The organism is Anoxybacteroides rupiense, from assembly GCF_014196195.1.
Taxonomy (GTDB): Bacteria; Bacillota; Bacilli; order Bacillales; family Anoxybacillaceae; genus Anoxybacteroides; species Anoxybacteroides rupiense.
Genome location: NZ_JACIDF010000002.1, coordinates 1 through 57,671 on the forward strand (window position 1 = coordinate 1; position 57,671 = coordinate 57,671).

A 57,671-nucleotide genomic window follows, 5' to 3' on the forward strand; every position below is an offset into this window, starting at 1 on the left:
CTCCTCTCCCATGAACCGAAGATCGCACGCCAATGCCATTTCCAGGCCTCCCCCAACCGTATGCCCTTCTAAACAAGCGATATACACTTGAGGAGCGCGCGCGATTTTATCTAATGTCTCGTTACAGAACAAGCAAAATTGCGTTTTAAACCGCGGATCCGCTGCCCGTAAAAAATGGATATCCGCCCCCGCTGAGAAAAATTTCGGCATATCGCTCATCAGCACAACCACTTTTATGTTTGGATCAAACCGAATGTCGTCGATCGCCGCATTCAGCTCCTGATAAAAGGCGAGATCATAAGAATTGGATTTGTTAATGTGCAAATGAATTTCCGCCACCCCTTCGTTTTTCACCACTGTTAAATTTTTCGTTTTTGTGACTGTTTCTTGTGCCATACCCATCCCTCCAAATAGATTAGTCATCCATCGCTCCATACTGAACACATGAATGCTGCAACATCCATTAAAAATTTGCCGCTTTCGCATCCTTCCACAAGCAATCTTTCCATTAACAAGCGGTTCAAAAGGCAAAGCGCACCCTCAGATTTTCATCGCTTTTCCTCTACTTCATCCAATGTCCTCCGCCATCGCACCCATTCGAAAACACTTTTGCATTGATGACAGTAATATTGCGAAACAAGCTGCGCAGTTCCAAACATAGACATTTTTGCCACATCCACCGAATGACAAAATGAGCAATACACCGCCTCTTGCCTATCCATTTTCAGGCACCTCTTTTTATTATGTTTTTGTAAATATCGTATATAAAACATAATAATTAATCGTCTGAATATTGTCAACAATAAAACAAAAAATATCCTGTATTTATTTAATACATCTATATTCTATCTGTATTTTTTATAGGTTGTTTTTTCAACAAAAAAGTAACGATCGTTTAAGTTATATAAAAAAGAACGTAGAACCATACACTGGCTCTGCGTTCTTTTTCAGCTAATCCCTTAACATCCCACACGATATTTCAATTTCTTATAGTTAAGATACAAACGAAGGATATTTTCTAGCTCAATAGCTAATCCGGACGGGTTTCAATTCCTCGTAGTTAAGATACAAACAGAGTGAATGTGGTTGAGGCTGGCGGCATTGAGGATTGTTTCAATTCCTCGTAGTTAAGATACAAACGATGAATTGCTCGAACAGCTGGATGTCGAATTAGAAGTTTCAATTCCTCGTAGTTAAGATACAAACCCGAAAGACGAAGGTTTTGATTTTGATTATTGGGCGTTTCAATTCCTCGTAGTTAAGATACAAACCCCAACAAATGTTGATAGATTAAGCTTTTTGGTTTTTGGAACGATTTGTTAGTTTTATTATAACGAGAGGCGCATGTTTGCGCAATGGTTGATCGGACAGTCGTTTCATTCAAAATGTATGTGTCGTCGATCTCCAGGGATTTTTACGCCATTGGAGGTCGACGACTTTATTTTTTATCTGTGCTTTGTTCAGACCCCGTAGCGATCCGAAGGGGATCGCATGACCAATAAGCTATATCAATCCGGCTTATCAATTCATCCCAGTAAAATTTTAAACGGACGCATCTGGAAAGGCAGACTGGGTTTATATAGAAACCCTCTTTTTTTACTCAACAGTTGTTTATGAGAAACAATTTTTTCTCCCTCATCAATAAAACCATTGGCTCCCGGTCGGTCTCGTACGGCTTTATCCTTCCATTATTTATCTTGCTGCTGCAAATGATATTTTTTCATAAATTGTTCAGCTCTTCCGCGACGGTCCGTAAATTTTTGTTTCCCAGTATAAAAGGGGTGCGTATCTGAACTAATTTCCACTTTAATAAGCGGATATGTATTCCCGTCTTCCCATACGATCGTTTCGTTAGAAGATTTGGTCGATCCGCTTAAAAATTTATATTCACTGTTGACATCCATAAAAACCACTTTTTGATAGTTAGGATGAATGCCTGGCTTCATTTGAGAATCACTTCCTTTAGATTATTTTCAGCAAAGCGCTACTTCGTTTCGCGATGCAGCGTATAGCGCTTTAAACGTGGTGAATATTTTCTTAGTTCTAAGCGCTCTGGATTATTTCGTTTATTTTTTGTCGTGATATAGTTACGGTCACCTGTCTCTGTGCACTGTAAAACAACTTTTACTCTCATGCCTAAGATCCCTCCAAACTGAAAATATTTGATACATCATTAAATCGTAATAATTACGATTTAACATATTCAACTTATCAAAAAAATAAGCAACTGTCAATCGTCAAGAAAGAAAGTCAGGTTCGCCCTCTCATAGCTTAGAGAAAAAATCCTAAAAGTTGGCGATCGCTTTGTCGTTCTCTCTTCTCCTTTTGTGGACAAATATAGATTTACTTTCGGGCCATCTATAAAAATTTTTTCTTATTTTCCCTATAATGTAAGCGTTTTTATCTTTTTTTCATAAAAACCGATATTGACAATCAGCTTTATCGGAATTATGATGAGTATAAAAATTCCATAAACAAACCGCTTATCAAGAGCGACCGAGGGAACAGGCCCAATGACGTCCGGCAACCTCCCGCAATCGGGAACGGTGCCACATCCTGCAGAATGGCTTTCATTCTGAAAGATAAGTCTGGTATTTACATACCGATGCCTCTTTCTGAATGAAAGAGGTTTTTTCTTTTATATGGAGGTCCATGCAAAAATTTTCGTCACCATATGAAAAGAGCCATCGCGAGACTTTTTGCAAATTCTATTTTCTTAAAAAAGCTCGACTCTCAGGGGGGAAAGTGATGATTGAAATCAAGGATGTAACTAAAATTTACACATCGAAAAACAGGCAAGTCATCGGCGTCGATCACGTCTCTTTGACCATCCAAGCTGGAGAAATTTTTGGCGTCATCGGCTATAGCGGCGCCGGCAAAAGCACGTTGCTGCGCTGCCTCAACCTTTTGGAGCGGCCGACATCTGGACAAATTATGATAGACGGCGTTGATTTAACATCTTTAAACAGCGAACAGCTACGGCAAGCGCGTCTAAAAATCGGAATGATTTTTCAACATTTTTATCTTGTCAGTTCAAAAACAGTTTTTGAAAATATCGCATTCGCTTTAAAAGCCGCTAACAAACCGAAGGAGGAAATAGAGAAACGAGTCAATGAGTTGCTAGACATAGTCGGTCTGTCTGACAAGCGAGATGCCTACCCTGCCCAGTTGAGCGGCGGACAAAAACAGCGAGTCGGCATCGCGCGGGCGCTTGCGAATGATCCCAATGTCCTTTTGTGCGATGAAGCAACATCGGCACTCGATCCAAGCACAACCAAATCCATTTTGACACTGTTGAAAAAAATTAATCGCGAATTAGGCATCACTATTGTATTGATTACCCATGAAATGGAGGTAGTGAAAGATATATGCGATCGCGTCGCGGTTATGCAAAATGGAAAAATTATAGAATTAGGAACGGTATATGAGCTTTTTACCAATCCAAAGGAGGAATTAACGAAATCTTTCATCAATAGCATCCTGCAATTTGAAATTCCTGAACATCTGTTGCAAAAACGGACAGGAACGATGGTGAAAATTTTATTCAAGGGAGAGAGCGCCGAAGAAGCGATCGTTTCCGATATGTTGCAAACCTTTAAAGTGAAAGGCAATATCTTACACGGGAAAATCGAATATATTCAAAACATCCCGCTCGGCGTCTTTATCATGGAGCTGACAGGAGAGCGTAAAGAAGTTGAACGAGCGCTCGATTATATTTCTGAAAGAACCAATGGATTGGAAGTGATTGCGCATGCTGCTTAATGCTCTTATCGATCTTATTCCTGAACTAAACAAAGCGTTTTTAGAAACGATTTATATGGTCGCCATCTCTCTTTGTATCGCGATCCTTATTGGACTTCCGTTGGGGATTCTGCTTTTCGTCACGGACCGGGGTCTTTTTTTAGAAAATAACATCGTCAAATCCGTTCTAGGCTTTGCAGTCAATCTGATTCGTTCGATTCCATTTGTCATCCTGCTCGTCGGGCTGCTGCCGCTGACAAGACTGATTACTGGAACCACCATCGGCCCTACTGCTGCCTCTGTCTCGCTGTCGGTTGCCGCCATTCCTTTTTTCGCAAGAATTGTAGAAACTTCATTGCGAGAAATTGAGAAGGGAGTGATTGAAGCAGCAATCGCCGTTGGGGCTACGCCGTGGATGATTATTAAAGATGTGCTGCTGTCGGAAGCTCGCCCGGGCATCGTCCATGGGATCACCATTACAACAATTAGCTTAGTCGGATATTCCGCCATGGCCGGCATTGTCGGCGGCGGGGGCATTGGCGACTTAGCGATTCGTTTTGGCTATTATCGCTATGACAATACGGTGATGATTACAACGATCGTTGTTTTAATTTGTCTTGTTCAAATCATTCAATTTAGCGGTGAACGCATCGCCCGTCTTGTCGATAAACGATAAAAAACAACGCAATCGATAAAATAATCAAGGGGGATTTCAACATGAAAAAACGACTGATTTTACTTATTTGCCTTCTTTCCTTTTCACTTTTAGCAGCATGCGGCAATAAAGAAGCAACTTCCGGAAGCACTCAGAAAATGGAGCTGACGATTGGCGCAACTTCCGGTCCATACAGCGACATGGTCAACCAAGCGATTAAACCGCTGTTAGAAAAGAAAGGATATAAAGTCAAAGTAGTGGAATTCAGCGACTACATTCAACCAAATTTAGCCTTAGCCAATGGCGATTTAGACGCTAATTTATTCCAGCATAAAATTTATATGGAAACATTCGCTAAAGAGCATCATCTTGATCTTTCTGAAGTCATTATTGTTCCAACTGCTCCAATGGGGATTTATTCAAAAAAATTTAAATCACTAAATGAAATCAAGGATGGCAGCGAAATTGCGATTCCGAATGATCCTACGAATCTGGCAAGAGCACTACTAATCTTACAAGATCAAAAACTGATCCAGCTTGACTCATTCGTCAATCCGCTCACTGTTTCGGAAAAAGATATCAAAGAAAATGGCAAGCATCTTAAATTTAAGCCGATTGAGGCAGGGCAATTGCCGCGGACTGTTGAAAGCGTCGATTTAGCAGCGGTGCCCGGCAACTTCGCTTTAGCGGCAAAAATGGACTTAAATGACGCTCTTGCCCTAGAAAATATGCCGGATGATTATCGCAATCGCATCGTTGTGAATACAAAAGATTTAAATCAACCGTTTGTCAAAGATATTCAAGCAGCGGTTCAATCAAAAGAATTTGAAAAAGTGATCGACCAAAATTTCAAAGGCTTTGGAAAGCCAAAATGGATGCTGGAACGAAAACAATAACTTCTACCCATACACGCCGTCTCCTCACGGCGTGTGTCTTTTTCACAGCATTGAAATAGACGTTTCGTCATCGAACCATTATAGTAAAAATAGATCGAATGAACAATAAAGAGGCGAGAACCATTGACACACATTCAAGGAGGCAGTACAGAATCTAGTAAAGCAAGCTAGGCGCTGTTTTTGGGCGGTTTTGTTACCTTCGCCAGCTTATATACGGCTCAGCCGCTCTTGCCGCTGTTCGCAAAAGCCTTTCACATTTCTGCCGCTTCAGCTAGCTTAGCCATGTCTGTATCGACCGGTGCATTAGCCATTATCATTCTCCTTGCCGCGAGTACTCGGATCGCGCTGGAAAAAAGAGAGTGATGACCATCTCGTTGCTGTTAACATCGTTATTAACGATGGCAAGCGCGCTACTCTCCCACTTTCCTTCTCTTGTGCTTGCGCGCGCGTTACTCGGTATGGCAGCTGCCGGCGTCCCCTCTTTAGCAATGGCTTATATTACGGAGGAATTTCAAGCAGAAGGAATTGGCAAAGCGATGGGGCTTTATTTAGCGGAACCAGCATTGGAGGCATGGCTGGACGAATAGCGATCAGGCTATTAACCGATTGGTTTTCATGGCGGACTGCACTGTTTTCCATAGGAGCCTTTTCGCTTTTATTAAGCGTTATTTTCGCCTTGATCCTGCCGGCGCCGCGCCATTCTGCCCCAAAGCCGTCTAGCGGCAAAACGGCTTTGGCGGCCTATGTTGTCCATTTGCGCCATAAACCGCTGATGTCGCTGATTATGCTCGGCTTTTTATTTATGGGAGAGTTTGTGACGCTGTACAACTATATTAGCTTTTTATTAAGTGAACCGCCATACTCATTAAGTCTATCCGTGCTTGGATTTTTGTTTATGGTGTACTTATTCGGAAGCTTCAGCTCTGTTTATATGGGAAAAAAAGCCGATTTATCTGGATATGCGCCCACATTAAGTCTATCGGTCACATGGACCATTCTCGGTGCCGCTATTCCCCTTATTCCTTCTGTTGCGATAAAGCTGATTGGGCTTTCACTATTTACGTTTGGCTGCCATTCGATCGCCAGCACATGGATTGGCAAATGCACAAGGCTCTATAAAGCGCAAGCAGCTTCTCTTTATCTGCTATTTTATTATATAGGGTCGAGCTTGGCGGGGACAGCAGGAGGTTATTTTTGGATGCATTTTCATTGGTTGGGTGTGATCGCGTTTATCATTGCTTTGCTGCTGTTAAGCTATCCGCTGATTGGATATGCCCAAAAGCATCTCCGATAAGTGTTCGTCCTGTCTGCTATCTTGTTCTTCCTAAAAGTGTTCCCGCTTTCTCCTTCAATAAAAAACGCCGGCGGATCTTCTGTTTCCGCTAGCGTTTCCCCATGCTTCAATCCCTAAAACAAACCTTCCGAATGTAAGCTTCCTCAATGTCGTCTAGTAGAGTCGGGCGGCCGAGGCTCGAAAAAGAGTTCACCTTGATCACACGAATCGATGACAACGGCAAGATCATACATATTTTTCCAACCTACACTCTTCCAAAGATCATTCATTTCGTCCTTAAAAGGATAAGAACGTGCAAGTTCCCTTCCTCTCATTGACTATGAATCGGCTCCAGACATGCACGAACATCATTTTTCGGTGAATTGACAATCGAAGCTACTTCATACATGCTCATCTTTGCCGCGGCATATGGCTTAAGCAACGATTTCACATAATCGGTATCCTCTAGCTTTGCATCCAGCCATGCTTCATGCTGCTCTGGCGGCAAAATGACCGGCATCCGCTCATGAATGGGGCTGACCAATTCGTTTGCTTCCGTTGTAATAATGGTACATGTATACAACGCCGTCCCTTGCTTGTCCCATTTTTCCCACAGCCCTGCAAAAGCAAAAGGCTCACCATTTCGCAACGTAAAACGATACGGAATTTTGTTCGTCCCTTCCTTTTTCCATTCGTAAAAGCCGTCCGCTAAAATTAAGCAACGGCGCCGTTTCAACGCTTGACGAAAACTCGCTTTTTCATCGACGGTCTCGCCTCTCGCATTGATCATCTTCCAGCCGATTTTCGGATCATTCGCCCAAGCGGGCACGAGCCCCCACCTCATCATTTTTCCGATCCTCATCCCATTCTCCTCAACAACCGTCAGCACCGCTTGGCTTGGCGCGATGTTAAAACGGGGCGATAGCGGTTCAGGAAAAACAAAATGAAACAACGCTTGCAACTGCTCCATATCAGCCGCCAACGAAAAACGTCCGCACATCCCAATTCCCTCCTTCATATATATTTATGTACAAGTATAACACTAAGAGGGAGCGATATGCGCGCTCCCTTTCATCTTTTGCTCCATTATGTCCATCCGTTTTCTCTACCTTGCGCTTTCCTCAGCTGCTTGCACTTGTATACGAACGCAATGCAAACCGCCAAAAGCGACGTGCCAGCCATAAAAACACAACAGCCAGCAATCCAGCAATAAGCGCAGTCGCCATATTCCATTTTCCCAGCAACGATAAAGCCGGCATATTCGTAATCACCGCCGCTGGCAGCACATAAGTCAAAATCACGCGCACCCAGCCGCGGTACATGCCGATCGGAAACCGCGCCGTTTCAAAGAAGGAATCAAAAATAAAAGATAAATCATCAATGCGGATCACCCAAAACGAAGTCGTCATCAGCATCATCCATAACGAATAAATCAATACAAGCGACGAAGCCATCGTGATCAGAAAAACGAGTATATCAACCAATGATGGCATATAATGCTTTTCCGCTAGTCCATAGACGATCAGACCGAGGCCAAGAGCAACATCAATCAACCGCCAAAACACTAAATGACGAAAGCTCACATAAAACATGCCGTCAACAGGCTTGGTTAAAATATAATCAAGCGTGCCGCGGCGAACGTGCTCAAGCAAGCGCGGCATATTGGGACGCAAAGCAAAATCGATCCAGCCTTTCAATGTATTAAAGACGCCGAGCAGCACAAGTACATCCGCATATGTCCATCCTCCAAGCCGATCGGTCTGATAAAAAAAGATATGGATGGTCAAAATCGCAATCCCAATGCCAAAAAAGCTGGAAACCAGATTCCCAAGAAACTCGCTACGATATTCCAGCTCTTCAACAAAGCACGCTCGGAAAAATTCGCGGAAAATTCTCCAGTATCTGCCCATGCTCAACCACCCACCGCTTGATTTTTCTTTAATCCCGCTTTCCAGATCCATTGAAGCATCATAATGAATATCACGGCCCAAACCGATGCGATCATAAATCCTTGGCGCACCTCATGACCATTAGCGGCCTGGCTGATCAGATCAATCGGAAAACCGATCATGTAACGAAAGGGCAGGAAAATGCTCCATTGCTGCAAAAGCGGTGGAAGCATCGATAATGGCGCTATTCTCCCTGATAAAAATAAAGAGATAACTTCCAGCACGCTGTAGATGGCCGCAACTTTTGTTATCCAAAAACCAAGCAGCCCGCAAGTATAACTAAGCAAGAAACGAAGCAGCGCCCCCATCAACACCGCCGCCAAAAATAACAACAGCTGACTCATTGATATCTCAACGCGCAGTGCCGGCACAAACAGCGCCGCCCCCGCCCACATCGGTATTAAAATAACAAGAAATAATAACTTATACACTACATTCTCCGCAATCGCCCAATGGATCGGATGCAACGGCCGGATGATATAGTTGGAAAATGTTCCTTCGCGAATTTCGCGATCGAGCTCCCAAACATCCCATGCACTTGTCATTCTTTCTACAAAAATCACAGCCATAAAGTAAAAAAAGAACGCATCGCTTTGCGATGGATCAATGTTAATCCAAACAGCCATCGTAATCAAGGGCTGAGTGATAGCCCCGGTCATCCACACAATCGTAGCTAGGCGGTAAGCCAGCATTTCCATGTACTTCATCCGTAAAAGAGCAGCATATTTACGAACCATGGGACAACTCCTCCTGAAAGGCACGCGTAATCACTTCTTCCATCGGCGGATCTTGAATGTTAATATCATAAACGTGGAAATGCTGCAAGAAATGCGCCGACACTTCAGCTACCCTCTCACGATTAACCCGCAATACCACCTGGCTGTCCTCGACTTCTGCCACTTCCCCATAATCTTCCCAGCGCGCATTCGGCACTTCAGAAAAGCGCACCTCAAGCCGTTTGTATGGCGCCAGCTTTTCCGTTAACACCGACAATTCTCCGTCATAAATCAGCTGGCCGTAGTTAATCATCATAATGCGGTCACACAGTGCAGTCACATCTCCCATATAATGCGATGTTAATAAAATGGTCGTTTGGTGCTCACGATTATATTCCGCAATAAAACGCCGGACTTTTTCCTGTGTATGGACATCAAGGCCAATCGTTGGCTCATCCAAAAATAAAACGGTCGGCCGATGCAATAAAGCCGCAGCCAGTTCACAGCGCATCCGCTGCCCAAGCGACAGGCTTCTCGTCGGTTTTGTTAGTAGCGGCTGCAGCTCCAACAGCTCCACTAATTCATCAAGCGTCCGACGAAAGGTGCGGTCATCGATTTCATAAATCGCCTTATTGACTAAAAAGGTTTCCATGGGCGGAATATCCCAAATCAGCTGACTTTTTTGTCCCATCACCAAACTCATCATTTTTTTAAACTCCGGCCTCTGCTCGAACGGAACAAATCCTCCAACATTCATCTTTCCCGATGTCGGGTGAAGCAGCCCAGCAAGCATTTTCATCGTCGTTGTCTTCCCTGCTCCATTCGGGCCTAAAAATCCAACAATTTCTCCTTTTGGAATGGTAAATGAAATATCTTTCACCGCTTCGACTACCTGATACTGCCGCTTCCATAAATGGCGGACCGCATCGAGCCACCCCGCCTGTCGAACATGAACGCGAAATGATTTATGCAAATGCTGAACTTCAATCATCATGTCCACCCTCCAATGCCACTTTTGAAGCCACCTATCGCCCAACAAAAAACAGGCTTCCTCATCATCGAAGCCCGACGTTGTCCTTTCCATAAAACAAATGGCATTCTAGTTGATATTTTACAAAAATTATACGTTTATGCAAGCATTTCATCCACATCCCCAGCAAACCATGGATGCGAGAAGGAGGAATTCGATATCGCTTCCATAAATGTCGTTCCCTTCCCCGCCACCTTCTTAAAATAAAAAAGCACTCCAAGGTGAAGAGACCCCTGTCAAGTAAACAGGAATAAAAAAGCACATTTAAGCAGCCTGAGTCCGATATTCATAAGGACTCAGGTTGTGTAATTTCTTTTGGAAACGATGGTGGTTATAAAAACGAATAGATTGGTGTACGGCCTCCTTCACCTCTTCGGCCGTGCGGAAAGAGTATAGATTAAAACACTCTGCCTTGAAATGGAGGAAGAAGTGTTCCATGCAGGCATTGTCCAAACCGTTTCCTTTTCTGGACATACTGGCTTTTATATTGTATTTTTTAGCACGTTGTTGTATCAACGGATGTATATTGGAATCCTTGATCACTATGTAGGAGGAGTCCATTGACATTTCGTTTTTTATAGCCTTTTTTAGCGTGTCGATGACCAATTTGATGTCATTTCTTCGGCTGATGTGATCAGCCACAATTTCATTGTTGGATAGATCTTTAATGGCGGACAAATAGAGCTTTTGCCCATTAAAAATTAAATAGGTCATATCCGTCACCCACTTCTTGTTTGGCTTTGATACGTGGAAATCTCGGTTTAGATGGTTGTCTGAAATCACATAAGGCTCTTTCTTTCCGTAACAAGGCTGTTTCTTCCGAATCACTGTCCGGATTCCCATCTCCCTCATCAGCCTTCGTACTCGTTTATGGTTGGATATCCCGTTTGTGTTTCCGTTTCAGCCAAACTTGGACTCTCCGATACCCATAGATTCCTTTCACTTCTTCATGGCACTCTTGGATTTTTTCCTTTAGCTGCTCGTCTTCCAAGTGCTTCTGAGAAGGGCGTTCCTGTCGTTTGACCTATTTGTAGTATCCGTTTCGAGACACGCCTACGCTCTCACAAATCATTGAATCGAGCCATAACACACAGCCGTTTCTTGAATGATCGCGAACTTCTTGTGAGCTGTTCCTACTTCCATTCCCCCTTTCACCTACTCAGTACGACAAAGGAGTCATCTTCCTACAACGTTCATTTCCCAAATTACACCAAAAGTCTTTACATTAAAAAAACAGTGTGATACTTTGTACGCAAATCACTCTCATCCTCCCTTTGGTATCGATGTCCCCACCAAAGGGCTTTTTTATGTCCAAAGAAAAACGCCACCCAATCGGGTGACACAATACAGAAAGCTTACTCAACCTTATTCATTTATTGGTGGCATTTACACGACAAAAAACAAAAAATTAATTAAAAACTATTTATACGTATTATAATACGTGTTATAATAAAATCAAGGAGGGAGGGGAATGAAGAGTTACTCTTCGAAACAGTTAATCAAAATGATACAGCAAGACGGATGGTACATAGTAAGAAGCAATGGCAGTCACCATCAGTTTAAACATCCTAGTAAACCTGGCTTAGTCACCATCCCTCATCCTAAGAAAGACTTACCAACCAAAACCGTAAAAAGCATACTCAAACAGGCGGGGCTACTCTAAGCCTCTCCTAAAGGAGGTTGATATATATGAATAAAAAAGATCGTTACATTTATCCAGCGGTTTTCCATTATGACGATGACGGAATATCTGTTGAGTTTCCGGATCTTCCTGGCTGCTTTACATGCGGAGACACAGAAGAAGAAGCATTTCAAATGGCTAAAGAGGCAATGGCATTACACTTATACGGCTTGGAGCAAGAAAATGAAGAGATTCCTCAGCCTTCAAAAGTATCGGAAATTCAAACAGAAAACAATCAAGTAATCGTGTTCATCGAGGTATGGATGCCACCTTTTCGCCATGAGATGGAGAACAAAGCCGTCAAAAAGACATTAACCATTCCTAAATGGCTCGATGACCTTGCGAAACAATACGATGTGAACTATTCGCAAATTCTTCAAGAAGCGTTAAAAAAGCATCTTGGTGCAAGTGATCGATAAATTAAATAAAATATAATAATAATGCTGAAAAAGCCTCTTCACCTGCAAAGGCAGAAGAGGCTTTCTCTTATGCGTTTTTTTATTTTTTTTCGGCTCTCTCAATCATTGTCTGAACACTGCTTGAGGATATGCAGAGATAACTCGCAATCTTACTATATGTGAGGCAATATCCACGTGACATCAGGTATACCTCACGTTCTCGGTCTGTCAGCACAGACAAAGCATCTTCAATTCGTTCCCGATCCCAACTCGTAATGACATCTTCTTTTTCGTGATCGTTCCATTCGTAAGTAGGTTCACTGGAACGGAAATATTTTTGCGTCAGTAATGGGACAAAAATCTTCTCACATTGATACGCTGCCCTACGTTCAATCCCTCGCCGATTTCCGGGTCTTCTTTCTGTTTCCATCCACTCAATGGCAAATTCCAGATCAAAGATCATTCCAGCAATCACTTTTTTATCCTCAACAGTGGCGCTTCTATATATTTTCTTTGCCACCTTTAATATTGCTGGATCAGGTTATTCATGCAAATGATCTCCCTACAAATAAAAAAGACACCAAACGAGCATTAGGCTCATTTAGTGTCCTCCAGTTGGCTGGTAGAACGATTTTTTATAAAATCGCTCTAATTAACGGCAAGAAAATTAAATTTACTAAATAAATAAAACCATGCTTTTGTTTTATCGAATTTCCTATTATTTGTAAAATTCTGATCCCTCATAGTTAAGATACAAACCGATGGACCAGAAATCGCCTTTTACAAAGTCCGCGTCGTTTCAATCCCTCATAGTTAAGATACAAACAAGTTATTTACAAGGACACGGATATATCTCCTATCAGTTTCAATCCCTCATAGTTAAGATACAAACTAAGAATTATGTTAAGTCGCTGGGTGGGTGACAGGAAGGTTTCAATCCCTCATAGTTAAGATACAAACCCGAGGGAAAAAGCCGTTCAAACCCTGACCGAAGATGTTTCAATCCCTCATAGTTAAGATACAAACGCCAGAGTTGCAGAACATGAGTGATGACGAGGTTGTGTTTCAATCCCTCATAGTTAAGATACAAACAGCCGCCAGCCATGAGCACCGTCGCGTCTTGTCCTCGTTTCAATCCCTCATAGTTAAGATACAAACCCAAAAAAATGTTGATGTTGCCGTGTTTCTTTCGTTGGGTGGAATGGTTGGTTTTATTATAGCGAAAATCAGAAATGGGGGCAATTGCTGATTGTGCCAAGATTTTTTATAAAAATAAACTGTCGTCGATCCCTAGGGATTTTAGCAGCATTGGAGGTCGACGACAGCTTTCATCAGAAGCTTGTCATCCTTCTATGCATGAAGCCAAACTGGCAAATTAACCCTGATCTTGATCAGTTGCGGAAAACACATAAAATAAACATCGCTAGTGATATCAATACATCTTGAGTTTGTAATGAATCGAAAGTATATAAACTTATTCTTTTGTTTGTCTCCCCACACGCTATGCATGTAGCCTCTCCGCATGGTGGCGCCATACTTTTTCATATTCAGAAATTAAGTTTTCGAAAATAACCTCCCAATTTTGGGTGAGTGCATAGGCGCGCCCCGCAAGCTCCATTTGTTTTCGTTGTGTGTCGTTTGACAGAAAGCGGACAATGGCAGCCGCAAATTCATCGATCGCTCCCGGCTCACATAAATAGCCGAATGCTCCGTGCTGCATAATGCTTTTCACACCGCCGCTGTCGGCGCCAATCACAGCCGTGCCGCTCGCTAACGATTCTAACACGACATTTCCAAAGGTCTCCGTCGCCGATGGAAACACAAATAGGTCGGCGGCCGCGTATACTTTCGCTAAGTCGCTTCCTTGCAAATAGCCAACAAAGGTCATACGTTCTGGTGCACGCTGCTGCATCTCCTCCTTTAACGGACCATCGCCGACCACCAGCCAGTGAACGTGATCCCGCAATGATTCCGGCAGACGTTTAGCGATTTCAGGCAAAAGCTGGACATCTTTTTCTACCGCTATTCTGCCAACATAAACAAGAAGATATTTTTCATCAATGTTATATTTTTCTCTCACTTCACGCTGATGATAATAAGGATGAAACAGTGAACAATCAACCCCGCGTGGCCAAAGATGCAAATTCGTAAAGCCACGCCGCTTTAATTGCTCCATTGTATCCTGTGATGGAACAAAGATTTTTTGCATTGAACGATGAAACCAATGCATGTAACGCCATAAAAAATTCGAGAGAAATTGTAAATCGTAATAACGCAAATAGTGATCAAAATTTGTATGGTACGATCCGACTAGGGGAACTTGCATTTTTCTTGCATAATGCAAACCGCAAATCCCGATGTTAAAAGGGGTAGCAACGTGGATAAGATGAGGCTGAAAAGCTTGTAGCTCCGCTTTCATTTGCATCACATTCGGAACGGCCACACGGCATTCCGGATATAAAAAGAAACGAAAGCTGCTCAAGCGGTGAATGCGGGAATGAAAGAACGGGTAATCTGGGATTTCCGGCGCAAACACTTTGTATTCGATGTTTTTCTTTTCAAAAAAATCGGTTAGGCGCTTTAATGTCCGCGCCACACCATTGATTTTAGGCACAAACGTATCCGTAAAAAGCGCAACTCTCATGCGAGCCCCTCCTCTTCAGCATTTAAAGAAGCAAGTAAAAAGCAAACGCACCGGCAGCTGTTCCAAGCAAACAGCCAGCCAAAACATCAGAAGGATAATGAAGCCCTAAATAAATTCGAGAAATGGCCACACTGAAAGCAATCGGTAAAAGACCAAACGACAAAACAGGCAATGCGAAAACAAATGGAATGACGATCGCAAATACAGCTGTTGTATGCCCAGAAGGGAATGAATGATCTTTTAACGGACCATATACCTTTGCTTCCGATAACACAACGTATGGCCGCGGCCGCGGATAGAGGCGCTTCATCACAGCAACAGGGATGTGACTGGCGGCTAAAGCACACGCGCTGGCAACCGCCGTCATGCGCCACTCCTGCTCAAAGAAAATCATCGCCAGCAGCACAGCGACAATCGAAAAAGTGGCGCCGCCAACATGTGTAACCAATCGAAAATAAATATTGAGCCATTGGTAGTCAAAATAACGATTAATGGTTCGGAACATCCGACATTCCAACGTGTAAGCCTGCTGTAAAAGCTTTGTCATCGCGCGTCAAACTCCTTTTTAAAGAAAGTGCTACATCTTCAGATTAAAACAGAAATGTTGAGGAAATGAGAATAAATTGTAAATTTTTTTCTGAGCCGATGGTTCCCTCGCTTCACCTAACCATGATCATTTGAACCCCCTTTTTCAATCGTTCGATGAAAAAAGCGGCTAAAAGAAAATAGCCGCCTTTTCCGTTTGTTTATTGATTATCCTCTGACTGCTCTGTATTTTCGTCCGTTTCTTCTATCTGATTCGTTCCATTATCTGGTTGATCCTCTTCATTGTTGCATGCTCCCAATAGCATAATGGTTAATAATGATGCCCCCACTTTGAGTAATAACGCTTGCTTTGCTTTCATCGCCATTCCCCCCATGGTTTTATAGACCCTATACATCTGGGCCTCTTCGGTACCATTATAAGGTTTTTTATTCCAATAATGTTTAAATTTACAGTAAATATAAACAAAAATAACAAGCCTTACACTCTTTTTACAAACATTCAACACGGCAAAAAAAACGCGGAAAACGGATCGTGTCTGCTAAGGCTTGAGACTGGACAGCAAATATGTGGACTTTCTTTTGTTTTACGAGTAACAAAGCTTCAGGGGATTTGTCCTTCAAAACTTCATGCATCTCTTTGTTTTGAAGATCAAGATGGCAAAAAATTCTTAAATTAATTATATAACAGATATTGATTTTTAATATCTGTTATAATACAATATAACCAACAAATCGAAAACAGGAAGGGAGCTACCAGCATGTTAACATTCCATCCGTTACCGCCAAAGCAATGCCAAGAATGCGGGGAAGAAATTGTAGAACAGCGCGAATCCTATTTATATGAATGCGAAAAATGCATGAGCCAACAGGAAGAATAACAGAGCCGCTATCTCTAAACAACAGCAAGCAAACAAACGACAAAAAGGGGGACAGCATCAGATGGAAATGTATGAACAAGCTTATCTACGATATTTGGAAAAATGCGAGGAGTTCGGGATTCAAGCGATTGATCCAATTGAATTTATTCATAATTTAACACCTGAGCAAATTCAAATGATGCTGAGTCAATGAATGAAACGGAGCGAAAAAATGAAGAAAAATCCCGCTGTAAGCTTGTCATCCCCTGTTCATTCCGCCAATAGAGTTGAACAGGGGATTTTGCCATTCCTTCGAAGTAAAAAAATCATATAATCGCGCAAAAAAAAAGAGGGAGTTGACAGAACCAATCGAACCCCTCATGATCGAACTGTTCAGTGAATCAGCCTTCTTATCTATCATTTATCTGCTTGGGCCAACCGCAGCAAGATGTGTCCAGCATGATCTCGCCTTTCTCAGTGCTGAAAGAAAAATCATAAGATCATTATGAAAATCTAAACTCAACTGCGAAAGCTTCTCAATGCCCCCGATAACAGATTGACTTTTCATTCCCCATCTCCCCAAAAGCAAATAAACATCCCAATCCATCAACTATTTCAAAACAAACTGGAAGCAAAGAGTTTGATTCTTTGTAGGTCAGATCAAACGCACTCTCTTTGATAAACTTTATTAAACCATCTTCCTTATAAAAAAATAAAAAGAGCAACCGTGTATTGAAGTGACCCCTGTCAAGTAGACAGGAATAAAAAAGCACATTTAAGCAGCCTGAGTCCGATATTCATAAGGACTCAGGTTGTGTAATTTCTTTTAGAAACGATGGTGGTTATAAAAACGAATATATTTGTGTACGACATCCTTCACTTCTTCGAACGTGCGGAAAGCGTACAGATGGAAACACTCGGCCTTGAAATGGTGGAAGAAGTTTTCTATGCAGGCATTGTCTAAACCGTTTCCTTTTCTGGACATACTGGCCTTTATATTGTATCTTTTTAATAGGTTGTTGTATTGATGGGATGTATACCGGAACCCCTGATCACTATGGAGGAGGAGTCCATTTACATTCCGTTTTTTTATGGCCTTTTTTAGCGTGTCGATGACCAGTTTGATGTCATTTCTTTGACTGATATGGTAGGCCACGATTTCATTGTTGTATAGATCTTTAATGGCGGACAAATAGAGCTTTGGCCCATTAAAAATTAAATAGGTCATATCCGTCACCCAATTCTCGTTTGGCTTTGACGCATGGAAATCTCGGTTTAGATGGTTGTCCGAAATCACATAAGGCTCTTTCTTTCCGTAATAAGGCCGTTTCTTCCGAATCACCGTCCGGATTCCCATCTCCCTCATCAGCCTTTGTACTCGTTTATGGTTGGATATCCCGTTTGTGTTTCCGTTTCAGCCAAACTTGGACTCTCCGATACCCATAGATTCCTTTCACTTCTTCATGGCACTCTTGGATTTTTTCCTTTAGCTGCTCGTCTTCCAAGTGCTTCTGAGAAGGGCGTTCCTATCGTTTTACCCACTTGTAATATCCGCTTCGAGACACGCCTGCTATTTCACATAATAGTTGAATCGAACCGTAACACTCGGCCATTTCTTGAATGATCGCGAACTTCTTGTGAGCTGTTACTACTTCCATTCCCCCTTTCACATCTTTAAGAGCTTTTTTAGCATTTCTACTTCCGTCTCAAGACGTTTGATTTTCGTTTCAGGATCTTCTGGCGAGTTCTCGGTCTTCCTTTATTTCGTCCTTTCGCTTTGCCCCGGGTTTCCTCCAGACCTTGTATTCCTTCCTGTTCATAGCGTTTCACCCATCGACGTACCATGGAAGGACTAATCCCCCATTCTTTCGCCACCGTTTTGTATCCCATGCTCTCTTCTAAATATAAATCCACGGCTTTCTTTTTAAACTTTGCATCATATGTTTTTCGTATTTTCCCCATAGAAAAATCCCCTCCATAGTAGACAGATTAATTGGCTTTCTTTTTTCTGTCTACTATAAGGGGATCATATCAACCATCAGGACGGCCTCGGCGATTAAAAAGCTTGTTGGAAAAAGGAGGTTTTTAAACGGTTTAAGCCTTCGATCTGCCGAAAAAAAGAATGCCCGCAAACACTTTTCTGTCAATGAATTTTTCGGTTTTTTCAAAGTGCCATCCTTTTTGTTGCCCACGGGCGGATATAAAAGGTGCCGTCCAGCTTGGGCAATCCAAACGGACAAGCACCTGTGAGAAATTTGCGGTTTTTCTATCTTGCGCTAGAAGCCCCTGTCAATCCTTCAATCGTCAAGTCTTCGATCGTGGCCGTTTCATTATCCAACACTTGTGCCCTTGCTTTAATGCGGTCGCCTTTTTCTAAGAAAATAGCCAGCGGAAACTTGCTCGCATTGACAATATAAATGGTGGTGTCATTTTCCAGTAAGAAATAGACAACCTGCCCTTTTTCAGAAGAAGTGACAGAAACGCGGCTGACTACTCCTTCCACCGGCTCGGTTACCGTTTCTTCCGTCGCGCCGATATTTCCCGGATCTTGCATCAGCGCCATGCGGTAGGCGTCCAATGTTTCCTTCGCCGTATCGCCAAAAACGGCAAAATCGGAATCATTCGCTTTAATATAGGCATATTGTTTCAACAAACCATTCGGATCAAGCACATTGACGATCCACGTTGGATGGCCGTCGACATTATAAAGAACAGGCATGGAACCTTCCCATTTTTTCTCTGGAAATTCTTTATTGACAATTTGTTTTGCCCCTTCACTATCCATGATCCCGTTGTTTTTTTCACCGTTATAGTAAACAAGTTCGCCCGTTCGCGCATCAATCAATGTATACCCTAAAGCCGAATCAATGTTTTCTTTAGGTGATGTCATATCTGTAAAATAAAGCATTTCCCCTTTGTTGTTGAAAATCGGCGTCACTTCTGATTCGGTGCCCGATTTATTCGGAATTTTGACATCTTTTTTCCCAAACACGCTATTCAGCCAGCCGTGGACATACTTCCCAAAATAATGGTTTTCCATCGTCGCCATCTCGGAACTAACTGAGCCTTCAATAAATTCCGGCGCTTTCTCCGTATCGTACATTTCCATTTTCCCTGTTTCCGGGTCGATGACAACCACCTTGATTTCATCAAAATCCGGCCGGTTTGTAAAATGAAGCGGCCGGTATACTGTTTGAACATACCATGGTTTCCCATTATCGTCGACTTCGATTTGCGCCTCCCCGCTTTGAATATAGTGCGGATATTCATTGTAAATGACCCGCTGAATATAGCGGTGTAAATAGCTGGAATTCGTATATTTCATCGGACTTTCATGAAACTGTGGCTGCCCGCTCACATCTGTCGCGGAAATCGTGAAATATCCGGCTGTTTCTTGCCCTCTTAAAAATTTCCAAAATCCCGCAAACTCGACCGGAGCCACATAAACGACTTCTCCATTCACTTTTTGCACCTGCAATTTTCCTAAATCAAAAAATTGCGTGTTGGGAACGACGCTCATCGCTTTTTGAATTTTATTTCTAGCAAACTCCGGAGCGACCGCAATCGGCGTCTCTTCCTTCGAAAGCGGTTCAGCCTCGTCTTTTTCTTGGTAGGTGATGGTTTCGTGGGCCGTCCCCAATGCGGTAAAGCCTAACACAAACGTCACCAGCAGCCCAACCAACCCCAAGCCAAAAAGAAACATAATGGGAGTGGCCACGCGCGCTTCAAATTTTTGATCGGGACGGACCGCATAGAGCAGCAGCGGCAAGAGCACGCCGGCCGTCATTAAATTCGCCAGCAGCATGTTCGGAACCGTAATCGTCGGCATCAGAAAATAAAAAATAACGGCCGTGATTACATAACCGCCCACAAAAAGAATAGCCCCCAGTTTCAACGTCCGTACCTTTTTCACAGAAGAAAACAGGACAACGAATAATAACCCCGCCGCATAAAAAGCCATAGCGGCCGCTGTCGCAATCAAAGTCCCATTCATGATGCCCCTCCTTTTATGTATCGCTACTTGTTTTATACGTACGAACAAAAGAAAAGTTTCACATTTTTTACCGACAAGTCCCCACCTTTCATTATTGTCTGCTCTCTCCTTTATTTCCAACCGCCACGCTAGGAAAACAAAAATAAAACTTTTTTGCTCAAGCACATGCTTGAACCGAACGACAGCAACTTTTTACCCGCATATTTGCTGGACTTTCAACCTTCCCATCCCTTTGTCAGCATCGAGGGCGCCGCATGCCTAGACGCCATCCTTCTTATAGCGATATGGGCGTTGCGATTGAAACAAAAAAGGGTGATTCTCTCGTTTCGCGCTGCGTTCGACACGATGGAGCACCCATTGCCGGAGTTGGCGAAGCAATGTTTCTTCATCCCACGGACTTTTCGTGAAAAAATGGCTCAGTGTCGTGCGGTGATTCGGATGAAAACTCTCATGATGAAGATCGGTCAACGTTCCTGAACAACCTTTCGTGATCATCGCATCTACCATGTGAACGAGATGCTTCAGAACCGTTTCGAGAAATAAAGCGCTAACCCCAACGTCGTGAAAAACTTGTGAATTCCTTGATGATGCGCTAGTCTATTCATGAGACATAAACCTCCTTGTGAATGGTTTGGTGGCACATCTATTCTAATCAAGGAATCGGGTTCATGTCTCCTTTTTTGTTTGGTTGTCAATTTATGTTAGCGAATTTGCTCATCTACAGTTCATTATATAAGAAAACAAGAGAAGAGGGTATGAATGATTGTTCCCAAACTTAAAGGGGGATTGCAAAACAAGGGAAGATGATAAAACACCGGACTAAGGGGCTTCACTTTTAAGCCAGAAACTTGAGGAGAATTTTTCGTTAAACTATCGTTTTACGCAAAGTTTGAGGCAGGAAATAAAAAGTAATATAATGAAAGAAAATGACCCGGATTGCGACGAAGAAAAGGAGGGACGGTATTGACGGAACAGATCGAGCCAATCATTATTGAAGTGTTGATCGAAACAGTGTCCCCATATTTGATTTATTTGTTTGGATCAACGGTTACAGGACATGTTCATCAAGACAGCGACATTGATATCGCTTTTCTCAGCGACCAAAAACAATTGGATCATTATGAACGATTTATGGTTGCGCAAGAATTGGCATCCAGGCTGCACCGGGACGTCGATCTTGTGGACCTCAAACAAGCAAGCACCGTGTTTCAGGCGCAAGTGGTCAGCAATGGCAAAGTCATCTATTGTACAAATGAACAGAAAAAAGCCGAATATGAATGGAGAGCCTTGAAGATGTACGCAAAATTGAATGAAGAACGCACGGAAATCTTGCGAAACATTAATGAAAGCGGGTCGGTTTATGAAAAATGATGTCATTTTAAATAAAATTAGCGTGATCGAGCGGTGCATAAAGCGCATTCACGAAGAATATGAGAACAACCCGAAAAATTTAGAAAACTACACGAAGCAAGACTCCATGATCTTAAATCTCCAACGAGCATGTGAAGCAAGCATCGGCCTGGCGATGCACATGGTCGCACAGAAAAAGCTAGGCCTCCCCCAAAACAGTCGAGACGCTTTTTCTCTTTTAGAACAGCACGGCATCATCACTCCTTTTCTTTCACAAAAAATGAAAGCGATGGTCGGATTTAGAAACATCGCTGTTCACGACTACCAGGAGATTAATTTGACCATTTTGCAAAAAATACTTGATCACCATCTAACCGACTTTACCGAGTTCACGAAAGCGATTCTTTTTTATGAACAGTGAAGCGGGCGGTGCAGATGCGCGCCGTCCAAGCATGTTATTTAAGCAAAGACATAATTCAAGATAGGGACAAATCATTATTCCATCGCGCTCAATTTGCCGTCTGCTCTTCCCTCAGCACTTCCAGTACGACCTTCGTCTTACATCCTGCTGTATATCGATTCCGCTTCTCCATGTCCTCAGTATAACTTATTTATCGCCTCCTTGTGTTTCAGCTTATGGGTTCATTGTAGATAACCTTGCGAAACAATACAATGTGAACTATTCGCAAATTCTTCAAGAAGCATTAAAAAACACCTAGGAGCTACTGACCAATAGTCATAAATATCAAAAGCCCCTTCTTCCTATGTAAGTGAAGGGGCTTTTTATTATTGAGTTTCAATCCCTCATAGTTAAGATAAAAACTTCCAGGAGCCGCTTGAGTATGTGATTGTATATTTTCATGTTTCAATCCCTCATAGTTAAGATAAAAACATAAAAAGCAATGTTATTGGAGGTCAAAAGATGAACGGGTTTCAATCCCTCATAGTTAAGATAAAAACGCATTCACGTACGCAACAGTAGAATACCCAGAAGTGGTTTCAATCCCTCATAGTTAAGATAAAAACCCCCAAACATTATGATAAAATCAACATTTGGAAAATGGATACAATGTTATTATAAACTTATCTTAAAATTCGATCAATCGTTTCTTTTCCTTATGGCTGTAGGGTTTTTGATGACTGGTCATGTGTCGTCGATCCCCCGGGGTTTGTGCGCTATTGGAGGTCGACGACAAATCTTTTTTCATAGATTTAGTAAAAAATTGATTGTCTCGCAGCGGCGTTTTCCATTCGGTCTTTCTGAAATATCAGAGCCGTAGGCTGTTTTAAAAGCAGGGAAACGATAGAGTCTTTTGTTACTGATTCCTAAAACGATTCATTATATATGCTATTCCCTGCGGCCAATAGAAGCTTTTCGGATAATATGGAAGTAAACGAAGAAGTTCCATGAACAGAAAGGAAGATAATAGAATATAACAAAAAATCAACTTGCCTATAATTTTAAGAATTCCATATTTAAAGACTGCTTAAAATTGTAGTGAGAACGTTTAGATGCTTCTTCAGTAAAAGCGGTTCTATGATGTTCAAAGCATCGTAAATATAAAAGGCCTGCGAACGGTTCAATGATATGCTCCCCCTAAGGTAGACAGATTAAAAAATAAAAATCTGTTTTCTCTTAGGGGGAGTTTTTCTGTGTCTGGCAAACATTATTCTGAAGAGTTTAAATATGAAGTTATTAAAGCTTATGAGAAGAGGGACTACTCCATTAAAGAGCTCTGTTCTAAATATCAAATATCTCAAAATTCATTAAGAGAATGGATTGTGGGATTTGAAAGGTATGGATCGGAAGGATTAAAAAGATCTACATCATGGAAACCTTATTCTAAGGAGTTAAAGGAAGCAGCTGTAATCGATTATTTGTCAGGTGACCTTTCTCAATATGAGATCGTTAGAAAGTATGAAATATCAAGCAGGTCCGTACTCCGAAGATGGATTAGCATTTATAATAGTCATAGAGATTTAAAGGATAGGTCGAAAGGAAGGACAAACTCTATGACTAAAGGAAGAAAAACGACTTGGGATGAACGGATTCAAATTGTCCTTGATTGCTTAGAAAACGGAAAAGATTATCAAGGAACAGCTGAGACCTATGAGGTCTCTTATCAACAAGTATACCAATGGGTGAGGAAGTATGAGGCAGGTGGAGATGAAGCACTAAAAGATAAGCGCGGAAGGAAGAAAGAAGAAGCAGAATTAACTCCAGAAGACATTATCCAACTCCAGATTAAAAAGTTAGAAAGAGAAAATGAACGGTTACGTGCAGAGAATCTATTTTTAAAAAAGTTAGAGGAAATCGAAAGGAGGCGAAAATAAGTCAAATCCGATATGAAGATATGTATACCGCTATCCAAGAACTTCATGAGAAGGAAGAGGTAGAGGTTATTCTACTTTGTGAAATCGCTGGAATATCTAGGGCTGCATATTATAAGTGGTTGAATCGTACGCCTTCTGCTCGAGAACTTCAGAATGAAGAGATCATAAAAGAAATGAAAGCACTTCATGAGGAAGTTGATGGTATATACGGATACCGTCGAATGACATTGAACATGAATCGCAAGTTCGGCCAAAATTTCAATCATAAGCGAATCTATAGATTAATGAAAGTCGCAAGAATACAATCTGTCATTCGAAGAAAGAAAACCCCTTATAAGCGTTCTACTCCTCAACATGTGGCGGAGAATATATTGAATCGTGAATTCACAGCGGAAAAGCCGAATGAAAAATGGGTAACAGATGTCACGGAATTCAAATATGGCCCCTCAAAGAAAGCTTATTTAAGCGCTATTCTTGATCTATATGATGGATCAATTGTTAGTTATGTCTTAGGCCATTCTAATAATAATCAACTTGTGTTTAAGACGCTTGACCAAGCAGCAGGGCTTTTGGCTGGAGACCATCCCCTTATTCATAGTGATCGTGGCTTTCAATATACCTCTCATGGGTTTAAACGCAGGATAGATAAAGCGAAAATGACACAAAGTATGTCGCGAGTAGGTAGATGTATTGATAATGGACCAATGGAATCTTTTTGGGGAACACTCAAATGTGAGAAGTATTATTTAAATAAGTATGAGACATTTGAAGAGCTTTCTAAAGCAATAGATGATTACATTTGCTTTTATAATCATGATAGATATCAAAAACGATTAAATGGCCTTAGCCCTATGGAATATAGAGCTAAAGCCGCTTAGATCATTTTTATTATTTCCACTGTCTACTTGACAGGGGGCAGTTCACAAAACCTTCGCAGGCTTATTTGTTTTATGTTTGATCATTTGTTCGGCCAAATTTTGGCATGAGGATCAAGAAGCCATTTATGCTCTTCCTCTATGAGCCGATCTGTCCAAGGATGATCGAGGTGGCGAATCATCCAGCAGAAATACATGGCATAGCCTGGCGCGGTTGCCTGCGGATGATCCATGCCCCCAGGAATCGTTATATAGCTGTTATGCTCGACACGATAGGCGTGGGGACCGACCATCGCACACCCAAAGCCTGCCGGCTGGTCGAAGCGATAGTAATACACCTCCGGCTGATCATGATGATGGGGCGGATAGCTTGACCAGCGGCCTGGATACGAAATCACTTCACCGATGACCAAATTAGAATAAGGGGCATGATTGTAATCAAAAATGGTGCGGATCACACGCTCGGCCGTTCCGTTCCATACTCCCTCCCCCGCCACTATACTTTCGCAATCATCTGGGGTATATAACTTTGGTTCAAAGCTATTGGGATTATCCGTCTTTTGCACAAGCACTTCGCTCTTCGTCCGCGCTGTCACCTTGACCTCTATCCCCTTAGGAACGTGAAGGCACCAAGGAGATTCAGTAAATACGCTGTCGCGCTTGACCTCGCGAGAAAAGCCATTCCATTCCAAACGGACATCCCCTTCCAAAAGAAGAATGGCCGCTTCTTTTTCCTCATCAAAAAGCCGCTCCACTTTGCCAGCAGATAGCACATAAATCCCGATATCCTGTAGCATATCAGGATGCTTGCTTTTCATATCCGTAATCATGGTATATCCTTCTTTTAACTCGCCAAGTTTTTCATACATAGCCCAACAGACCTCCTATACACGTCCAACACTTTGAAACATTCGCATATGGCGCTTCACACTTTCAGCTGCTGCTTCAATCACACGTTCATGATAAGAAAAATAATCGCTAAAAGGGCGACCAGTGTTTACAGCATTTACAACGTTATGAAAGGTTGCCGTTGCCACATTAATCTTTCGGATTCCAAGATTAATACTTTTGCGAAAATCATCCTCAGAAATTCCCGAACCTCCATGAAGCACAAGCGGAATCTCGACCGCTTGATCAATTTCCTCTAGACGATCAAAGCGTAAACACGGATCGCCTTTATACATTCCATGCGCATTGCCAATCGCTATGGCAAGTGCATCAATTCCGGTTTCCGCAACAAAACACTTCGCTTCTTCTACAGAAGTAAGCAATATTTCAAGATCAACCGAACCGTCTTCACTTCCGCCTACTTGGCCGAGCTCCGCTTCTACAGTGGCCCCGTACCTTCGAGCAAGCGCCGTCATTTTCTTTGTCTCCGCGATATTTTTTTCGAGTTCATCATGAGAGCCATCATACATAATCGATGTAAAACCGATTTCCAGTGCTTCGCGGATCTTCTCTTCCGTTAAGCCATGATCAAAATGAACCGCTACCGGAATTTGGGCCGCTTTCGCCGCGGCTACCATCATCGGACCAATGATAGACAACGGAGAATGCTTCAGACGCACCTCGGCAATTTGCAAAATAAGTGGAGAACGAAGCTCTTCCGCTGCCCGAATGGCCCCAATGACCATTTCCATATTGGCAACACTAAAAGCCCCAACACCGTAATGATGTTCTTCGGCATGAGTTAAGATTTCTTTCATCCTGACTAATGTCATGATCCCTCTCCTTTTATAAACCGCATGTTTCTCGAATGTACTGCCGGGCTTTTAACGCATACTCCAACGGGTTGGCGACAGATGGATCCTGCTCCGCCTCCACCACCAGCCATCCTTCATATCCGGCGGCAGCTAGTGCCGCAAACACCGGCTGAAAGTCGATCGCGCCATCTCCCGGTACCGTAAACACCCCCGCTTTGACCGCCTGCAAAAAACTCATTTTCCCTTCGCGAACTTTATGGACTATCTCCATTCGCACATCCTTTAAGTGAACATGGTGGATACGATGGATATACTTATTTAAAACATGTAAAGGATCTTCTCCAGAAAACACAAGATGCCCCGTATCATAAAGAAGCGAAACCTTTTGGGGATCTGTTTCCCCCATTAGACGGTCTATCTCTTCCGTTGTTTGGACACCTGTTCCCATGTGATGGTGATAGACGATTTTCATATTTTTCTCCGCTGCCAAGTCGCCAAGACGATGTAAACCGTCCACTAAACAACTCCATTCTTCTTCTGTAAACACCGGTTTGTTTTCAAATAGCGGCGCTTCCATTTGGCCTTGGATACTGTTCCCTTGTTCTGAAACAACGATGACCTTTGCGCCCAGCGCATATAAAAAATCACGATGGGCTTTAAACGCTTCTGCGGTTTCCTGAAATGGTTTAGAGGTTAAAAACGCGCTAAACCAAGCGCTTGCGATCCTTAGTCCCCTTAAATCCAGCGCTTTTTTTAATACTTCTATCTCACGCGGGTACTTATGGCCAACCTCACAACCGATAAAACCGGCAAGCGCCATCTCACTAATGCACTGTTCGAATGGAATATCACCGCCAAGCTCGGGCATATCGTCATTCGTCCAGCCGATCGGCGCAATAGCAAGCTTCACTTTGTTTTCGGTAAACATGTTCTCCTCCTGTTTTCCTCGAATCATTCAAACGATATAACCACAATGTCGATTGTTCTATCTGAACATATGTTGTTTAATACTTACGAGCTAATTGAAGATGGGCTTCTTTCTTTTGGTAAGCCGCTTCGATGCCTTCTTTGTCCGATACTTCGGGCACACCGACATGCCACCAAGAGTCATATCCGTGCGTCATCGTCTTCGGCAACACTTTAATATCGATGAGCGTGCTGACCGTTTGCTTTTTCGCGTCCGCTATCGCTTCTTCCAGCTCCTCCATTGTGCGAACGGTGTAAGTTTTCAATCCGTATCCTTCTGCGACCTTTGCATAGTCGATCGTGATGATCGGGCCATCAAGTTGTCCTGTTTCGGCATTGCGTTTGCGAAATTCAGTAGCAAAACTGCCCATGCCATTTTCCATTTGGAGATTGTTAATACAACCGAACCCAGAATTATCAAATAAGACAATGTTTATTTTTTTTCCTTCTTGCAAACTCGTCACAAGCTCGGAATGAAGCATGAGGAAGCTGCCATCGCCCACCATTGCATACACTTCTTTATCCGGTTCAGCGAGCTTAACGCCAAATGCGCCTGCAATTTCATAACCCATACAAGAATAACCGTATTCCATATGATACGTGTTGCGAGCTTTCGATACCCACATTCGCTGCAGGTCACCAGGCAAACTGCCTGAAGCGCCTACAATGATGGCATCATCATCAATCTGTTCGTTAATCCTTCCGATCACGCTCGTTTGCGTTAAGGCGGAGCCAAATGCTTCTTTATATTCAGGCAGTTTTTCATCGATATGCCCCGCAATTTCCGGTTTAAAATTCTCGCGATAAGCAACCGAATAAAGGCGGTTTAACTCATTCGCCCATTTTTGTTTCGCTTCAACGATTTCATTTTCATAGGCAGAAACATAGTTTCCTAGTGCCGCGCTGATGGCCTCAAGTCCAGCTTTGGCATCGGCAATGACTTTCACTGCATCTAATTTTGCGGCATGAAATTCGGAAACATTGATCGTGATGATATCTGCGTGGCTAAATAAATGTTTAGAAGCGGTTGTAAAGTCCGTAAAACGGGTACCGACTCCAATAATTAAATCCGCCTGCTTAGCAATGGTGTTGGCTGCTAAATTCCCTGTCACGCCTATGCCGCCAAGATTAAGCGGATGGCTACTCTCCACGCCGCTTTTTCCAGCTTGTGTTTCTGCAAATGGAATATGGAATTTTTCTGCAAACGCTACAAAAGCATCCGAGGCCTCTGAGTAGCGAACACCGCCACCTAATATGAGCAAAGGCCGTTTCTTGGAACAAATCAGCTTGACCGCGTCGTGAACGCTTTCCATCGACGGCTGGCGGCGCTCCACCCGATGCACACGTTTGGCGAAAAAGCTTTCAGGAAAATCCCATGCTTCTCCTTGAACATCTTGAGGAAGCGCAATCGTGACAGCACCCGTGTCTGCAGGATCGGTTAATACGCGCATGGCGTTCAGCATCGCAGACATCAGCTGCTCTGGGCGGCAGACACGATCCCAATACTTGCTTACTGCGCGGAACGCGTCATTTGTAGATATCGATAAATCATGCGTTTGTTCAATTTGCTGCAAAACAGGATCCGGTTGGCGGGTGGCAAATACATCGCCAGGAAGCAACAGAACTGGGATATGGTTGGCTGTTGCTGTAGCAGCAGAAGTAACCATATTCGCCGCTCCGGGTCCCACAGACGAAGTGACTGCCATCATTTGCTTCCGATGCTTTTGCTTGGCAAATGCGATCGCCGCGTTGGCCATCCCTTGTTCATTCCGTCCCTGGTATACCTTCAATTCGCCAGGATTCTCTTCAAGAGCCTGGCCAAGCCCAAGCACATTCCCGTGGCCAAAAATCGTAAAAATGCCTTTTACAAATCGTTGCTGCTTTCCATCAAATTCGATATATTGGTTATTCAAAAATTTAACAAGCGCTTGTGCCGTTGTTAAACGAACGGTTCCCACTGTTCTAATCCTCCTCTCGCTTCTATAAAATCCATCCCACGCTGATCACAAACAACGAAAAGAAAGAGGAGATGGCACAGACGAATTTCCATCCCATCTCTTCCTTTAATAGTTTCGTTATTTCATATAACGAGCTGTCACCATTTTCTTTCTCGTGTAGAACTCAACACCATCCGTACCGTTTGCATGTAAATCTCCATAGAAAGAGTCCTTATAGCCTGAAAACGGAAAGAAGGCCATTGGCGCAGGAATCCCGATATTAACGCCAAGCATTCCTGCATCAATAGTTTCACGAAACTGACGGACCGCGGCTGCGCTATCCGTGAAAATGCAAGCGCCATTGGCGAACGGTGATGCATTCGCATACTCAATCGCTTCTGTTAAATTTTTTACACGTACAACGGATAGAACAGGGGCAAAAATTTCATCCTGCCAAATTTTCATCTCTTGCGTAACGTTTTCAAAAATCGTCGGACCAATAAAGTAACCTTCTTTGTTTACAGCGGCGTCTTTGCGGCCATCACGCACCAGTGTGGCTCCTTCTTCAATTCCTTTTTCGATATAGCCAATGGTGCGCTCTTTATGGCTTTGGCGAATCACCGGACCTAAAAACACTCCTTTGTCAAGACCATTTCCGATTTGGATCGCATCGGCTTCCACCTTCAATTTTGCTATGAATTTATCAGCAATAGACTCTTCCACCACGACAACCGAAGTCGCCATGCAGCGTTCGCCAGCAGAACCGAAAGCGGCGCTGATGATCTGTTTGGCCGCATGTTCCAAATTGGCATCGGCTAATACGATCGAATGGTTTTTCGCCCCGGAAAGAGCTTGCACGCGTTTCAAGTTGGCTGCCGCTGTTTTGTACACATATTCAGCCACCGGCTGAGAGCCGACAAACGAAATCGCCTTTACCAGCTTGTGCTCTAACAATCCGTTGACGACATCGTGCGCACCATTCACAATGTTTAATACCCCTTTAGGAAAACCCGCTTCTTCAAACAACTCGGCAAGACGTTGCGCTAAAAGCGGCGTGCGTTCCGATGGTTTTAATACAAAAGTGTTGCCGCAAGCAATCGCTAACGGGAACATCCAGCACGGCACCATCATTGGAAAATTAAACGGCGTAATACCGGCAACTACTCCAAGCGGATAACGGTACATGCCAGATTCAAGCCCTGTTGCGATATCAGGAAGCTGCTTGCCCATCATTAAAGTTGGGATTCCTGCCGCAAACTCCACGCATTCAATCCCGCGAAGCACCTCCCCATAGGCTTCATCGTAATTTTTGCCGTTTTCTATGGTCACAAGCCGCGCTAGCTCTTCCCAATGCTCCACGAGAAGCTGCTGATATTTAAAAAGAAGACGAGCGCGCTTTGGAACGGGAACTTGAGACCATGTTTGAAACGCCTCGTGTGCCGCTTGAACGGCCTTGTCTACTTCTTCTTTTGTGGAAAGTGGAACAATCGCCAGCTCTTCACCTGTTGCTGGGTTGTATACAACCTCTGTTCGATTGGAAACAGATTCGACCCATTCCCCGCCGATGTAGTTTTTTAAGCTTTTTACAGTTATTTTCATGCGATACCATCTTCCTTTCATCCCTTAAAATTCCCGAATATTCAAAACAAAGATCCTATGATAGAGCAGGCTCATAAATAGCCGTCTCAATATGATGCTGAAGCTCTTGAAGAGTGGGCATCGCATCAGAGCAGCTGTGACGCGAAATAACAATCGAAGCCGACGCGCTCCCCAGCTTCATCGCTTCGGCAACGTCCCTTCCATTCATTAAGCCATAGATAAAGGCAGAGGCATAGGAATCGCCAGCGCCAAATGTTTTCAATACATTGGTGCGAAAAATACCGCTGCGGTAAGATTTTCCGTCTTTAGTATACGCAATCGAGCCTGCTCCTCCATGTTTAATGACGACCATTTTAGCGCGGAACGAAAACCAGCGAGAAGCTGTATCATGATCATGGGCCTCTTTTCCATTCAACAATTTTTCCATTATATTAAACTCTTCGCGAGTGCCGATCACGACATCACATTTTTCAGCAGCCAAATTATAATAAACTGCCGTTTCTGCCTCATCCGTCCAAGTATATGGACGATAATCAAGGTCAAAGAAAACCGTCACACCATGCTTTACGGCATATTCCAATGCAAGAAACACGGCTTCACGTGATGGACTTTGCGCAAGGGCGGTACCGGAAATGAGTAGCGCCTTTGATTGTTTAATATAATCTTCATCAATATCCAATGGGTGAAGCTTCAAATCTGCGACATTATCACGATACATTAGAATGCTGCAATCCTCCGGGCTCTTAATCTCGGTAAACGCTAAACCCGTTACAGCCCCCGTACGGTCGATTGCGATCCCTTTTGTGTCGATGCCGTTTTTCTGCAAATAATCCAAAATGAAGCGTCCCATTTGATCGTTCGCGATTTTTCCGATAAATCCGGTTTTTTGGCCTAGCCGTGCAAAGCCAATCGCAATATTGGCAGGAGAACCGCCAACGTATTTCGTAAATGTTCGTGTTTCTTCCATTGGGCGATTGATTTCATTCGCATTGAGGTCAATGCACAACCGGCCGACCGCGATGAGATCAAGTGGACGATCTTGATGAAAGGTTAGTAGATTCATACTATTTTCCTCCTTTCTTCGCATAGTCCCTAAAAACGATTAGACAGAGGCAGCGGAATTTACCGCTTCCAGCTTCACAGGGATACCAGCTTCCAACGATTTTTTTGCCGCTTCGGCAATCCGTTGGGCTTGTAAGCCATCAAAGCCGCTGCAAATAACAGGCTGGTTGGTAAGAATAGCTCTTACAAATTCTGATACTTCATTCATATAGGCTTGTGTATAGCGCTCAAGGAAAAAATACAGCGGTTTATCCTTGGACACGTGCTCAGAAGTAGAGACTTCAACGGTCGTAGGGCGATGGTTATCAGCCAATGCCGATCCTTTACTTCCAAATATCTCAAGTCGCTGATCGTATCCATAGACAGCTTGGCGGCTGTTATCAATCACACCAAGAGCGCCGTTGGCAAATTTTAAAGTGACGACAGCTGTATCAATATCTCCCGCTTCTTCGATGGCGGGATCAACCAGCACGGCCCCGTAAGCAGACACCTCCACCACCTCACTTTCCATAATGTAGCGCGCCATATCAAAATCATGAATCATCATATCCATAAAAAGCCCACCTGACGACTTGATGTAGTCCATGCTGGGCGGCTTAGGATCCCTTGATGTAATACGTAAAATGTGCGGAACGCCAATCGTTCCATTTTGCACAAGATCCCTGACTTTCCGAAAATTCGGATCAAATCGGCGGTTAAATCCAACTTGAAACTTCACTTGAGCTTTTTCAACAGCTTCCAGTGCCTCTTCTGTTTCTCTTAATGTAAAACTGATCGGTTTTTCACAAAAAATATGCTTTCCTGCTAAAGCCGCTTCTTTAATCATCGTGGCATGTGTATTCGTTGGAGAGCAAATCAACACCGCATCAATGTCTGGATCCATTAATATTTGGCGATAATCCGCTGTTAGCACCTCGATTTGTCTCTCTTTCGCCCACGATTCCAGATGATGAATTGCAACATCTGAAACACTCTTGACTCGAACTTGTGAAATGAAGCGCAAATGATCTGCGTGCAATCTGCCGATTCTCCCTGCGCCAATGATTCCTACCGTCAATCCCATCGCCTGAATCTTCCTTTCTCTTAGTAAAGATACGGACATCTAACCCGAAATAAAGTTAAGCGCTTTACTTACTATTATTATACGATTTTTTGCATAATCTCAAGTTAATTTTAAATTTTTTTAACATTCACTTTCTAGATTTTTTCACTTTTTTAGTTAAGCGCTTTACTCTCCGCGCGAAACTATGAAGCAGTCTGAAAGCAAGGTTGTGCGCCTACCATTTAGGCACTCGCCTAAAAAACATCAGAAACCGCCTTGCTTGGACTGTCCTTCCTAAGAATATCCCTTCTTTCTTTCAAGCTGGTTCTTCATCCCTAATCCATTGTAGAAAGCATCGATAAGAGAGTCCGTTTGGATGGGAGCTTTTCTGTTTGTCTATCGAACAAGAAGACCATGTCTATCGCACCAAACGAACTCCACATGTTTGCTTTGCAAAATGGGTCTGAACCAAAAAGCAGCTTTCCTATTCACTATTGATTCCTTGCTCTTCTAACATTCATGCTTAGAAAAGCACAAGAGGTCACGAATATTGATCCTTTAGGTCTTTTACCGATTGCCGTTCTACTAAAGCAGGAGCCAGCATAATCCGATGTCCAGGCATTTCTGGTTTTTCAATCGACTCAAGCAGCTTATAGACCGCATAGCGGGCCAGATCATCGATTGGCTGTGCAATGGTTGTTAGACCAGGATCAGCAATTTCGGCATGTATCGTATTATCAAAGCCAATAACGGAAATGTCTCCCGGAACCTGCACGTGAAGCTTTCGAGCTTCGTTCATAAAAACCACTGCGATTAAATCGGTAGTCGCAAAAACACCGGTAGGCTTTTCTGGTAAATGAAGCAGCTTTTGCGATGCCAGCTTGGCATCCTCCACTTTAGAGATGGCATCAATAATGAACGGGCTTTCTAATTCAATTCCCTGATCGGAAAGAGCTTGTTTAAAGCCTTCCAATCTCAACCGTCCGCTCGGACGGCTTAATTCGGCAATGATCGCCAAACGGCGATGTCCTTTATCCAACAGATAACGCCCGGCAAGGTATCCTCCTCTAATATCGTCCGTCGTGACAACATGCGAAGGTAAAGCAAGATGGTCGATCGAAAACATTAAAAACGGGATATGTCTGGACTGAAGCTTTCGAAAAGCGCTCAGATCTTTTGGCTCTGTCGCAATAATAATGCCGTCTACTTGTTTTTTCATAAGCAGTTCAAGATAATCTTGCTCTCGTTTTCTTTGGTAATCGGTACTGCATAAAATCATCGCATATCCCGTTTCCCGAGCATAATTTTCTAAAGCTCTCGCCACCTCGGCAAAGAACGGGTTGGCAATATCCGGGACAAGGACACCAATAGTAAATGTCCTTTTGCCTGTTAATGCCGCCGCTAAGCTGCTCGGCTGGTATTCAAGCTCTTGCATGACCTTCATGACTTTTTTTCTCGTTCGGTCACTAATATTTCCTGTGTTATTCACGACTTTCGATACTGTCGCTATCGAGACACCTGCTTTTTTCGCTACATCATAAATCGTCGGCTTCATTTAGTTCAAACTCCTTAGATAGTCCTTTTTCTTCATTTTACCATGAAGGAATACCGCCGGTTAAATCATTCGTATGGACTACTCTACTATCTTTTTAAGAAATTCTAGCTTTTCTTGTGCATTTTCTTTTGTAATCACCTCAACAGGGCTCTTCATGCGTTTTTCAACTTTTTTGCCTTTGATGGCGGCTAATGCGTTTTTCACTCCTTCGTAGCCCATGTCATATGGACTTTGCGCAATCGTACCGGCAAGCTTTCCGGCTAAAATCGATTCGACCGCTTCTAGCGTTCCGTCAGTACCAATCACTTTAACATCTAACCCTTTTGCCTCAACAGCGCGCAACACGCCAAGCGCCATATCATCATTGGCCGCAAATACACCTTTGATATCATTATTTTTCTGCAGGATATTTTCCATAACGGACATCGCTTTTGTTTTATCGCTATCGGCAGGCTGTTCAGCAACAACCTCGATCCCTGCTTCTTTAAGAGCGGCTTTGGCTCCTTTCACGCGTTCATCTGTCGCCGTATTTCCAAGCGCACCTGAAACGATCGCGGCTTTGTCCCCTTTTTGCAGCATGGAGGCAAGCAATTTTCCTCCTTCATATCCAGCCTCATAATTTTCCGTACCTATAAAGCTTGTTTTATTTTTAAGATCGGCATCTGTGTCAATAAGAAGAACGGGAACATTGGCTCCCTCTAACACCGGGACGACTGTATCAGGCTGAGTCGGCGAAACGACAAGCGCACCAGGCGATTGGCTTAACTGATCCTCAATCATATTCACTTGCTGCATCACTTCAGATTCTGAATTGGGTCCAACAACGGTCACATCGATCCCAAGCTCTTTGCCAGCCGCTTTCGCTCCAGCCTCAACGTACTTCCAGTAAGGGCTTGATAACGTTTTCAAAACAACAGCGACTCGCTCTGTATTTTCACCTCCATTTGCTTCTTGACCACTATTGCATCCAGCTAAAAGAACCATACCCATGAACGCAGCGGCTACGCTGAATAACCGAATTTTCTTTTTCATCCAACATTCCCCCATTTCCCTTTACTTGTAATCTTGTGAAAGCATGATCCTTTATCAACATTCCAATTAGCAAACAATTAAGCTTTTTTGCTTTTACGCTGGCGAAGCACATCAACAAATACAGCGGCAATAATGACCGCTCCAATCACCGTCATTTGGAAATCAGCGGAAACATTCAAGAGATTCAGCCCATTTCTTAAAACAGCGATAATCAGCGCTCCGATTAATGTTCCCCATACAGTACCAACTCCCCCCAGAAAGCTGGCACCACCAATAATGACCGCCGCAATCGCATCAAGCTCATAAGAAAGTCCAGCAAGAGGAAAAGCTGAATTCACGCGGCCGACCATAACAAGACCAGCAAGCCCCGCCATGAAACCGCTAATCGTATAAACAATAATCAGCACTCGGTCGATATTAATTCCCGATAAGCGCGCAGCTTCAGGATTGCCGCCAATCGCATAAATATAACGTCCTGTCTGTGTTCGTGTTAAGAAAATATGGAAAAAGACATACACCACAATGACAAGCAAAAAACTTACCGGGATCGGCCCCACAAATTCACGTCCTAAAAATTGAATCATGTAAGGAAAGCCGGCAATCGGAGCCGCACCTGTAACGATTAAGGCGATGCCGCGAGCAATATTCATCGTACCGAGAGTGGAGATAAATGGATGCGGCAAACGCAGCTTCGTTAATAAAATCCCGTTTAACCAACCAAATGCCGCTCCTACCGAGAGACATACGAGGATACCCAAAAGCGGATGCATTCCCATATTGACCGTCACAATTCCCATCATCATAATTGAAAGCGCCAACAATGAACCGACAGACAAATCGATTCCTGCCGTTAGAATCGGCAAAAGCATACCGATTGCCAGCAAGGCGTTGATCGAAGATTGCCGAGCGATATTCATGACATTATTGATCGTTAAAAACTTAGGCGACAGAATCGTCAGGACTGCTGTTAATAGAATAAGACCGATCAGAGGCCCGAACTTGCTGATAATCCGTTTAAATGCACGGTTCTTTTCCACTGCCTCATTTTTCGTTTGCACTGCTACTTGACTCATATTGATTTTCACCCTCCTGTAGCCGCTTTCATAATTCGTTCTTGTGTCGCTTCCTTAATTGGCAAATCCGCTGTTATTCTTCCTTCTCTCATCACAAGAACTCTGTCACACATCCCGAGAATTTCCGGAAGCTCTGAAGAGATCATAATGACAATGGCGCCATTTTCAACTAATTGATTCATCAAGCGATAAACCTCTACTTTCGCTCCGACATCAATTCCTCTTGTCGGTTCGTCAAAAATAAACACCTTTGCCTTTGTGCATAACCACTTGGCGATCACTACTTTTTGCTGATTCCCACCGCTCAAATTGCGAGCTTTAAGCTCGATATGATCAGGACGAATCTTTAATTCTCGAATAAATCGCTTGGCTTCTTCCCGGATCTCATTTAAATTAATAAGCCGTGATTTCTTCGTAAATTTTTTCATATTGGCCATCGTAATATTAAAATCTAGCTTTTGATCAAGCAAAAGCCCCTCGCCTTTTCGGTCCTCGGTGATGAAAGCAATTCCAGCATCAATGGCATCTCGCGGAGACTTGATCTTTACTTCCTTGCCATCAATAAAAATTTTTCCATTTCGGCGCGGATCGGCTCCAAATATAGCCCTAGCAAGCTCGGTGCGCCCAGCGCCAACCAGCCCGGAAATACCAACGATCTCCCCATATCTCACACGAAAGCTAACCGGCTCTGAGGCGCCTGCAACTTCTAAATTTTCTACTCTAAAACCTTCTCGGCCAAGTGTAAAGGTTTGCTTTGGAAACTTCTCATCCAAAGACCGTCCAACCATTAATTCAATCCAATCATCGGTGTCTGTTGTTTTAACAGGCAAGGTTTCAATTTTGAACCCATCCCGTAGAATCGTAATTCGATCTCCTAATCTCTTAATCTCTTCAAGCTTATGAGAAATAAATAAAATGGCTATTCCCTTCTCTTTTAATTGCTCGACACACTTATAGAGCTGATGGACTTCCTGTACACTCAGGCTGGAGGTAGGTTCATCCATAATAATCAACTTCGCATCAAGGGTAAGCGCTTTCGCTATTTCGACGAGTTGCTGCTGTCCCATGCCGAGCTTCCCAAGCTGCATATCAGCAAGATCTGGGCTTTGACCAAGCATTTCTAAACATCTCTTTGCCTCTTCGCGCATGGTTTTATGGTCAAGCATCGACATCTTGCCACCTCGCTTTAATTCCCTGCCCAAGAAAATATTTTCATAAACCTTGAGCTGGGGAATTACATTTAATTCTTGATAAATGGTGGCAATCCCTAATCTCATAGCATCAGCTGGCGTTTGGAGATGAACAGCCCTCCCTTCCCAATAGATTTCACCGGCATCCTTTTGATAAGCACCTGTTAAAATTTTGATAAGGGTCGACTTCCCCGCTCCATTTTCACCAAGCAACACATGAACCTCACCAGCTTTAATATCAAGATCAATTCCTTTAAGCACATGGTTTTGATTAAAGCTTTTTTTAATTCCTTTCATTTCCAAGAGATTTTCAGCATGCCCTACCATCTAAGGACCCCTTTCTAATTGGTTATTAAGCACACCGCACTTTAACTTTTTAAAATTAGATCTATATAGACCTTATCACCATTTATGATGGTGGAGATAATATTGGAATCAAGTTTCTATAGATAAAGGGGCACTATGTGATTGAACTCCTAATCAATCAGATATTCATGCAGGATGATGACTCCTTAACATCCACCATTACCTTTTTATGGATTCTATAGATGATCGAACAGGCTCGTTGGCCAGTTGGGCAGTTCGTATTCTGATCTCCGCCATTTGCAAGCCGCCGTGCTTTCATAATGGATGGGCGATTCCATTTTCAAACTGGCTTTTATATCAGTGAGGCCGGCGTTTGAATAGGCGACTGCACCGTAACAAGCTTTCCTGTTTCAAACGATTCTCTGCACGCATAGCCAAGGGCCGTTGAAATCACTCCATCTTTGACAGTAACGGCTGGCTGTCTATTTTCTCTTATACACGCAATGAATTCTTCCGCTTCACTTAAGTAGGCTTGTTCAAACCTTTCTAAAAATCCATCTGAACATTCTTTAATGGCCCCTTTTTCATCAAAGACCGTCACCCTATTCTTTTCAGGAATGGTGCCAATTCTTAATGTCCCCTTCGTCCCGATAATTTCTGTTTCAATATGATATCCGTGTGCACAATTTCGTCCGGCAACAAAAATTCCGATTTTGTTATTCTCAAACTTGACTAACGCCGTCCCTGTTTCCGCATCATTCATTTCGCTAAATTCCGGATAAGCATAGGCTCCTCCGATCGCCCATACTTGTTTCGCCTCGACACCCAAATACCAGCGTGCCAAATCAAAATCATGGATCGCCATGTCCAAGAACAATCCTCCGCTGTAATTGCTTTTGGCAAATTGTATAAATTCATCCATTGCTTTCGCAGGATCAAGACCATAGCAGCGGATGAAAATCGGCTCGCCTATTTTTCCTTCCTCGATTTTCTTTTTTGCATATTGGTAAGACTTGTCATATCTTCTCATAAAACCGAGCATAAAAATCTTATCCTTCTGTTGATTCACGGCCTCTTGAACACGCAAAGCTTCTTCTAAATATAGCCCAAGCGGTTTTTCGCAAAACACATGAAACCCTGCATTTAATGCTTTTACGATTTGTTCGCAATGGAAATTGGAAGGCGACGAAATAAAAATAGCATCCAGCTCTTGATTCTGTAACATCTCGTCAAATTGGGTATAACCGTATTTGATGCCCCAATCCTTCTGAACCTGCTCGACTTCCTCTGCTGCTACACTGCAAACAGCCAATAACTCGCAGCCCGAAATGCGAAAGGCTAAATTTTCCGCATGCTGCCTCCCTAACCTTCCAAGTCCGACAATCCCTACTTTTACTTTCTCCATCCGTTTCCATTCACCCCTGCCCTTTCAATATCACATGCGTGGTTAAGCGCTTTCCTTTATAGACGTAAAAAAATAAAAATGTCCAAGAAAACAAACTTGATCATTTTTAAAGGTAAACGCTTTCCTTTGTTGCTATTATACTTGTCGAAATATTCAGAAGTCAATAGATTTAACACAAAAAATTTTTTGTTTGTTTAAATCCATAAAGATCCATATAATATGTTTTTTACAAAAAAATGATAAGAAGCTGACGCATGTTGAAAATGGTCCGGCAAACGCGTAATCCATTCAAAAGCGCTAGACACCTTTGGCGATGTCTAGCGCTTTTGATGAACGAAAAAGAACCGCTCCCGACCATATTTCGGCAGATGGGAAAATTACCCCTCAATAAGGACGTCCGGTCTTATTTTCTTTATTTGTTTTAAAAATAACGATTTGTCTTTAGGAGAAATTAAGATAAACTTCGACTTCCCAGACTTTCCATATGTAATTTGCAAGCGGTCAAGTGATAAAGCCGGTGCTGACAGGGGGATTTTTAGACTCGGTGATCGCTTCAATTTCTTCAAGAGGAATTGTCCAACTAAAAATTCCTCCTCTTACTTTTAACATTCTTCAGTCGAGAAGTCTCCCACTTCTAAATCTTGCGAAGCTTGATGAAAGTGGGAGATGAATCGACTTCGGACAAGGACAGGCTTTTGCCTGTTCAATTGTCTGACCCTGTGGTAAAATAAACCTATGTCGTTCTTTCATAACTGGATATAGGAGGTTGCATGGAGAAAATAAAATGCGAAAACCAAGCGGATCCTTCCATGCGTAAAATATCCAAGGTACAAAAGAACTCCGAATTGTCGGACATCTAGGGTTGGAACGACCCGAAGTCACGCTCAGGGAGACGAAAGGCGGCTTTCGTCGTGGAACTGAGAAGCTCCCACTTCAAGCTTTAGCTAAGTGGTGAGTAGTTCACGACTTGGTCAGTTAAAATGTAAAATGTATGAAACCATCCTGAAAGCAAAAATAACGTAAACAAACTGCAAATGACGGTTAATAAAATTTTGTCAGTAACAGCTAGATCCTCCGCTATAGTACCTAACTCTAAGTGGACAGCTGTTGGCAACGCAATACTTCCAACGATTAATAGCCATATGTCACGATGGAACTAATGGGTCCTTTTTTCGAGTAAAAGACCAACTTAACCCTCCTTTCATTTTTATCTTTATATGTTATATTTTACAATACAGAGCAAGATGACTCCATATTTCTCCTCCTGAATCAGTCAGATGCGTCATCTCGGCAAATCGGTGACAATGATCGAAGCATCGGCTTTCAGAATCTGAATGGCAGGACATTCCCATTAAAAAATCCGATTTAATTAAAAACGCGAACAGCGTGATCACTGTTCGCGTTTGTTGGCATTAGCTCGCTTTTAAATTTGAAGTGTTTTTATTTTTTTCTTTCAGTTTCCAATAGATCGGCAAACCAATTAACGTAATACCAATCGAGAAAAGCGTGTCGGCAGGAGCATTCATCAGCGTACTGATAATAATGTATGCCGTACCCCCAATCGCCACAAGCGGCGTAATCGGATAGAACGGAACTTTATATAAATGCGATTCATTTTTATCTTTTTTGCGAAGCAAGAAAACCGCATTAAAAGACAATCCATAAAATAGCAAGACAGCGAAAATCGCCATATCCGTCAGCCTGTCAGGATTCCAAAAGATCATCATCACGATCGCGATCACAGCTTGTGCAACAGTGGACCCTACCGGCGTATTAAATTTAGGGTGAATGCCGGAAAGGAATTTCGATCCTGGAAGAAGCCCTCTTACTGCCATAGCGTAAGGAATTCGCGGGAATGTGAGAATTTTTCCATTTAAGCATCCAAAAATCGAGATTAAAATACCGATCGCTAAAATTTTTCCGCCGATTTCGCCAAACAATAATGTTGCTGCTGTTGATGCCGCATTTGGTCCTAACTCAACAATCTGATCAGCAGGAAGCACATGCAGCATAGCAATATTAACCGATAAATAAGCAATAATAACAACTAAAAGTCCAGAAATGATGGCTCTTGGAAGATCTTTTGCAGGGTTTTTCATTTCTCCCGCCATAAATCCAACATTCATCCAACCATCGTAGGCCCAGAGCGTGGCTAAAATAGCAGCCCCCATACTTAAATTTTGAATATTTCCACTTTCTACATTAAAAACAGCGGCATCGCCTTTAAACATTCCAAATACGGCAATCAAGATAATCGGAATCAGCTTTCCGATTGTGGAAGCCGTTTGAATAAATCCGCCAAACTTTGTTCCCAATAAATTCAAACCTGCAAGTAAAATCGTCGTTACAATTCCGATGATCAGGCTGCTTCCTTTTGGAAAATGAAAAAAGTCAGCCATTAATGTACCGAAATATAGAGCAAGAGCACCAATAACAGCCGGTCCATAGACAATTGTTTGCACCCAGCCGCACAAAAACCCCCATGTTTTCCCATAAACTTCTTCAATATAAGCGTATAATCCGCCGGTTTTAGGAATCTTCACACTGACTTCAGCAATGGTTAGGCCGCTTGCCAATGTAATAATGCCGCCGATAATCCACGCCAAAAGCGCCATATTGGAATTACCGGTCGCAGACAGGACGACCCCCGGCTTCATAAAGATTCCGGAACCTATTACAGTTCCAATCACTAAAGACGTAGAAACAAAAAAACCGATGTTGCGCTTTAATTTCATTTCCTTTTCCATTTCTCCTGTCCCCCTCAGAAGTACAAATGTATAATTATATAGTTGCAAGGATTATATCATACCAAACAGCGCAAAATAATTTTTCCGAATTATTTTATTATTATTTTTTCAATACTTCTCATTCGTATCTTATCTAAAATCCTTTGTATAATAAGCTTTTATCAAACAGACAAAAAAATAATACTATATAAAATTTTATTTTTTATTATATTCTAAAAATTAATGATATTTCGTTTGTCTTTTGTTCTACGCAAAACCAAAAAGCCTTTTAAGAGCTTCGAAGTTGGAGGTAAAGCTCATGCTCAACCATCTGAAGCATGAAAGACCGAAAACGCTGGACAGACAAGTGAAGATGTGATGTACAGAGGAGCGGGTGAGGATCGTGACGCGGGATGAAAGCTTTTTAGGATTTTTATGCACAATTTATTAGCGGCTGGCTGAGACTCGTTTTTATTCCTATACTGAATGCTGGGGATAGAACACAAAATGATTATCGGTATCATCGCTTACGTCAGCCCATAAGCAATCTAAAACTCCTCCTCTGCAAATTTTCTTCACAAATCATGACGTCTACTGTAAAATATCATAAATATAATTAAACATATAAGAAATACTGGAATTAGGAGACCAAAAACCCCTTCCTCCGTTCCTCGTCCATTCGTACGTGTAAATCAATGGTTTATCGTTTTTTCGGTTCTCTTCACTTCGATGACCTATCAAGAATGGTCGCTGCTATTTCCATTGATCTCCAGCCTTTTAGGATTATTCTTTCATTTCCATCTCGTGATGAGAGCAGCAAAGTTCTTTTTACGAAAGGAACCAAGCGAATACATTCCTGAGGATGATGCACAGCAGTCATTCAATCAAATCATTGCGGTCATTTGCTTATCGATCGGTTATGTGTCATTTTTAGCAGGATGGACAAAGATCGCTTACGTATTTACGCTCCTAGTGGCTCTGGCAGCCTTTGCGGCCATTCTTGGTTTTTGCATTGGCTGCTTTATCGTAAAAAAGATCCAAGCAAAGCTAGATTGTCTAAATAAAGGGGAATCATACATCAATATCCATGTAAAAGAGGTTTTGGCTTATATCATCAGAAACGTTCATCATACTTGGGAGCTTTTAGTATTTGAACGTCAAAATATTCCTGCGGCAGGGATTCAAATACTTGGAGGAACATTTGAATCTTGTGACCGTGATTGATCTAGTGCTGTATTACGAGAAATGAAAGAGGAAGCGGGTATAGATAAAGCAACCTGAATTACAGAGATTTTATGCGAGATATATTACCATAAGAGTGAACTACTCACCACTTAGCTAAAGCTTGAAGTGGGAGCTTCTCAGTTCCACGACGAAAGCCGCCTTTCGTCTCCCTGAGCGTGACTTCGGGTCGTTCCAACCCTAGATGTCCGACAATTCGGAGTTCTTTTGTACCTTGGATATTTTACGCATGGAAGGATCAGCTTGGTTTTCGCATTTTATTTTCTCCATGCAACCTCCTATATCCAGTTATGAAAGAACGACATAGGTTTATTTTACCACAGGGTCACATACTGTCCAGTCATCAGGAGAAGACAAAGGGTTACAGTTCAATTATTATTTGGAAAGAACTTAATTCGGTATCATACTTAGCAGGTGATCAGCACATAGCTATTAGACATGTTATAGATTTCTTAGAAAACAGCCATCCTTTATGAAAGTACGCCGGCTGTAAAATTAATTGTAACCCGCTTTTAGCGAATTGGTCTGGAGATGGTGAAACCTATCGAGATTTAAAGCGGAATCCGCCAAATACGGTGAGCACTCGTTGTCGCCACTCTCCTTTATGAAAGCCGATCGCGGACAAAAGTTTGTTTTGTGCTCGCTCAACAGTGCGTCAGGCATGTGAACGGTTGGAAGCAGCTTGCCGACACCAATGCCATTGGCGGTAAAAAGAGAATGGGCAGCCGGTGGCAATCCGTCTGCTTAACACACCTTTCATTTTTCATAAATCACCATTCCATCGCGTTCGATTTGCCGCTCGATTTCTTGGTTCAATGAATCACAAGACAGCACGTCGCACGAATATATGCCAACAATGTCGTCAATATCACTGATCACTTTCCACTTTTGCTTTCCCGTATAATCAATGCACAGATCGATATCGGAATGATGCCGCGCCGTATTTTTTGCGCGCGAGCCAAATAAAATATCTCTTTCTCGCTTTGAAAATACGCGATCAGACGCTCAAAAACATTTTTGTTAATTCCATGCGTCACGATCGATCACTTCTTCTTTAATGTTTTGCAACAATGCTTCGATTTGCTGAACGTACTCATCAACAATTTTTTGTTTGATCTGTTCATCATCCTCTTCATTATATACATGAGCCGTTACATTGCGCGAACTTAATATATCGTTCCATATATCGATATTTCAATCCAGCCTTCCTTGAAAGCTTGCCGATAGCACGCTCTTGGGCTGTGTAACTCCAAACCGGACGCCTTGAAAATCTTCGATAACAGCTTCCAAAGCTGATCTTCGAGAATTTCATATTTTTTACGATTGAATCTCGATATACTTCTTTCATTCATTCATCTTCCGCTGCCACTTGTTGGGAAGCGGAAATGACGTTCTTTAAATGCAGCAATAAGCGAAACGCATATTGATATGATAGAACGATCCTTGTCAAATAAGTCGCTCATCAAGGACCTCCTTTTATAGCATTATATTTCACCCGTGGTGCTAGTTGAGTTTTAACACTCAACTAGCATCACGAGTACTCGATCCTCATTTAACAGACTTTACCGAGTTCACAAAAACCATTGTTTTGAGCAAATAGGGGGGCTAACACGCATTGTCTGCACCCCCTTCCATACATTTCCTTAAAAACAAAATGATAGCATATTACAAATTTTTGAGACATGTACGATGTTCTTCGAGAGCAAAGGGGCGCACAGGCGACGAGAGAGAGCTCTTTATGATTATGATTTTTGCAAGCATGTTACTTCAACAGAACGAGCTTCCAACAACTCGGTGATGTCTTGCCTTTCTTGGTCATTCACGATCGTAACACGATGCATCAATTTTTTCCCTTCCCTATCGTACAGCCACATCGCATAAGTGGTTTCATTCGTCTCTAACAAACCATAATAACGATGAAAAATATCGATAGGTTCAAATGAAACTTGTTTAATTCCATCCCAACGGTACAGCTTATCTCCACAAATTCCATTCTCACAAATCTCAAAAGAATCAAATAAGTTCAAATAAATAAAAGGCATCAATGCCCAATATAAAAATGGGAAAACGGAGGAAACATTTCCCATATGAAAGATGAGCATCATCACGACCAAAGGAAGAACGATTCCTAACATAAAAAATAGGCCCTTCATATTTTTTTGAGCAAAACTTAAAGTTCTGATGCGATACCGATTTCTTGAAGCGGTATCTTCCATCGTAGGCAAGAGAACCTTTCCTTTTTTTCGCTCGGTTTCTACAAAGCGAATCAAAAGGTTTAAAAAAATCACAATATATAGCGTACAAAACAACGCAACGATGATCTCCGGAACCACATTCTCCCCTCCTTATTTTGTTTTAATTCCGTATAGTTAAGATAAAAACGAGTTCGTTCTTGAGGTGAGTGACACAGGATTAGACGGGTTTCAATCCCTCATAGTTAAGATAAAAACGGTTTTAGTGTTGTGTCCTTTAGCAGATAGTTATTTTTGTTTCAATCCCTCATAGTTAAGATAAAAACTGGTCAAATGGCATTCTATTCACCTCTCTTAAACTGGGTTTCAATCCCTCATAGTTAAGATAAAAACAGAAATTCGAAATTTGAAGCAGAGAAAGACAGAAATGTTTCAATCCCTCATAGTTAAGATAAAAACCTAACAGTGTTGATTTATCCGCTAGAATCACAACATCGTTTCAATCCCTCATAGTTAAGATAAAAACACCATCCGTTGCGAATAAAGCACCTAGGAAGGCGGGTTTCAATCCCTCATAGTTAAGATAAAAACCAGGCGGCGGCAAATCCTCCGTACTTCGCGTCATTTGTTTCAATCCCTCATAGTTAAGATAAAAACCCCAAAAAATCGTTGTTACATAAGTATTTGGTTTAAAATAGTTACTAGGTTATTTTTATTTTAGCTCAAGGGCTAGGTGTTTTCAATCCTTTGATGGGCATGGTCGCTGGTGATGGGGGAGTGTCGTCGATCCCCCGGGATTTTTGCACGATTGGAGGTCGACGACATTAATTTCTCTCCTTAAGCCGATTTTCTTAGTAAATAGTTATTACTAGTTCCCCTCGCCCGCTTTCCACACTTTTCAACCGCTTTTCCATCCTATTTAATCGCTTTCCGATTTTCGAATTTCCTTCCTGAAAATGGAGTTTGTGAAAACACGATTTCGAGCAAATACTAGATAATGGTTAATAATCGGTGGAGAGTTTACAAACCATTTATAATCATTCTTTCACTATCAACCATGCTACACAACCGCTTTCTCCCCATCATTCCTCCCTCCCCTGTTTCTTGTAATATCGTTTACATAAACCAATTATATTAGTAGTTTTCTAAATGATACGTTTTTGAACATAAAATGAATTTTGTGCATTTTGTTCATAAAAACAAAGGATATCCTGATCATGAGCCACGGAAGTTACATCCTCATTATATACTAATATATACCTCTCTAACAAAATATTTACAATCTATTGATGTACGATTAATGAAAGCTTCCTATAATAATGATAAATCCCATATTAGGGGGAGAGAAGCGTGAGTGTTGTGCTAAGTCAAAAGATGGTGAGCATTGTGCTTGTCGGCTCGCTGGCCGTAGAATCGGTTGCAGTTGCAGCACGTGACGAGGAAAAAAAGCAAGAAAAGGCTCTGTCAAAAACGTCATCATGGTGGTAATGGAAACAAAACGGCCAAATTGCCAGCCAACCAAAACATGATGACGATCAGCAACAAAACGTACGAGCTCCAAGGACTGAACATCTATATGGCCGAGCGCTTCTGGGTGACAAAGAAAGCCGTTTCCCTCTTCCCAAAAGCGAGATAAACAAAAACGGAGCGAATAGCGCTGGGAGCTAGACAGCCCCTTAATTTCTTTATGAAAGGATAAGATATAAATTCTGCAAAAAAGTCCAGACGCTGAGTCTGAACTTTTTTTGAGATATGGTAGAACGTTAAGCGGGACCTCTCTACGGGCTCTTGCGGTTAGAGAGCCGAGAAAACGTTCTATATTCACGATTTTTCCATTTTTCGTTTTGGCTCCGTCACTCTACCAATAAAAGCGGATTGATAAATGTTTCTAATATCTTCTTCCAGCAGAGGCAAAGGACTTCGCGCTAATAGTCTTTTTTGCTGAACAGCATCTTGAGTTAAGCTTTCCAACGCTGTTTCATGTATATGAAAACCGCCCAGCGTATTCGGAATGCCTACCTCTTTCACTAGTCTCTCAAGCTCTTCCACACAGCGATAAGAAGCTTCCTCCTCAGAGAGATAAGCGGAATTCCCTCCTAAAGCATTCAAAATATCGGCCATTCGTTTTGTGCAGCTTTGGCGAATGTATCCCATTACATACGGCAATAACACAGCGTTGGATTCTCCATGCGAAATATGAAATTGTCCGCCTAAAGGATAGGCAAGGGCATGGACACCGGCCACCCCCGCATGAAAGAAAGCGAGTCCTGCTAAATAGCTGCCATTGCTCATGTCGATCCGAGCTTGTTTATCGTTTCCGTCTGCGACCGCTTTTCGCAAAGACCGCCCAATCAATCGTATCGCTTGAAGAGCCAAGCCATCTGTTGTTGGACTGGCATGGACAGACACATAAGCCTCCACTGCATGGGTCAATGCATCAATACCGGTAGCTGCTGTGACGCGAGGAGGCACAGTAACGGTCAATGCTGGATCGACAATAGCTACATCCGCTAAAAGATAATCATGCGTCACTACATCTTTCGTCGTTTCCAAAGAAAGAACGGAAATATTGGTCACCTCCGAACCGGTTCCTGAGGTAGTCGGAATCAAAATTTTCGGCAACCCTTTTTGCTGGACGGTTTTGGTGCCGGTCAAGTTTAAATAATCAGCAACAGTCCCCTCGTGTACAGCCAAAACAGCCGCTAATTTTGCTAAATCTAATGAGCTTCCCCCGCCGATTCCGATCACCATATCAAACTTGTCTTGGCGCGTCATAGAAACGAGCTTCTCTCCTACTTCTAACGGCGGCTCTGGAACGACATCTGTGTATCGCTCCACCTCGTATCCTTGTTGGATCAAAGGAGCTGTTACTCGTTGAATGAAGCCGATTTTCTCAAGTGCAGGATCTGTGACGACAAGAATCCTCTTCGGCGAAAAACGCCTGACCTCCGGAAGCAATTGCTCCAACGCTCCCCATCCGACATAACTAAGGGATGCAAAAGCCAGCCTAGCAACACTCATGATCTTCTTCCCCTTCTTTATTCGTAGAATCCCTCAGTGGATTTACGAAATTGTTTAAATTGCTCAGAGTCATGTCCAAACCAAACTTGTGAATGGGTTTCCTTCGCTATTCGCCGGATTTTTTCGACGGTATTCATATAACCGAGAGAATCGTAAATAATGCCAGGCGGCTTAATCGGCGGACCATAACTTTCCGTCGTATAAACAGCATCAGAAGCAAGAATAATGCCGCCTGTTTCCGGCAATTCTACATGCAACCCAAGCATCCCCCATGCATGTCCGCTCCCAAAATTAAGCACCCTGATCCCTTCCGCCAGTAAAAGATGATCTTCATGCCGCTTTATGGTGCGCCATTGCAGATGATTTTTAATCCAAGCATCAATATCGGCCCAAATGTATGCCCCTTCTTTCTGATTGCGCGCATAACATTGGAGTGTACCATTTAGCTCATCCTCATGCACAATAATCGTCGCGTTCGTAAACATTTCTAAACATCCGGCATGATCAAGATGAAGATGTGAGGCAACTACAAACTTAATATCTTCCGGCCTCACTTTTAATTGCTCTAGCCGATTGTGAAGATGGCACTCTTCGCTCGCCGTCCATGGAAACATTTGCTGCGTCGATTCCGCCCAACGCCCTTGAGGTCCCATTGAAGTGGGATTGCAAGCGGTATCAAAAAGAATTTTGCCTTCTGGATGATCGATTAACACCGTATAAATGGGAAATTCCACAAATTCTGTTGGCGCGTGAGGATTGTGAATCGTCGCTGGATTATGCATGGCGATCATCCAGTTTTTATCCATTCTCATCCTTCCGTTATCCATCACATACAATTTAGGATGCGCTTTCACCATATTCGCCATCAAAATTCCCCCTTCATCTTTTTGATTCTCTCGAACTAAACGAGCGATTTTTCAAACCAGCGCTTACTTTCTATGGAAAGAGGCACCGTTCATAGCACTTGCTTCCCTCCTCTCTTCCTCATTTTTATTACAAGCAAATATCGTGCCAATGCTAGAAAAGATAGCGACAAGGCAAACGGGTGGAAATAGGAATAAGGAAAAGGTGAAAAAAATCACCAACAAAAAGGAGAAGCTTAAATATGAGCCGAATAAAGGAATTGTGATATTTTTCACCACATGGTGAATTCATTCACCATCTATAAAAATATGGAGGGCTTATATGAAACAAAAAATCATAGATTCTCATATATGGGAAAGCATTTTTTCGTCTATCCATAACGGGGTCATTGTTGTTGATCGCCACAAGAAAATTTTGCTTATCAACTCCTCTGCGAAAAAACTTCTCCAGATCGAAAACCAACATTGGGAAGGGAAGGATATTCGGGAGCTCATCCCAACCACACAGCTTCCCTATGTGCTAGAGAGCGAAACAAGCTCAATTGGAGTAAAAATGAACATAGCGGGCCGCCAATGCCTTGTCAATCGAACTCCTGTGTACCAAAACGGCGAATTGGCCGGAGCCATCAGCGTCCTCCAAGATATATCCGAAATAGAGCACTACCATTCTCTTTTTAAGCAAATGGAAACCATTATTGAATTTTCAACAGATGGAATCTATGTGGTGGATAAGGAAGGAAGAACTTTAATGGTCAACTCCGCCTATGAGGAAATCACAGGCTTCCGTAGAGAAGAACTGATAGGCAATCATATGGAGGACCTTGTTAAGAAAGGATATTTTGATCAGTCTGTCTCTCTTCTTGTGTTAAGAGAGAAAAAGCGCATCTCGATTTTGCAAAAAATAGGCGGAAAAAAGGATGTCATCGTCACGGGAAATCCTGTATTTGATCAACAAGGCGAGATCGAGATGGTGGTAACAAGCGTCAGAGACATCTCCCATCTTATTCAAATGAAAGCCGAATTGGAAAAAGCCAAAAGCTTTTTTAAAATGGGGCATCATCGGTATACGTTCTCGATCGATGGTTCAGAAGAAAAAATGGTGTTTCTAAGCGATTCTATGAAGGGAATTTTCGAAAAAGTAAAACAGGTCGCCCCCTATCCTACGAGCGTTCTGTTAACGGGCCCATCTGGTGTCGGAAAGGAAGTAATCGCCAATCTTATCCATCATTTAAGCGATCGGAAAGACAAACCGTTTATCAAGATAAACTGCGGGGCGATTCCGGAGCCGCTGCTAGAATCAGAACTATTTGGCTATGAGAAAGGAGCATTTACAGGAGCACGAAAAGAAGGAAAAATCGGTTTATTAGAATTAGCAGACCAAGGAACCATTATGCTTGATGAAATAGGCGAAATGCCATTATCTTTGCAGGTAAAGCTGCTTCGCGTTTTGCAAGAAAAACAAATTCAAAGAATCGGCAGCCATCAAGTGAAAAACCTAGATATTCGAATTATTTCGGCCACCAATCAAGATGTAAGGAAGCTAATTTCCCAAGGAACATTTCGCGAAGATTTATACTATCGGCTGCAAGTCGTCGAAATTCATATTCCGCCATTGGCTGAGCGCCCAGAAGATATCGAGCCGCTCTTGGATCATTTTTTCTCTTTCTATTGCAAGCTATATCGCATAAACAAATCCTTATCCCCTGATACAAAAAGCATTTTAAAGCATTATCATTGGCCGGGGAATGTGAGAGAATTAAAAAACTTGATCGAAAGCATGATCGTTTCCGTACCATCACAGTCAATCGAACCGCACGACCTGCCGCCGCATATTGATGAGCGACCACATACAGCGACTTCTCTCACACTGAAACAACGGGTCGAACAGTTTGAAAAACGAATCATTGGCGAAGCAATTCAAAAGCATCCCTCCATTCGAAAAGCGGCGGAACAATTAGGAGTGGATCATTCGACTCTTGTAAAAAAATTAAAAAAGTGGAATATGAACCTTTATCAATAAAAACTGTGCCAGGTGCCATGCTTAACATCAATAAAAAATAAGCTTTTATTTGAAAGTTTAATTGGTTCTTTTTATTTATGCTCCCACCTCTTTTTGGAAACATTTCCACCATGATAACCTATTAGCCAAAAGAAGGGGAGGGAGACAAAAATAAAAAGCCACCATTAAGACGACCTTAATAATCTCTATTTTTTCCTGTTGTATAGTAAACAACTGCAATATTGGAAAGTTGTGATCTTTGATTAAATATATTTTCAGCCAACCTTTTATCTACGGTTAAAAAACTTATACCGTATAAATTAGCAATGGAGGAATTAACGGCATCTACCGAACCTAATTCTTTATATAACGAAATTTGTTTAATAACACTTTCTTTATTTCCATCTAATATTGAAATAACTTCCTTTTCTATTAGCTCTTTAATACCATAGTAATGGTTTTTTCATATCTGAATTTGTAAAAATATTTTTTTCTCCGGAAAAATCAAGGTATTTTTTTAGAGGAGTAGATGCTAAATGTGTTATTTCATTTACTATAGTTGGATTAATGTATAAAAATAAATTTTTTTCATTATGTAATACATGCTTATCAAACAATCGCTTTACAGTTGAATGATAAGCATCATATTGATTATAAAAAGCGAGCCATACTCCTGTATCAATAAGAATATCTTCTCCTTCTGAAAACCCTTGAAATTCTGGATGATTAAAATCAATGATTCTCATACTTCCACCAATGGCGAACATCATTCATATCTATTTTTGAAGAAGCGCTGCCCATATGCTTCTTTAGTAATTCTTTTTTATTTTTGGTCAATCCTTTATTTTTAGATTTATCGATTTTTTTTATAGTAGTAGCATTCATTTTGTTTTCCTCCCCTCTACACATACATACACCTCCCTAGAGATGTATTGTATGCAAATTCTAATAAAATTATACCATATATTTCTTAATTTTCGAAGGTTTTTTGCTTTATAAACGAAGGGAGAAGTTAATCCCCATCAAACGCATTGCTACATTTTGGGGCATGTCTGTGGATCGAGCCTTTAAAAGTAGACATGTATAAATTTTGGGAAAATGTTTGTACAGAGAATAAAAAGGAGCGGATCAATCATGTTATTATTTTTACAAATACCCACATATGGAGAAAAGATCAGCATTAAACTAAAATTTAACACCTAAGCGCTGCGGCATATCAAAGGTATTCGTATAGGATATGTTGAAGGTACGGCAAACATTCGGAATGAGAGTTCTCCTTTTGGAATTGCGATCAGTCACGACTGTAAAATGATATGTTTTGGCGAACGCGATGAGCCAGCTATCCGCCACGCTTGCAAACTCGTTTTTTGCTGTATCAAGATTGGTCTTGCTGAACAGCCCACGTTACCATGTCTCAATATGTGTTAATAACCTTCGGCTTATCAGTCGGCTCGAACCATTCGGCAAAATGTTCATTAGCCCACTTGCTTCATTCGTCCTCTTTATGCAAACGATTCATTTCCTGTTTCACGCGGTCAATGCTAATGACATGGCCGTTTTCGGCGTGTTGAATCACGGCGTTCCAAAAGGAAGGAGCGATATCAAAAGAATAATACCTTGTATAAGCTTCAATAAAAACGTTTGTATCGATCACAAACTTATGGCTAGAGCTCATACAGATCTCCCCGCACCGACATATTCGGCAAAACGGCGGACAATGCGCATATTTGAGTGGCGTAAAAGTTGCTTTCGCCTTTCATTTTCATTTCTTCCACTTTCCTGTCGAAGCCGTTTAACATACGCCTCATAAAACGAAAAGAACTCTTCTTTTGTAATGAGGTTTAAGTCCAGCGTTCTGCGGGCGGCCCCCAATTTCAATGAGTTTAAAATAGCGGGCAATTTCGTACAATGTACCGGACACGCTTGAAGCACTTCGTCTTCAGGGGCAAGAAACTCCGCCGCGGCTTGATTGCACACACTTTCAATTTCAACATCAGCAGGTTGAAGATTGGCTAAATCGAACACAGCGCTCGCCCCATACCAAACATGGGCAAACTCGCGAGCCAATATAAACATTTGCGCGGCTTTCCCATCTCTTCCATTCATAAATATGTTTCATCCACGCATCCATAAAGGATGTGACTGAGGAAGCTGTATATGAAGCATTGGCGGAAAACTCGCCAAGGTCTGTAAACACAAACACATCCATCTTACTTATTTTTCTATCTTTCGTCTCTTTTTCGGAAGCTCGGTGCTTTCCGTATTGCACATCGACGAAATGAAAATGAAGATGGCAGACGCGGTTTTATCACAAAAAGAAAAGGAGTCTTATTGCCTTTAGCTTATTACAAGACTCCTGTGTTTGTAATTCTTCCAATCTTATACATTTTTCAAAACGTGTTGTTTTTTTAAGCTATACAAGTTCAGAGTGAAAAATCGACATCAATAAAGCGTTTAAGTTAGGGAAAAGAGCAGTTGCACTGTTTTATATATGCTGGAAATTCAAACTGTATTCATTATACACAGATTAAAAAAATACTGTTAGAAAACATATCAAAAAATGTTTTTTCGGCTTCTTCATAACAGCTACAATAATTCAGATATTAACATTCATATAGGTAGGAAGGTTCAAATTTTTATTTTGACTTTATGATTTATGTTGGAGGTGAAAAAGCTTTGATTTTGATAAAAAGCTTTTACTCATCAGTTAATCCTTTTTTACAACTCCAACTACTCGGCTTTCTGGTATGGTTGGATTATGCCGAACGATAAAAGCTTTGGAAAATCGATTTAAATATGTTTCTTCATGAGATTTAGGAGTAAGGATAATAAGTTTCCTTTTTAACTCCTGCGCATATAGATCGAATACTTTTATCTTACGGTTCTCGTCCAATGCGCTGTCAAATTCGTCTAAGACAATGAATCCTGGAGCAGTTCTTAAATTTTGTAATAACGCAAGGGCAAACAGAAGAGAACTGAGCGACTCTTCGCCACCTGATACACCTTTTCCGACTTTTCCACCACGTGCTTTTGTACTGACGTCTTCCATCGTGCCGCGATGACCTTCTTTTCTTGCTTTAATATACAAATTAAAGTGAGTTCGCTGCTTTCGATCTTCAAACGTCTGCCAGCTAATTTCACCTTCAAATTGAAATTGGCTCATGTATGACTTAAAACGTTGTTGCAGTTCAAGAACCCGCATATTAATAGTTGTTTCAAGTTTATCTCTCAATTGTTCAGTACGTTCAATATCTTGTTCGAGTAAAATTTTTGTCCGTTTATATTCGTCTTCTAAACGATCATATTCCTGCTTGGCTGTTTTATAATTTTCTGGCGCGGCAATATCAATATTTTCTTCGTTCCGCGCTTGGTTAAATATAACTTTTCCATTTTCACAATTTTGCTTTAACTGGTGAACAGATAAAACGTTTTCTGTTATTTCCATAGCGACAACTTCCTGATAAACAGCTGGAATTAAATTTTGTAAGTCATTTAACCCTTGAATGATTTGGACAAGTTCTTGTTTTATTGTTTCAATCCGGTCGCTATAATTATCTTTTTGCTTTGTGATTGAATGAATCTTTCGTTCATCAGCTTCAATCATGTCATCTAAATCTTGGATCGCTCGGTCAGTTTCTTTAATTTTATACCGTGTCTGTTCTAAATCATTTTCCAGTTCTGCAACCGTATTTTTATGTGTTTTTAAAAGTTTTTTTTGAAAAGCCAATTGACTCTTATGTTCATTTAATTCTTCATATTTTTCTTTCATTTTTCCAAGCTCTTCGTATATAGCCGCTTCTTCCTGCAATTTTTTCTTAAACTCATCTTGTTGGATTTGCAGACGTATTAACCCCTCTTTTTTCTTTTCTAATGCTTGTTTTTCTCTTTCTATTTTGTTTCGATTTTCTACTTCCTCTTGATATTTCTTTTTGCGCATGGTCCGCTCAAGCTCGTTCGTCATAAACGCCTCTGATTCGCGAATTTGCTGTATTATCCCGTTTAGCTGCTGAATCATTTTTGTACCATTTTCAATTTCATGATCTATTTGCAAAATTTGCTGATTCATTTTATCAATTTGCTGCTTTACCTCCTGCTTTCGGACGGCTATTGCCCTTGCGCTTAAAATAAACCGTTCTTTTTCTTGTGGACCGCGAATCCCCATTGGATCGACCAACATGCCATTTTTTATCGTAAACGTTCCGCCTTTAAAAAACTGCTCTACCCACCAAAGAGCCTTCATTGCATGCGGTATCTCTGCCTCAGAAAGCCCCTTTTTTATGCGCAAATGAAGATGCGGTAATTCCATAACAGGACGGTCGGGAATCACTTTCATAAGAGGAACATGGTACAAATCATTTGGCGGCTCAATATGTTTCTCATTAAAAAAGATTGTATATTTAATCGTATTAAAAATCTGTTCATCTTTTAATTTTGCACTTTCATCCAGTTCAATCAATTCACGAAGAGGATATGCTTTAATTTGTCGGGCACGGAAAAATTTCAACGACTCCATTTGCCGTGCGGACAAGTCACGATTTTCTTCAAGCAATCGAAGTTCATCTTGTAACTCTTGTAACGTGCGCGTCATCTTAAGCTTTTTATCTTTTCGATTTTCTACTTCTTTTTCCAATGAATCAATCTTTTCCTGCACGGAGTAGCTGCTCTTATATTCGCGCAATCTTTCGGCATGTTTCGCTTCTAATTTTTCATCTGTTTCGATTTGTTGGTTCAAGTCCGCAATGATCTGCACTTTTTCTTGCCAAGTGTTACTTAACTCTTCCAATTTTAATGAGGTATTTTCGAATTCGTTGTTTGTTTTGGTTTGTTCTTCCGTGAGTTGCCGTAACGCTGCTTTTACTTCCTCTTCGGAACGGGTAATTTGATTTTTCTTCAAAGTAATTTCTTCTAATTCGTTTTCAAGGTTTTCAATCCGTTCTTCAATCTTTTTAATAGATTGACTGATTTCTCGAGACTTCTCGTATTTTTCGTTCATTAGTAAATTCAGTTGTTCTTCGTTGCTCCTTAAAGCTGTTAAATACTCTTTTTTCTTCTCCTTTTCGCTTTTTTGAAAAGCTTGCTCCGCTTTTGCGTCTTCAATTTCTCCCATCATTTGCTGAACAAGCTCCTCGAGCGTTTCTTTCTCTTTTTTATAGTGAACCTCTAACTGTAAAAGGGATTCGATATACAGCTTAGCTCCATTATGCAACCGTTTTTGGTTATCTAAAAAGCGGTCTAATGCTGCTTTTTTCATTGCCACCTCTGCTTTCATCCCTTTTACGTTCCATTCAGCTACTCTCAATGTTTCTGCTGTTTCCTTCATTTTTTCCATGCTCTCTTCCCAGTCTTTCTGGATTTTGTCAATGCCGTGCATTTCACTGAAAATGCGAAAACGTTCCTCTGGATTCATCACAGCAAATTGATTGACTTCCTGTTGGTACCAAATGAGATAAAAGAGATCAGGATCAATTTTATATTTGTACTGTAAATCTTTTTTATAAGTGGAAAAATTATAATAACGATCACCGGATGTATATTTAATCGTTTCTTCCCACTTGTCGATTGCTTCGCCGGTTGAAATCGAAAATTCTTTTTTTATCGGCTGTCCCGGTTCTTGGACTATTTTTAATGAAAACTCAATAAACGTTGGAGCATCTATTTTCATTAAACCGTCATTCTTAAAAAGAAAGGAAATACGCGCTTTCCATGTTTGATCGGATGAGAGATTTCGGGATTTCAATCCTTCCATATCAACTTTGGACGAATATAACACAGCACCCATACAAAACGTAATCGTTGATTTTCCAGCACCATTCGGACCT

At 41.9% G+C, this 57,671-nt stretch carries 57 protein-coding genes, 4 pseudogenes, 3 CRISPR repeat arrays and 1 riboswitch (1 of these 65 running past the window's edge); of the genes and pseudogenes, 14 read left to right on the forward strand and 47 right to left on the reverse strand.

The window, feature by feature from the left end:
- The 4 genes from GGQ95_RS03535 to rpmG form a co-directional block, all read right to left on the reverse strand.
- Nucleotides 1–396, reverse strand: a 396-nt coding sequence (locus tag GGQ95_RS03535) for an enoyl-CoA hydratase/isomerase family protein (RefSeq protein WP_183186354.1), incomplete at its 3' end; no start/stop codon positions are given.
- 152 nt (nucleotides 397–548) lie between these two features.
- Nucleotides 549–773 carry a PaaD-like zinc ribbon domain-containing protein gene (locus GGQ95_RS18950; RefSeq protein ID WP_458294270.1) on the reverse strand — a complete coding sequence of 75 codons (225 nt, stop codon included), beginning with the start codon at nucleotides 771–773 and terminating at the stop codon, nucleotides 549–551.
- A gap of 203 nt (nucleotides 774–976) precedes the next feature.
- A CRISPR array of direct repeats spans nucleotides 977–1,271; the repeat unit is 30 nt; unit sequence GTTTCAATTCCTCGTAGTTAAGATACAAAC.
- Between the two features lie 417 nt (nucleotides 1,272–1,688).
- Complete coding sequence (locus GGQ95_RS03540) at nucleotides 1,689–1,946, reverse strand: type B 50S ribosomal protein L31 (protein ID WP_044741903.1); 258 nt, start codon at nucleotides 1,944–1,946, stop codon at nucleotides 1,689–1,691.
- 38 nt (nucleotides 1,947–1,984) lie between these two features.
- Nucleotides 1,985–2,134, reverse strand: coding sequence for a 50S ribosomal protein L33 (rpmG, locus tag GGQ95_RS03545; RefSeq protein WP_080862584.1), 150 nt, complete (start codon nucleotides 2,132–2,134; stop codon nucleotides 1,985–1,987).
- Between the two features lie 346 nt (nucleotides 2,135–2,480).
- Nucleotides 2,481–2,589, forward strand: a riboswitch (SAM riboswitch).
- A 159-nt stretch (nucleotides 2,590–2,748) separates the two neighbouring features.
- On the opposite strand from rpmG, the gene GGQ95_RS03550 reads away from it, so the two are divergent.
- The 4 genes and pseudogenes from GGQ95_RS03550 to GGQ95_RS03565 all read left to right on the forward strand — a co-directional run bounded on the left by GGQ95_RS03550 (nucleotide 2,749) and on the right by GGQ95_RS03565 (nucleotide 6,586).
- Nucleotides 2,749–3,762: a methionine ABC transporter ATP-binding protein gene (locus GGQ95_RS03550; RefSeq protein WP_183186355.1), complete on the forward strand. Its 1,014-nt coding sequence runs from the start codon at nucleotides 2,749–2,751 to the stop codon at nucleotides 3,760–3,762.
- Nucleotides 3,752–4,417 (forward strand): methionine ABC transporter permease, encoded by a 666-nt coding sequence (locus GGQ95_RS03555; RefSeq protein WP_183186356.1) that lies wholly within the window; start codon nucleotides 3,752–3,754, stop codon nucleotides 4,415–4,417. The genes GGQ95_RS03550 and GGQ95_RS03555 overlap by 11 nt, the downstream gene beginning before the upstream one ends.
- 41 nt (nucleotides 4,418–4,458) lie before the next feature.
- Entirely contained in the window at nucleotides 4,459–5,292 is an 834-nt protein-coding gene (locus GGQ95_RS03560; protein ID WP_183186357.1) for a MetQ/NlpA family ABC transporter substrate-binding protein, read from the forward strand.
- Between the two features lie 174 nt (nucleotides 5,293–5,466).
- Nucleotides 5,467–6,586 (forward strand): annotated as a pseudogene (locus GGQ95_RS03565) (MFS transporter).
- A gap of 310 nt (nucleotides 6,587–6,896) precedes the next feature.
- Here GGQ95_RS03565 and GGQ95_RS03570 read toward each other — a convergent pair.
- The 6 genes from GGQ95_RS03570 to GGQ95_RS18775 all read right to left on the reverse strand — a co-directional run bounded on the left by GGQ95_RS03570 (nucleotide 6,897) and on the right by GGQ95_RS18775 (nucleotide 11,251).
- A complete protein-coding gene (locus GGQ95_RS03570; RefSeq protein WP_066150414.1) occupies nucleotides 6,897–7,565 on the reverse strand; it encodes an SOS response-associated peptidase in 669 nt (222 codons plus the stop codon).
- A gap of 121 nt (nucleotides 7,566–7,686) precedes the next feature.
- Nucleotides 7,687–8,475 carry an ABC transporter permease gene (locus GGQ95_RS03575; protein ID WP_183186359.1) on the reverse strand — a complete coding sequence of 263 codons (789 nt, stop codon included), beginning with the start codon at nucleotides 8,473–8,475 and terminating at the stop codon, nucleotides 7,687–7,689.
- 2 nt (nucleotides 8,476–8,477) lie between these two features.
- Nucleotides 8,478–9,251: an ABC transporter permease gene (locus GGQ95_RS03580; protein WP_183186360.1), complete on the reverse strand. Its 774-nt coding sequence runs from the start codon at nucleotides 9,249–9,251 to the stop codon at nucleotides 8,478–8,480.
- Nucleotides 9,241–10,221, reverse strand: coding sequence for an ABC transporter ATP-binding protein (locus GGQ95_RS03585; RefSeq protein WP_183186474.1), 981 nt, complete (start codon nucleotides 10,219–10,221; stop codon nucleotides 9,241–9,243). The genes GGQ95_RS03580 and GGQ95_RS03585 overlap by 11 nt, the downstream gene beginning before the upstream one ends.
- 303 nt (nucleotides 10,222–10,524) lie before the next feature.
- Complete coding sequence (locus GGQ95_RS03590; protein ID WP_312856941.1) at nucleotides 10,525–11,142, reverse strand: IS3 family transposase; 618 nt, start codon at nucleotides 11,140–11,142, stop codon at nucleotides 10,525–10,527.
- Entirely contained in the window at nucleotides 11,129–11,251 is a 123-nt protein-coding gene (locus GGQ95_RS18775; RefSeq protein WP_159719990.1) for an IS3 family transposase, read from the reverse strand. Before GGQ95_RS18775 ends, GGQ95_RS03590 begins: the two co-directional genes overlap by 14 nt.
- Nucleotides 11,252–11,731: 480 nt before the next feature.
- Here GGQ95_RS18775 and GGQ95_RS03600 point away from each other — a divergent pair, with 480 nt between their 5' ends.
- The gene (locus GGQ95_RS03600; protein WP_183186362.1) at nucleotides 11,732–11,923 is read left to right on the forward strand and encodes a type II toxin-antitoxin system HicA family toxin; all 192 of its coding nucleotides are present in this window, start codon (nucleotides 11,732–11,734) and stop codon (nucleotides 11,921–11,923) included.
- A gap of 26 nt (nucleotides 11,924–11,949) precedes the next feature.
- Nucleotides 11,950–12,360 carry a type II toxin-antitoxin system HicB family antitoxin gene (locus GGQ95_RS03605; RefSeq protein ID WP_183186363.1) on the forward strand — a complete coding sequence of 137 codons (411 nt, stop codon included), beginning with the start codon at nucleotides 11,950–11,952 and terminating at the stop codon, nucleotides 12,358–12,360.
- A 38-nt stretch (nucleotides 12,361–12,398) separates the two neighbouring features.
- On the opposite strand, the pseudogene GGQ95_RS03610 reads toward GGQ95_RS03605, so the two are convergent.
- The 4 genes and pseudogenes from GGQ95_RS03610 to GGQ95_RS03625 form a co-directional block, all read right to left on the reverse strand.
- Nucleotides 12,399–12,859 (reverse strand): annotated as a pseudogene (locus tag GGQ95_RS03610) (sigma-70 family RNA polymerase sigma factor).
- A 209-nt stretch (nucleotides 12,860–13,068) separates the two neighbouring features.
- Nucleotides 13,069–13,497: a CRISPR direct-repeat array (repeat unit 30 nt; unit sequence GTTTCAATCCCTCATAGTTAAGATACAAAC).
- A gap of 343 nt (nucleotides 13,498–13,840) precedes the next feature.
- Nucleotides 13,841–14,983, reverse strand: a complete 1,143-nt coding sequence (locus GGQ95_RS03615) for a glycosyltransferase family 4 protein (protein WP_183186364.1) — start codon at nucleotides 14,981–14,983, stop codon at nucleotides 13,841–13,843.
- A 22-nt stretch (nucleotides 14,984–15,005) separates the two neighbouring features.
- The gene (locus GGQ95_RS03620; protein WP_066150396.1) at nucleotides 15,006–15,530 is read right to left on the reverse strand and encodes a phosphatase PAP2 family protein; all 525 of its coding nucleotides are present in this window, start codon (nucleotides 15,528–15,530) and stop codon (nucleotides 15,006–15,008) included.
- Nucleotides 15,531–15,729: 199 nt separating this feature from the next.
- On the reverse strand, nucleotides 15,730–15,924 hold the full coding sequence (locus tag GGQ95_RS03625) for a hypothetical protein (RefSeq protein WP_044741892.1): 195 nt from the start codon (nucleotides 15,922–15,924) through the stop codon (nucleotides 15,730–15,732).
- Nucleotides 15,925–16,287: 363 nt separating this feature from the next.
- On the opposite strand from GGQ95_RS03625, the gene yhfH reads away from it, so the two are divergent.
- Together yhfH and GGQ95_RS18560 are read left to right on the forward strand one after the other, a co-directional pair.
- Entirely contained in the window at nucleotides 16,288–16,407 is a 120-nt protein-coding gene (gene yhfH, locus GGQ95_RS03630) for a protein YhfH (RefSeq protein ID WP_080862588.1), read from the forward strand.
- Nucleotides 16,408–16,468: 61 nt separating this feature from the next.
- A complete protein-coding gene (locus tag GGQ95_RS18560) occupies nucleotides 16,469–16,600 on the forward strand; it encodes a hypothetical protein (protein WP_255357516.1) in 132 nt (43 codons plus the stop codon).
- Nucleotides 16,601–17,212: 612 nt separating this feature from the next.
- Here GGQ95_RS18560 and GGQ95_RS18780 read toward each other — a convergent pair.
- From GGQ95_RS18780 to GGQ95_RS03660, 6 genes and pseudogenes are all read right to left on the reverse strand, one after another.
- Nucleotides 17,213–17,782 carry an IS3 family transposase gene (locus GGQ95_RS18780; RefSeq protein ID WP_376768704.1) on the reverse strand — a complete coding sequence of 190 codons (570 nt, stop codon included), beginning with the start codon at nucleotides 17,780–17,782 and terminating at the stop codon, nucleotides 17,213–17,215.
- The gene (locus tag GGQ95_RS18785; RefSeq protein WP_159719990.1) at nucleotides 17,769–17,891 is read right to left on the reverse strand and encodes an IS3 family transposase; all 123 of its coding nucleotides are present in this window, start codon (nucleotides 17,889–17,891) and stop codon (nucleotides 17,769–17,771) included. The genes GGQ95_RS18780 and GGQ95_RS18785 overlap by 14 nt, the downstream gene beginning before the upstream one ends.
- Nucleotides 17,892–17,912: 21 nt before the next feature.
- Nucleotides 17,913–18,044 carry a helix-turn-helix domain-containing protein gene (locus tag GGQ95_RS03645; protein WP_159719991.1) on the reverse strand — a complete coding sequence of 44 codons (132 nt, stop codon included), beginning with the start codon at nucleotides 18,042–18,044 and terminating at the stop codon, nucleotides 17,913–17,915.
- A gap of 37 nt (nucleotides 18,045–18,081) precedes the next feature.
- A complete protein-coding gene (locus tag GGQ95_RS03650) occupies nucleotides 18,082–18,348 on the reverse strand; it encodes a helix-turn-helix domain-containing protein (RefSeq protein ID WP_312856935.1) in 267 nt (88 codons plus the stop codon).
- A gap of 304 nt (nucleotides 18,349–18,652) precedes the next feature.
- Nucleotides 18,653–20,380, reverse strand: coding sequence for a DNA-binding protein (locus GGQ95_RS03655; RefSeq protein WP_159719992.1), 1,728 nt, complete (start codon nucleotides 20,378–20,380; stop codon nucleotides 18,653–18,655).
- Between the two features lie 309 nt (nucleotides 20,381–20,689).
- A pseudogene (locus GGQ95_RS03660) lies at nucleotides 20,690–20,985 on the reverse strand (IS701 family transposase); the annotation flags it as partial.
- Between the two features lie 358 nt (nucleotides 20,986–21,343).
- On the opposite strand from GGQ95_RS03660, the gene mntA reads away from it, so the two are divergent.
- The 3 genes from mntA (at nucleotide 21,344) to GGQ95_RS03675 (ending at nucleotide 24,942) form a co-directional block, all read left to right on the forward strand.
- Nucleotides 21,344–21,751: a type VII toxin-antitoxin system MntA family adenylyltransferase antitoxin gene (mntA, locus tag GGQ95_RS03665; protein WP_139788144.1), complete on the forward strand. Its 408-nt coding sequence runs from the start codon at nucleotides 21,344–21,346 to the stop codon at nucleotides 21,749–21,751.
- Nucleotides 21,741–22,151: a type VII toxin-antitoxin system HepT family RNase toxin gene (hepT, locus tag GGQ95_RS03670; RefSeq protein WP_066150379.1), complete on the forward strand. Its 411-nt coding sequence runs from the start codon at nucleotides 21,741–21,743 to the stop codon at nucleotides 22,149–22,151. Before mntA ends, hepT begins: the two co-directional genes overlap by 11 nt.
- Nucleotides 22,152–23,383: 1,232 nt before the next feature.
- A protein-coding gene (locus GGQ95_RS03675; RefSeq protein ID WP_312856936.1) for an IS3 family transposase occupies nucleotides 23,384–24,942 on the forward strand; the annotation gives its coding sequence in 2 pieces (ribosomal slippage) (nucleotides 23,384–24,026 and nucleotides 24,026–24,942; 1,560 coding nt in all).
- Nucleotides 24,943–25,022: 80 nt separating this feature from the next.
- On the opposite strand, the gene GGQ95_RS03680 is transcribed toward GGQ95_RS03675, so the two are convergent.
- The 16 genes from GGQ95_RS03680 to GGQ95_RS03750 form a co-directional block, all read right to left on the reverse strand.
- A complete protein-coding gene (locus tag GGQ95_RS03680; RefSeq protein ID WP_183186367.1) occupies nucleotides 25,023–25,808 on the reverse strand; it encodes a 5-deoxy-glucuronate isomerase in 786 nt (261 codons plus the stop codon).
- 15 nt (nucleotides 25,809–25,823) lie between these two features.
- Complete coding sequence (locus tag GGQ95_RS03685) at nucleotides 25,824–26,660, reverse strand: class II fructose-bisphosphate aldolase (protein ID WP_183186368.1); 837 nt, start codon at nucleotides 26,658–26,660, stop codon at nucleotides 25,824–25,826.
- A 13-nt stretch (nucleotides 26,661–26,673) separates the two neighbouring features.
- Nucleotides 26,674–27,570 carry a myo-inosose-2 dehydratase gene (iolE, locus tag GGQ95_RS03690; protein ID WP_183186369.1) on the reverse strand — a complete coding sequence of 299 codons (897 nt, stop codon included), beginning with the start codon at nucleotides 27,568–27,570 and terminating at the stop codon, nucleotides 26,674–26,676.
- Between the two features lie 76 nt (nucleotides 27,571–27,646).
- Nucleotides 27,647–29,566 carry a 3D-(3,5/4)-trihydroxycyclohexane-1,2-dione acylhydrolase (decyclizing) gene (iolD, locus tag GGQ95_RS03695; protein ID WP_183186370.1) on the reverse strand — a complete coding sequence of 640 codons (1,920 nt, stop codon included), beginning with the start codon at nucleotides 29,564–29,566 and terminating at the stop codon, nucleotides 27,647–27,649.
- A 117-nt stretch (nucleotides 29,567–29,683) separates the two neighbouring features.
- On the reverse strand, nucleotides 29,684–31,144 hold the full coding sequence (locus GGQ95_RS03700) for a CoA-acylating methylmalonate-semialdehyde dehydrogenase (protein ID WP_159719997.1): 1,461 nt from the start codon (nucleotides 31,142–31,144) through the stop codon (nucleotides 29,684–29,686).
- A gap of 55 nt (nucleotides 31,145–31,199) precedes the next feature.
- Entirely contained in the window at nucleotides 31,200–32,207 is a 1,008-nt protein-coding gene (iolC, locus tag GGQ95_RS03705; RefSeq protein WP_159719998.1) for a 5-dehydro-2-deoxygluconokinase, read from the reverse strand.
- Between the two features lie 39 nt (nucleotides 32,208–32,246).
- Nucleotides 32,247–33,269: an inositol 2-dehydrogenase gene (gene iolG / locus GGQ95_RS03710; RefSeq protein ID WP_044741971.1), complete on the reverse strand. Its 1,023-nt coding sequence runs from the start codon at nucleotides 33,267–33,269 to the stop codon at nucleotides 32,247–32,249.
- A 520-nt stretch (nucleotides 33,270–33,789) separates the two neighbouring features.
- Nucleotides 33,790–34,803, reverse strand: coding sequence for a LacI family DNA-binding transcriptional regulator (locus GGQ95_RS03715; protein ID WP_183186372.1), 1,014 nt, complete (start codon nucleotides 34,801–34,803; stop codon nucleotides 33,790–33,792).
- 78 nt (nucleotides 34,804–34,881) lie between these two features.
- Complete coding sequence (locus GGQ95_RS03720; RefSeq protein WP_183186373.1) at nucleotides 34,882–35,835, reverse strand: sugar ABC transporter substrate-binding protein; 954 nt, start codon at nucleotides 35,833–35,835, stop codon at nucleotides 34,882–34,884.
- 77 nt (nucleotides 35,836–35,912) lie between these two features.
- Nucleotides 35,913–36,908, reverse strand: a complete 996-nt coding sequence (locus tag GGQ95_RS03725) for an ABC transporter permease (RefSeq protein ID WP_183186375.1) — start codon at nucleotides 36,906–36,908, stop codon at nucleotides 35,913–35,915.
- A gap of 8 nt (nucleotides 36,909–36,916) precedes the next feature.
- Nucleotides 36,917–38,425, reverse strand: coding sequence for a sugar ABC transporter ATP-binding protein (locus GGQ95_RS03730; protein WP_183186376.1), 1,509 nt, complete (start codon nucleotides 38,423–38,425; stop codon nucleotides 36,917–36,919).
- Between the two features lie 331 nt (nucleotides 38,426–38,756).
- Entirely contained in the window at nucleotides 38,757–39,809 is a 1,053-nt protein-coding gene (iolG, locus tag GGQ95_RS03735) for an inositol 2-dehydrogenase (RefSeq protein WP_183186377.1), read from the reverse strand.
- Between the two features lie 377 nt (nucleotides 39,810–40,186).
- Nucleotides 40,187–40,306, reverse strand: coding sequence for a PH domain-containing protein (locus tag GGQ95_RS18790; protein ID WP_240371192.1), 120 nt, complete (start codon nucleotides 40,304–40,306; stop codon nucleotides 40,187–40,189).
- 4 nt (nucleotides 40,307–40,310) lie between these two features.
- Nucleotides 40,311–40,418: a PH domain-containing protein gene (locus GGQ95_RS18795; RefSeq protein ID WP_244963588.1), complete on the reverse strand. Its 108-nt coding sequence runs from the start codon at nucleotides 40,416–40,418 to the stop codon at nucleotides 40,311–40,313.
- 331 nt (nucleotides 40,419–40,749) lie between these two features.
- Entirely contained in the window at nucleotides 40,750–40,923 is a 174-nt protein-coding gene (locus GGQ95_RS03745; RefSeq protein WP_244963590.1) for a hypothetical protein, read from the reverse strand.
- 298 nt (nucleotides 40,924–41,221) lie between these two features.
- Nucleotides 41,222–42,556 carry an APC family permease gene (locus GGQ95_RS03750; RefSeq protein ID WP_080862452.1) on the reverse strand — a complete coding sequence of 445 codons (1,335 nt, stop codon included), beginning with the start codon at nucleotides 42,554–42,556 and terminating at the stop codon, nucleotides 41,222–41,224.
- A 618-nt stretch (nucleotides 42,557–43,174) separates the two neighbouring features.
- Here GGQ95_RS03750 and GGQ95_RS18700 point away from each other — a divergent pair.
- A complete protein-coding gene (locus GGQ95_RS18700; RefSeq protein WP_080862451.1) occupies nucleotides 43,175–43,759 on the forward strand; it encodes a DUF4395 domain-containing protein in 585 nt (194 codons plus the stop codon).
- Nucleotides 43,760–44,533: 774 nt separating this feature from the next.
- On the opposite strand, the pseudogene GGQ95_RS03760 reads toward GGQ95_RS18700, so the two are convergent.
- The 3 genes and pseudogenes from GGQ95_RS03760 to GGQ95_RS03770 form a co-directional block, all read right to left on the reverse strand.
- Nucleotides 44,534–44,817 (reverse strand): annotated as a pseudogene (locus tag GGQ95_RS03760) (nucleotidyltransferase domain-containing protein).
- The gene (locus GGQ95_RS18705) at nucleotides 44,798–44,968 is read right to left on the reverse strand and encodes a nucleotidyltransferase substrate binding protein (protein ID WP_311975603.1); all 171 of its coding nucleotides are present in this window, start codon (nucleotides 44,966–44,968) and stop codon (nucleotides 44,798–44,800) included. The pseudogene GGQ95_RS03760 and the gene GGQ95_RS18705 overlap by 20 nt, the downstream one beginning before the upstream one ends.
- 551 nt (nucleotides 44,969–45,519) lie before the next feature.
- Entirely contained in the window at nucleotides 45,520–46,110 is a 591-nt protein-coding gene (locus tag GGQ95_RS03770) for a hypothetical protein (protein ID WP_183186378.1), read from the reverse strand.
- Nucleotides 46,111–46,129: 19 nt separating this feature from the next.
- Nucleotides 46,130–46,626: direct repeats of the CRISPR family, unit length 30 nt; unit sequence GTTTCAATCCCTCATAGTTAAGATAAAAAC.
- A gap of 693 nt (nucleotides 46,627–47,319) precedes the next feature.
- Here GGQ95_RS03770 and GGQ95_RS03775 point away from each other — a divergent pair.
- A complete protein-coding gene (locus GGQ95_RS03775) occupies nucleotides 47,320–47,457 on the forward strand; it encodes a hypothetical protein (RefSeq protein WP_183186379.1) in 138 nt (45 codons plus the stop codon).
- 333 nt (nucleotides 47,458–47,790) lie between these two features.
- Here the strand turns inward: GGQ95_RS03775 and GGQ95_RS03780 are convergent, their stop codons facing one another.
- Together GGQ95_RS03780 and ahlS are read right to left on the reverse strand one after the other, a co-directional pair.
- Complete coding sequence (locus tag GGQ95_RS03780) at nucleotides 47,791–48,990, reverse strand: iron-containing alcohol dehydrogenase (protein WP_183186380.1); 1,200 nt, start codon at nucleotides 48,988–48,990, stop codon at nucleotides 47,791–47,793.
- 17 nt (nucleotides 48,991–49,007) lie between these two features.
- Nucleotides 49,008–49,856, reverse strand: coding sequence for an AhlS family quorum-quenching N-acyl homoserine lactonase (gene ahlS / locus GGQ95_RS03785; RefSeq protein WP_183186382.1), 849 nt, complete (start codon nucleotides 49,854–49,856; stop codon nucleotides 49,008–49,010).
- Between the two features lie 319 nt (nucleotides 49,857–50,175).
- Here ahlS and GGQ95_RS03790 point away from each other — a divergent pair, with 319 nt between their 5' ends.
- Nucleotides 50,176–51,873: a sigma-54 interaction domain-containing protein gene (locus GGQ95_RS03790; protein ID WP_183186383.1), complete on the forward strand. Its 1,698-nt coding sequence runs from the start codon at nucleotides 50,176–50,178 to the stop codon at nucleotides 51,871–51,873.
- Nucleotides 51,874–52,292: 419 nt separating this feature from the next.
- Here the strand turns inward: GGQ95_RS03790 and GGQ95_RS03795 are convergent, their stop codons facing one another.
- The 6 genes from GGQ95_RS03795 to GGQ95_RS03815 all read right to left on the reverse strand — a co-directional run.
- Nucleotides 52,293–52,598: a hypothetical protein gene (locus GGQ95_RS03795; protein ID WP_183186385.1), complete on the reverse strand. Its 306-nt coding sequence runs from the start codon at nucleotides 52,596–52,598 to the stop codon at nucleotides 52,293–52,295.
- A complete protein-coding gene (locus GGQ95_RS03800; RefSeq protein ID WP_183186386.1) occupies nucleotides 52,585–52,737 on the reverse strand; it encodes a hypothetical protein in 153 nt (50 codons plus the stop codon). The genes GGQ95_RS03795 and GGQ95_RS03800 overlap by 14 nt, the downstream gene beginning before the upstream one ends.
- 300 nt (nucleotides 52,738–53,037) lie before the next feature.
- Nucleotides 53,038–53,202, reverse strand: a complete 165-nt coding sequence (locus tag GGQ95_RS18565) for a DUF4411 family protein (RefSeq protein ID WP_312856938.1) — start codon at nucleotides 53,200–53,202, stop codon at nucleotides 53,038–53,040.
- A 139-nt stretch (nucleotides 53,203–53,341) separates the two neighbouring features.
- Nucleotides 53,342–53,527 carry a DUF4411 family protein gene (locus GGQ95_RS18570; protein WP_280528783.1) on the reverse strand — a complete coding sequence of 62 codons (186 nt, stop codon included), beginning with the start codon at nucleotides 53,525–53,527 and terminating at the stop codon, nucleotides 53,342–53,344.
- Nucleotides 53,524–53,958 (reverse strand): ImmA/IrrE family metallo-endopeptidase, encoded by a 435-nt coding sequence (locus GGQ95_RS03810; RefSeq protein ID WP_183186387.1) that lies wholly within the window; start codon nucleotides 53,956–53,958, stop codon nucleotides 53,524–53,526. Before GGQ95_RS03810 ends, GGQ95_RS18570 begins: the two co-directional genes overlap by 4 nt.
- 601 nt (nucleotides 53,959–54,559) lie before the next feature.
- Nucleotides 54,560–57,671, reverse strand: the 3' portion of a protein-coding gene (locus GGQ95_RS03815; RefSeq protein ID WP_183186388.1) for an AAA family ATPase. The gene runs 92 nt beyond the window's last position; only the last 3,112 of its 3,204 coding nucleotides appear in the window; its start codon lies off the right edge, out of view — the gene reads right to left on this strand; the stop codon is at nucleotides 54,560–54,562.

Bases quoted from the DNA above. Each gene is read 5' to 3' on its own strand.
- GGQ95_RS18950 (WP_458294270.1), bottom strand. From the start codon at position 773: ATGTTTTATATACGATATTTACAAAAACATAATAAAAAGAGGTGCCTG.
- GGQ95_RS03540 (WP_044741903.1), bottom strand. From the start codon at position 1,946: ATGAAGCCAGGCATTCATCCTAACTATCAAAAAGTGGTTTTTATGGAT.
- rpmG (WP_080862584.1), bottom strand. From the start codon at position 2,134: ATGAGAGTAAAAGTTGTTTTACAGTGCACAGAGACAGGTGACCGTAAC.
- GGQ95_RS03550 (WP_183186355.1), top strand. From the start codon at position 2,749: ATGATTGAAATCAAGGATGTAACTAAAATTTACACATCGAAAAACAGG.
- GGQ95_RS03555 (WP_183186356.1), top strand. From the start codon at position 3,752: ATGCTGCTTAATGCTCTTATCGATCTTATTCCTGAACTAAACAAAGCG.
- GGQ95_RS03560 (WP_183186357.1), top strand. From the start codon at position 4,459: ATGAAAAAACGACTGATTTTACTTATTTGCCTTCTTTCCTTTTCACTT.
- GGQ95_RS03570 (WP_066150414.1), bottom strand. From the start codon at position 7,565: ATGTGCGGACGTTTTTCGTTGGCGGCTGATATGGAGCAGTTGCAAGCG.
- GGQ95_RS03575 (WP_183186359.1), bottom strand. From the start codon at position 8,475: ATGGGCAGATACTGGAGAATTTTCCGCGAATTTTTCCGAGCGTGCTTT.
- GGQ95_RS03580 (WP_183186360.1), bottom strand. From the start codon at position 9,251: ATGGTTCGTAAATATGCTGCTCTTTTACGGATGAAGTACATGGAAATG.
- GGQ95_RS03585 (WP_183186474.1), bottom strand. From the start codon at position 10,221: ATGATTGAAGTTCAGCATTTGCATAAATCATTTCGCGTTCATGTTCGA.
- GGQ95_RS03600 (WP_183186362.1), top strand. From the start codon at position 11,732: ATGAAGAGTTACTCTTCGAAACAGTTAATCAAAATGATACAGCAAGAC.
- GGQ95_RS03605 (WP_183186363.1), top strand. From the start codon at position 11,950: ATGAATAAAAAAGATCGTTACATTTATCCAGCGGTTTTCCATTATGAC.
- GGQ95_RS03615 (WP_183186364.1), bottom strand. From the start codon at position 14,983: ATGAGAGTTGCGCTTTTTACGGATACGTTTGTGCCTAAAATCAATGGT.
- GGQ95_RS03620 (WP_066150396.1), bottom strand. From the start codon at position 15,530: ATGACAAAGCTTTTACAGCAGGCTTACACGTTGGAATGTCGGATGTTC.
- GGQ95_RS03625 (WP_044741892.1), bottom strand. From the start codon at position 15,924: ATGTATAGGGTCTATAAAACCATGGGGGGAATGGCGATGAAAGCAAAG.
- yhfH (WP_080862588.1), top strand. From the start codon at position 16,288: ATGTTAACATTCCATCCGTTACCGCCAAAGCAATGCCAAGAATGCGGG.
- GGQ95_RS18560 (WP_255357516.1), top strand. From the start codon at position 16,469: ATGGAAATGTATGAACAAGCTTATCTACGATATTTGGAAAAATGCGAG.
- GGQ95_RS03645 (WP_159719991.1), bottom strand. From the start codon at position 18,044: ATGGAAGTAGTAACAGCTCACAAGAAGTTCGCGATCATTCAAGAAATG.
- GGQ95_RS03650 (WP_312856935.1), bottom strand. From the start codon at position 18,348: ATGGGGAAAATACGAAAAACATATGATGCAAAGTTTAAAAAGAAAGCC.
- GGQ95_RS03655 (WP_159719992.1), bottom strand. From the start codon at position 20,380: ATGAATGGGACTTTGATTGCGACAGCGGCCGCTATGGCTTTTTATGCG.
- hepT (WP_066150379.1), top strand. From the start codon at position 21,741: ATGAAAAATGATGTCATTTTAAATAAAATTAGCGTGATCGAGCGGTGC.
- GGQ95_RS03680 (WP_183186367.1), bottom strand. From the start codon at position 25,808: ATGTATGAAAAACTTGGCGAGTTAAAAGAAGGATATACCATGATTACG.
- GGQ95_RS03685 (WP_183186368.1), bottom strand. From the start codon at position 26,660: ATGACATTAGTCAGGATGAAAGAAATCTTAACTCATGCCGAAGAACAT.
- iolE (WP_183186369.1), bottom strand. From the start codon at position 27,570: ATGTTTACCGAAAACAAAGTGAAGCTTGCTATTGCGCCGATCGGCTGG.
- GGQ95_RS03700 (WP_159719997.1), bottom strand. From the start codon at position 31,144: ATGAAAATAACTGTAAAAAGCTTAAAAAACTACATCGGCGGGGAATGG.
- iolC (WP_159719998.1), bottom strand. From the start codon at position 32,207: ATGAATCTACTAACCTTTCATCAAGATCGTCCACTTGATCTCATCGCG.
- iolG (WP_044741971.1), bottom strand. From the start codon at position 33,269: ATGGGATTGACGGTAGGAATCATTGGCGCAGGGAGAATCGGCAGATTG.
- GGQ95_RS03715 (WP_183186372.1), bottom strand. From the start codon at position 34,803: ATGAAGCCGACGATTTATGATGTAGCGAAAAAAGCAGGTGTCTCGATA.
- GGQ95_RS03720 (WP_183186373.1), bottom strand. From the start codon at position 35,835: ATGAAAAAGAAAATTCGGTTATTCAGCGTAGCCGCTGCGTTCATGGGT.
- GGQ95_RS03725 (WP_183186375.1), bottom strand. From the start codon at position 36,908: ATGAGTCAAGTAGCAGTGCAAACGAAAAATGAGGCAGTGGAAAAGAAC.
- GGQ95_RS03730 (WP_183186376.1), bottom strand. From the start codon at position 38,425: ATGGTAGGGCATGCTGAAAATCTCTTGGAAATGAAAGGAATTAAAAAA.
- iolG (WP_183186377.1), bottom strand. From the start codon at position 39,809: ATGGAGAAAGTAAAAGTAGGGATTGTCGGACTTGGAAGGTTAGGGAGG.
- GGQ95_RS18795 (WP_244963588.1), bottom strand. From the start codon at position 40,418: ATGTTAAAAGTAAGAGGAGGAATTTTTAGTTGGACAATTCCTCTTGAA.
- GGQ95_RS03750 (WP_080862452.1), bottom strand. From the start codon at position 42,556: ATGGAAAAGGAAATGAAATTAAAGCGCAACATCGGTTTTTTTGTTTCT.
- GGQ95_RS03780 (WP_183186380.1), bottom strand. From the start codon at position 48,990: ATGAGTGTTGCTAGGCTGGCTTTTGCATCCCTTAGTTATGTCGGATGG.
- ahlS (WP_183186382.1), bottom strand. From the start codon at position 49,856: ATGGCGAATATGGTGAAAGCGCATCCTAAATTGTATGTGATGGATAAC.
- GGQ95_RS03790 (WP_183186383.1), top strand. From the start codon at position 50,176: ATGAAACAAAAAATCATAGATTCTCATATATGGGAAAGCATTTTTTCG.
- GGQ95_RS03795 (WP_183186385.1), bottom strand. From the start codon at position 52,598: ATGAGAATCATTGATTTTAATCATCCAGAATTTCAAGGGTTTTCAGAA.
- GGQ95_RS03800 (WP_183186386.1), bottom strand. From the start codon at position 52,737: ATGAATGCTACTACTATAAAAAAAATCGATAAATCTAAAAATAAAGGA.
- GGQ95_RS18570 (WP_280528783.1), bottom strand. From the start codon at position 53,527: ATGAGCTCTAGCCATAAGTTTGTGATCGATACAAACGTTTTTATTGAA.
- GGQ95_RS03810 (WP_183186387.1), bottom strand. From the start codon at position 53,958: ATGAATGGAAGAGATGGGAAAGCCGCGCAAATGTTTATATTGGCTCGC.